Origin of the sequence: Odoribacter laneus YIT 12061 (assembly GCF_000243215.1) — a bacterium.
GTDB lineage: Bacteria > Bacteroidota > Bacteroidia > Bacteroidales > Marinifilaceae > Culturomica > Culturomica lanea.
The window spans coordinates 825,069-882,739 of record NZ_JH594596.1; the positions used below are offsets into that span (position 1 = coordinate 825,069).

The 57,671-nt window shown below is 43.0% G+C and carries 45 protein-coding genes and 1 pseudogene (2 of these 46 cut by a window edge); 32 read left to right on the forward strand and 14 right to left on the reverse strand.

Translation table 11 applies throughout. From position 1 onward, the window contains the following. On the forward strand, positions 1 to 2,473 hold the 3' portion of the coding sequence (locus tag HMPREF9449_RS03535; protein WP_040611194.1) for a response regulator. The gene continues 650 nt to the left of window position 1, outside the view; 2,473 of the gene's 3,123 nt are visible here — the last part of the coding sequence; the start codon falls outside the window, past its left edge; the stop codon is at positions 2,471 to 2,473. A gap of 225 nt (positions 2,474 to 2,698) precedes the next feature. Further along, on the forward strand, positions 2,699 to 3,733 hold the full coding sequence (locus tag HMPREF9449_RS03540; protein WP_009135857.1) for a hypothetical protein: 1,035 nt from the start codon (positions 2,699 to 2,701) through the stop codon (positions 3,731 to 3,733). 201 nt (positions 3,734 to 3,934) lie between these two features. Here HMPREF9449_RS03540 and HMPREF9449_RS03545 read toward each other — a convergent pair whose 3' ends face one another. After that, positions 3,935 to 5,128, reverse strand: coding sequence for a DEAD/DEAH box helicase (locus tag HMPREF9449_RS03545; protein WP_009135858.1), 1,194 nt, complete (start codon positions 5,126 to 5,128; stop codon positions 3,935 to 3,937). A 33-nt stretch (positions 5,129 to 5,161) separates the two neighbouring features. After that, positions 5,162 to 6,232, reverse strand: a complete 1,071-nt coding sequence (locus tag HMPREF9449_RS03550) for an NAD(P)H-dependent flavin oxidoreductase (protein WP_040611195.1) — start codon at positions 6,230 to 6,232, stop codon at positions 5,162 to 5,164. Positions 6,233 to 6,782: 550 nt separating this feature from the next. Here HMPREF9449_RS03550 and HMPREF9449_RS03555 point away from each other — a divergent pair. The 3 genes from HMPREF9449_RS03555 (at position 6,783) to HMPREF9449_RS03565 (ending at position 11,391) form a co-directional block, all read left to right on the forward strand. Further along, positions 6,783 to 8,684: a TonB-dependent receptor gene (locus tag HMPREF9449_RS03555; RefSeq protein WP_009135860.1), complete on the forward strand. Its 1,902-nt coding sequence runs from the start codon at positions 6,783 to 6,785 to the stop codon at positions 8,682 to 8,684. Positions 8,685 to 8,732: 48 nt separating this feature from the next. Further along, a complete protein-coding gene (locus HMPREF9449_RS03560; protein ID WP_009135861.1) occupies positions 8,733 to 10,187 on the forward strand; it encodes a nucleoside hydrolase in 1,455 nt (484 codons plus the stop codon). 127 nt (positions 10,188 to 10,314) lie between these two features. Then, positions 10,315 to 11,391: a linear amide C-N hydrolase gene (locus tag HMPREF9449_RS03565; protein WP_009135862.1), complete on the forward strand. Its 1,077-nt coding sequence runs from the start codon at positions 10,315 to 10,317 to the stop codon at positions 11,389 to 11,391. 145 nt (positions 11,392 to 11,536) lie between these two features. Here HMPREF9449_RS03565 and crcB read toward each other — a convergent pair whose 3' ends face one another. The 10 genes from crcB to HMPREF9449_RS03615 form a co-directional block, all read right to left on the reverse strand. Further along, positions 11,537 to 11,914: a fluoride efflux transporter CrcB gene (gene crcB / locus HMPREF9449_RS03570; protein WP_009135863.1), complete on the reverse strand. Its 378-nt coding sequence runs from the start codon at positions 11,912 to 11,914 to the stop codon at positions 11,537 to 11,539. A 41-nt stretch (positions 11,915 to 11,955) separates the two neighbouring features. Further along, positions 11,956 to 13,329 carry an MFS transporter gene (locus HMPREF9449_RS03575; RefSeq protein WP_009135864.1) on the reverse strand — a complete coding sequence of 458 codons (1,374 nt, stop codon included), beginning with the start codon at positions 13,327 to 13,329 and terminating at the stop codon, positions 11,956 to 11,958. Positions 13,330 to 13,444: 115 nt separating this feature from the next. Continuing rightward, entirely contained in the window at positions 13,445 to 14,422 is a 978-nt protein-coding gene (gene yut / locus HMPREF9449_RS03580) for an urea transporter (RefSeq protein WP_009135865.1), read from the reverse strand. Positions 14,423 to 14,536: 114 nt separating this feature from the next. Continuing rightward, on the reverse strand, positions 14,537 to 15,457 hold the full coding sequence (locus HMPREF9449_RS03585; RefSeq protein WP_009135866.1) for an urease accessory protein UreD: 921 nt from the start codon (positions 15,455 to 15,457) through the stop codon (positions 14,537 to 14,539). A 71-nt stretch (positions 15,458 to 15,528) separates the two neighbouring features. Beyond that, positions 15,529 to 16,179 carry an urease accessory protein UreG gene (gene ureG / locus HMPREF9449_RS03590; protein ID WP_009135867.1) on the reverse strand — a complete coding sequence of 217 codons (651 nt, stop codon included), beginning with the start codon at positions 16,177 to 16,179 and terminating at the stop codon, positions 15,529 to 15,531. Between the two features lie 73 nt (positions 16,180 to 16,252). Then, the gene (locus HMPREF9449_RS03595; protein ID WP_009135868.1) at positions 16,253 to 16,945 is read right to left on the reverse strand and encodes an urease accessory protein UreF; all 693 of its coding nucleotides are present in this window, start codon (positions 16,943 to 16,945) and stop codon (positions 16,253 to 16,255) included. Between the two features lie 24 nt (positions 16,946 to 16,969). Beyond that, a complete protein-coding gene (gene ureE / locus HMPREF9449_RS03600) occupies positions 16,970 to 17,581 on the reverse strand; it encodes an urease accessory protein UreE (protein WP_009135869.1) in 612 nt (203 codons plus the stop codon). Between the two features lie 110 nt (positions 17,582 to 17,691). Next, positions 17,692 to 19,410 carry an urease subunit alpha gene (locus HMPREF9449_RS03605; protein ID WP_009135870.1) on the reverse strand — a complete coding sequence of 573 codons (1,719 nt, stop codon included), beginning with the start codon at positions 19,408 to 19,410 and terminating at the stop codon, positions 17,692 to 17,694. A gap of 6 nt (positions 19,411 to 19,416) precedes the next feature. Then, entirely contained in the window at positions 19,417 to 19,920 is a 504-nt protein-coding gene (locus HMPREF9449_RS03610) for an urease subunit beta (protein WP_009135871.1), read from the reverse strand. An 8-nt stretch (positions 19,921 to 19,928) separates the two neighbouring features. Next, entirely contained in the window at positions 19,929 to 20,231 is a 303-nt protein-coding gene (locus HMPREF9449_RS03615) for an urease subunit gamma (RefSeq protein ID WP_009135872.1), read from the reverse strand. A gap of 289 nt (positions 20,232 to 20,520) precedes the next feature. Between HMPREF9449_RS03615 and HMPREF9449_RS03620 the strand changes: the two genes are divergently transcribed. The 5 genes from HMPREF9449_RS03620 to tsaA are packed head-to-tail and all read left to right on the forward strand — an operon-like array spanning position 20,521 to position 26,375. Then, a complete protein-coding gene (locus tag HMPREF9449_RS03620; protein WP_009135873.1) occupies positions 20,521 to 22,569 on the forward strand; it encodes a TonB-dependent receptor plug domain-containing protein in 2,049 nt (682 codons plus the stop codon). Further along, positions 22,566 to 23,651, forward strand: coding sequence for an ABC transporter substrate-binding protein (locus HMPREF9449_RS03625; protein WP_009135874.1), 1,086 nt, complete (start codon positions 22,566 to 22,568; stop codon positions 23,649 to 23,651). The genes HMPREF9449_RS03620 and HMPREF9449_RS03625 overlap by 4 nt, the downstream gene beginning before the upstream one ends. Next, entirely contained in the window at positions 23,641 to 24,705 is a 1,065-nt protein-coding gene (locus tag HMPREF9449_RS03630; protein WP_009135875.1) for a FecCD family ABC transporter permease, read from the forward strand. The genes HMPREF9449_RS03625 and HMPREF9449_RS03630 overlap by 11 nt, the downstream gene beginning before the upstream one ends. After that, positions 24,696 to 25,454: an ABC transporter ATP-binding protein gene (locus HMPREF9449_RS03635; protein WP_009135876.1), complete on the forward strand. Its 759-nt coding sequence runs from the start codon at positions 24,696 to 24,698 to the stop codon at positions 25,452 to 25,454. Before HMPREF9449_RS03630 ends, HMPREF9449_RS03635 begins: the two co-directional genes overlap by 10 nt. A gap of 18 nt (positions 25,455 to 25,472) precedes the next feature. Further along, entirely contained in the window at positions 25,473 to 26,375 is a 903-nt protein-coding gene (gene tsaA, locus HMPREF9449_RS03640; RefSeq protein WP_009135877.1) for a tRNA (N6-threonylcarbamoyladenosine(37)-N6)-methyltransferase TrmO, read from the forward strand. 248 nt (positions 26,376 to 26,623) lie between these two features. Here tsaA and HMPREF9449_RS03645 read toward each other — a convergent pair whose 3' ends face one another. After that, entirely contained in the window at positions 26,624 to 27,244 is a 621-nt protein-coding gene (locus HMPREF9449_RS03645; protein ID WP_083833152.1) for a DUF488 domain-containing protein, read from the reverse strand. Between the two features lie 437 nt (positions 27,245 to 27,681). On the opposite strand from HMPREF9449_RS03645, the gene HMPREF9449_RS03650 reads away from it, so the two are divergent. From HMPREF9449_RS03650 to HMPREF9449_RS03685, 8 genes are all read left to right on the forward strand, one after another. Further along, the gene (locus tag HMPREF9449_RS03650) at positions 27,682 to 29,724 is read left to right on the forward strand and encodes a beta-N-acetylhexosaminidase (protein ID WP_009135880.1); all 2,043 of its coding nucleotides are present in this window, start codon (positions 27,682 to 27,684) and stop codon (positions 29,722 to 29,724) included. A gap of 221 nt (positions 29,725 to 29,945) precedes the next feature. Continuing rightward, entirely contained in the window at positions 29,946 to 32,168 is a 2,223-nt protein-coding gene (locus tag HMPREF9449_RS03655) for a heavy metal translocating P-type ATPase (RefSeq protein WP_009135881.1), read from the forward strand. Positions 32,169 to 32,653: 485 nt separating this feature from the next. Then, the gene (locus HMPREF9449_RS03660) at positions 32,654 to 32,884 is read left to right on the forward strand and encodes a heavy-metal-associated domain-containing protein (RefSeq protein WP_009135882.1); all 231 of its coding nucleotides are present in this window, start codon (positions 32,654 to 32,656) and stop codon (positions 32,882 to 32,884) included. 26 nt (positions 32,885 to 32,910) lie between these two features. Continuing rightward, positions 32,911 to 33,393: a hypothetical protein gene (locus HMPREF9449_RS03665; RefSeq protein ID WP_009135883.1), complete on the forward strand. Its 483-nt coding sequence runs from the start codon at positions 32,911 to 32,913 to the stop codon at positions 33,391 to 33,393. Between the two features lie 382 nt (positions 33,394 to 33,775). Then, the gene (locus tag HMPREF9449_RS03670; protein ID WP_009135884.1) at positions 33,776 to 35,209 is read left to right on the forward strand and encodes a Gfo/Idh/MocA family protein; all 1,434 of its coding nucleotides are present in this window, start codon (positions 33,776 to 33,778) and stop codon (positions 35,207 to 35,209) included. A 163-nt stretch (positions 35,210 to 35,372) separates the two neighbouring features. Further along, the gene (locus tag HMPREF9449_RS03675) at positions 35,373 to 37,715 is read left to right on the forward strand and encodes a glycoside hydrolase family 95 protein (protein WP_009135885.1); all 2,343 of its coding nucleotides are present in this window, start codon (positions 35,373 to 35,375) and stop codon (positions 37,713 to 37,715) included. A 155-nt stretch (positions 37,716 to 37,870) separates the two neighbouring features. After that, positions 37,871 to 40,213 carry an ABC transporter permease gene (locus tag HMPREF9449_RS03680; RefSeq protein WP_009135886.1) on the forward strand — a complete coding sequence of 781 codons (2,343 nt, stop codon included), beginning with the start codon at positions 37,871 to 37,873 and terminating at the stop codon, positions 40,211 to 40,213. 26 nt (positions 40,214 to 40,239) lie between these two features. Beyond that, the gene (locus HMPREF9449_RS03685) at positions 40,240 to 42,579 is read left to right on the forward strand and encodes an ABC transporter permease (RefSeq protein ID WP_009135887.1); all 2,340 of its coding nucleotides are present in this window, start codon (positions 40,240 to 40,242) and stop codon (positions 42,577 to 42,579) included. Positions 42,580 to 42,630: 51 nt separating this feature from the next. Here the strand turns inward: HMPREF9449_RS03685 and HMPREF9449_RS03690 are convergent, their stop codons facing one another. Continuing rightward, the gene (locus HMPREF9449_RS03690; RefSeq protein WP_009135888.1) at positions 42,631 to 43,905 is read right to left on the reverse strand and encodes a bifunctional folylpolyglutamate synthase/dihydrofolate synthase; all 1,275 of its coding nucleotides are present in this window, start codon (positions 43,903 to 43,905) and stop codon (positions 42,631 to 42,633) included. A gap of 221 nt (positions 43,906 to 44,126) precedes the next feature. Between HMPREF9449_RS03690 and HMPREF9449_RS03695 the strand changes: the two genes are divergently transcribed. The 14 genes and pseudogenes from HMPREF9449_RS03695 to HMPREF9449_RS15775 form a co-directional block, all read left to right on the forward strand. Next, complete coding sequence (locus HMPREF9449_RS03695) at positions 44,127 to 44,759, forward strand: redox-sensing transcriptional repressor Rex (protein WP_009135889.1); 633 nt, start codon at positions 44,127 to 44,129, stop codon at positions 44,757 to 44,759. 156 nt (positions 44,760 to 44,915) lie between these two features. Further along, positions 44,916 to 46,868, forward strand: a complete 1,953-nt coding sequence (thrS, locus tag HMPREF9449_RS03700; RefSeq protein WP_009135890.1) for a threonine--tRNA ligase — start codon at positions 44,916 to 44,918, stop codon at positions 46,866 to 46,868. 152 nt (positions 46,869 to 47,020) lie between these two features. Then, positions 47,021 to 47,560: pseudogene (gene infC / locus HMPREF9449_RS03705) on the forward strand (translation initiation factor IF-3); the annotation flags it as partial. 126 nt (positions 47,561 to 47,686) lie between these two features. Beyond that, positions 47,687 to 47,881: a 50S ribosomal protein L35 gene (gene rpmI, locus HMPREF9449_RS03710; protein ID WP_009135892.1), complete on the forward strand. Its 195-nt coding sequence runs from the start codon at positions 47,687 to 47,689 to the stop codon at positions 47,879 to 47,881. Positions 47,882 to 47,969: 88 nt separating this feature from the next. Continuing rightward, complete coding sequence (rplT, locus tag HMPREF9449_RS03715) at positions 47,970 to 48,326, forward strand: 50S ribosomal protein L20 (RefSeq protein ID WP_009135893.1); 357 nt, start codon at positions 47,970 to 47,972, stop codon at positions 48,324 to 48,326. 196 nt (positions 48,327 to 48,522) lie between these two features. Next, complete coding sequence (gene dapB / locus HMPREF9449_RS03720; RefSeq protein ID WP_009135894.1) at positions 48,523 to 49,245, forward strand: 4-hydroxy-tetrahydrodipicolinate reductase; 723 nt, start codon at positions 48,523 to 48,525, stop codon at positions 49,243 to 49,245. Between the two features lie 39 nt (positions 49,246 to 49,284). Further along, complete coding sequence (locus HMPREF9449_RS03725) at positions 49,285 to 50,673, forward strand: S26 family signal peptidase (protein ID WP_009135895.1); 1,389 nt, start codon at positions 49,285 to 49,287, stop codon at positions 50,671 to 50,673. A 365-nt stretch (positions 50,674 to 51,038) separates the two neighbouring features. Next, on the forward strand, positions 51,039 to 51,752 hold the full coding sequence (locus HMPREF9449_RS03730; protein ID WP_009135896.1) for a double zinc ribbon domain-containing protein: 714 nt from the start codon (positions 51,039 to 51,041) through the stop codon (positions 51,750 to 51,752). 16 nt (positions 51,753 to 51,768) lie between these two features. After that, the gene (locus tag HMPREF9449_RS03735) at positions 51,769 to 53,049 is read left to right on the forward strand and encodes an FHA domain-containing serine/threonine-protein kinase (RefSeq protein WP_009135897.1); all 1,281 of its coding nucleotides are present in this window, start codon (positions 51,769 to 51,771) and stop codon (positions 53,047 to 53,049) included. Positions 53,050 to 53,059: 10 nt separating this feature from the next. Further along, complete coding sequence (locus HMPREF9449_RS03740; protein ID WP_009135898.1) at positions 53,060 to 53,878, forward strand: coiled-coil domain-containing protein; 819 nt, start codon at positions 53,060 to 53,062, stop codon at positions 53,876 to 53,878. Between the two features lie 76 nt (positions 53,879 to 53,954). Continuing rightward, a complete protein-coding gene (locus tag HMPREF9449_RS03745; RefSeq protein ID WP_009135899.1) occupies positions 53,955 to 54,704 on the forward strand; it encodes a MotA/TolQ/ExbB proton channel family protein in 750 nt (249 codons plus the stop codon). Between the two features lie 97 nt (positions 54,705 to 54,801). Further along, positions 54,802 to 56,430, forward strand: a complete 1,629-nt coding sequence (locus HMPREF9449_RS15770; RefSeq protein ID WP_009135900.1) for an FHA domain-containing protein — start codon at positions 54,802 to 54,804, stop codon at positions 56,428 to 56,430. Between the two features lie 10 nt (positions 56,431 to 56,440). Then, positions 56,441 to 57,373, forward strand: coding sequence for a hypothetical protein (locus HMPREF9449_RS03755; protein WP_009135901.1), 933 nt, complete (start codon positions 56,441 to 56,443; stop codon positions 57,371 to 57,373). A gap of 1 nt (position 57,374) precedes the next feature. Next, positions 57,375 to 57,671, forward strand: the start of a protein-coding gene (locus tag HMPREF9449_RS15775) for a Stp1/IreP family PP2C-type Ser/Thr phosphatase (protein ID WP_009135902.1). The gene runs 1,146 nt beyond the window's last position; only the first 297 of its 1,443 coding nucleotides appear in the window; it begins with the start codon at positions 57,375 to 57,377; its stop codon lies off the right edge, out of view.

The window sequence follows — 57,671 nt, forward strand, 5'->3', positions numbered from 1 at the left end:
TCGTTTTCTTTCGGCAGGAGAGATCAGTATCGACAGTCTCTTTTCTATTTTGAATCGAGTTGATATAAGTAAAACTGGAGTGTTGTTTTCCTCCTGGTTCCGAAAAAAAGTGTTTGCTGATAACACCGTATTATTAGCCAATAGTCACCGAATCATCGCTACTTCTTCAGTGCCTTTGTTTTCATTTAAGAATGTGGGGATTGAAGAAGAAGGAGGGATTGTCGGGGGATATATTTACGATAAGCAAAATTATACAGATCGCTTATTGAAAACCATTCAGAAGATTATCGACGGTCGTCCGGCCCGGGAAATACCTTTTGCTTATGTTTCGGATGGAGCCCCGGTTTTTAATTATCAATCGCTTTTGCAATGGAAGCTGAATCCTGACTTATGTCCCCAGAATACGATATTTTATAGTATGCCGCCTACCTTCTGGGAGGAATATAAATATGCCGTTATCGGTTTTATTTTTCTGTTGGTCATTTTATTACTTATTTTCCAATATCACCGCCTTCGGGTGCTGGGAAAAATAAGAACCATTCAGCAGCGGGAATTACAGGCAAATGCCAGATATGAGGATTTGATCAATAATATGCCTATTTTGTATATGTTTGAAGAATTGATCAAAGATGAGGAGGGGCAAATTGTGGAGACAAAATTTGTGGATGTAAACCGTTATTTTGAAAATAAGTTTATAAAGCGGGAAGAAATTGTCGGTAAATTGGGTAGTGAAAAATTTCCGGAATCAATGCCTGAATTTCTGCATTTTATGAACATTGCTGTGCGGGAGAAACGTTCTGTCACTTTTTCTTACTATTACAAGCATATCAATACATTTTACGATGTTGTGATAAATGCTAGTGAGGACGGACGTTTTGTGGATGTTTTTTGTGTGGATAGTACAGAATTACATCGGGCGCAAATGCAGCTGAGTTCCACCAACCGGAAGTTGTCAATGGCATTGGAGGTTGCCAATATCGTCCCTTGGAAATGGGATTTACGGGCTCATCAGATCCTTTGTGATGTGAATAAACCTATTGAGTTGAGTGGGGAGGATAAGGGGATAAAAGAAGAACAACTTTCCGTACCGGACACTCAGTATTTTGCGAAAATCTTCCCGGAAGATTTGGAAAAAGTGAGACGGGCTTACGCAGATCTGATTGAAGGGCGTACGACCAAGGTGAAGGAGGAATACCGGGTGGTAAATTGTGTCGGTAGGCATCGGCAGATAGATTGGGTGGAGGCCCAGGCTGGAGTGGAGACCCGGGATGAACAAGGGCGTCCTTTGACTTTGGTGGGATCTTCTTTGATTATTACAGAGCGCAAAAGAATCGAGGACGAACTGTTGTCGGCCAAAGATCAGGCCGAGGAATCAAATCGTTTAAAATCGGCTTTTTTAGCCAATATGAGTCATGAAATTCGTACACCCTTGAATGCTATTGTCGGTTTTTCTGAAATTCTGGCCGCTACCGAAGAGGAGAAAGAAAAACAGGAATATGTGAGTATTATTGAAAATAACAATGCCTTATTATTGCAGCTGATCGGGGATATCTTGGATTTATCGAAGATTGAGGCCGGAACGATGGAGTTTATCTATACGGATTTTGAATTGAATAAATTGATGGAAGAGCTGGAAAATTCGCTCCGGCTGAAATTGGATCCCGGGAAAGACGTTGTACTTACTTTTGAAGCCGGTTCGTCGGAATGTTGTATTCATACGGATCGGAACCGTTTATCACAATTAATTATCAATTTAGTGACGAATGCTATTAAATTTACCGATAGAGGAAGTATTCGTTTCGGTTATGAACTTCTGGAAACTCGTGAACTTTATTTTTATGTTATAGATACGGGTTGTGGAATTCCGGAGGAGAAACAGAAAAGTATCTTTGGCCGTTTCGTAAAACTAAACAATTTTGCTCAAGGTACGGGGCTTGGGCTTTCGATTTGCCAAATGTTGGTTCAGCATATGGGGGGAAGAATCGGGGTAGAATCAAAATCGGGAGAAGGATCGAATTTCTGGTTTACTCTTCCCTATATAGCTCCTACAGGAAAAATGCAGCAGGAAGAGAAAATCGAGCCGCTTCGAGTGGAGAAGAAAACACTGACGATTTTAGTGGCTGAAGATAATGCCAGTAATTATAAGTTGATAGAGTCTATTTTGAAAAAGGATTATCATCTTTTGCATGCCTGGAACGGACGGGAAGCTGTGGAGTTATTCCAGAAACATGCCCCTCAGTTGATCCTGATGGACATCAATATGCCTGAAATGGATGGGTATGAAGCTACCCGTGAAATCCGGAAATTGTCTTCCCGCATACCTATTATTGCAGTGACGGCCTTTGCCTATGCTTCCGATGAGCAGAAAGCAAAAGAAAATGGTTTTGATGATTATATGGCAAAACCGATCAATGCCGGGCAGCTTCGCAACAAAGTGATGTCTATGCTTCAGCGACATATCGTATTTATGTAGGAGCGATTTTTGTGTATTCAGAGAGGTTGATCTCTCGAAATGGACGTTGTCAGTCAAAACGAGTAACCTACGTCCCGGGGGGTAACCAAAAAGGTCCGTCCCTCTGGGGGATTATTTACTTTTCATATATCGTATCAGAAATTAACGGGATAAGTACTAAACATTTTTCGGGCAGAAGCGTTTCTTAGTAGAAGTAAAATGTTTATTAATTTAATACATAAAATTATGGAACAAGTAAATTTAACCCGGGTGAGGAAAAGGGTTTCCTGGGGAAGTATTTTTGCCGGGGTAGTGACTGTTTTGGCGATCTCTGTTTTAATCTCTATGCTGGTTACGAGTATAGGTTTATTCCAGTTTGATCCCTTGTCGGATGATCCTACTGCCGGGATTGGAGCGACTGTGGGAATTGGGACGGTGATTTCGATGATTGTTAGTTTTATTATCGGAGGTTTTGTGGCGGGTAAGCTGGCCGGGGCGGATGGAGTGATTCACGGTTTGGTCGTTTGGGCTGTCACCTCGATTGTGGCTGTTCTGATGGCCTTATTTTTAGCTGTAGGAGCGGTGAAAGTTACCGCCAATGTATTGGGTTCTGTATCGTCTGTAGCCGGAAGTGTACTTTCTGATGTGGGGTCAATGGCAGGAAAAGGTATTTCGAATCTTGCCGGAGAGGCTAAAGATTTATTCGGGGATATTGATATTGATACAAATATCAAAGGAGATAGTATCCGGAAAGATGTACGCAGGGCTCTTCAAAAGAGTGGTATAAAAGAACTGAATCCGGATTATCTGGGGAATCAGTTGAAAGCGGTGAAAGGAGATTTAAAGAGAACTGTTAAACAAGTTGCGGCCAATCCGGACCGTGCAGACGACCTGATTAACGGGTTTACCAATCGGCTGAAAACAAGGGCCAATACGATCACAAAGAATATCGATCGGAATGATGTGAGCACGGCTATTGCTAATAATACCAATTTATCGAAAGCAGAAGCAGACAAAGCTGTCGATCAATATATGAATTTGATTGAAACCGCTACTGACAAAGCGAAAGAACAAATTAATAACTTGGAAGAAACCTTGGAAAAGGCAAAACAAGAGTGGCAGGAGATAAAACATAAAGCTTTGGTAGAAGCAGAAAAAGCATCTAACGCAGCAGCCCGCTCTGCTTTGATTTCTTTCTTTGGCTTGTTAGTGGCCGCAATTCTTTGTTGTTGGGCCGGATTTTTCGGTACCAGAAAAACGAAAGAAGGATACGAAGTGTAAAAAGGGCCGAGGCAAATAATAGGAGAGACTGGATTTCAAGTCTCTTATATTTTTAAATTTATGGGCGGACTTGGGTTTTGCTAATCCGTAAGGCGCTCCTTTGTTACGGAAAGAAACACTGATCTCCAACAAGGTAAAGTTTTACTCTGTTGGAGATCTTTTTGTTTTTATAGGAAGTCCTTCTTGTGCTGCTCCCGGGCCTTAGGCGGGGATGCAGACCGGACGAAGTTTTTTGCCTGTCAGTTTCTGAATTTCTTTCACCATGACTTTTTCGTCGGGAGAGCAAAAGGTGAGAGCTGTTCCGGTGTTTCCGGCGCGTCCGGTTCGTCCGATACGGTGTACGTATGTTTCGGCAGTATCAGGAAGATCGTAGTTGATGACCATCTCCAGTCGGTCGATGTCAATTCCTCTGGCAGCGATATCGGTGGCAACCATCACCTTTACTTTTCCGGATTTAAAGGCATTTAAAGCGCGTTGGCGCTGGCCTTGCGATTTGTTTCCATGTATGGATTCCGTCCGTATGCCTTCTTTGCTCAGAGAACGGGCAATGTTGTCGGCACCGTGTTTTGTACGGGAAAAGACGAGTACTGACTTTTTTATATCCTGCCCCAGTAGTTGTACGAGCAGGTTTTTCTTTTTCATTTTCTCTACAAAGTATATACATTGCTCCACCGTATCTACAGGAGAAGAGACCGGGTTGACTTCTACGCGAACCGGTTTTTTCAAAATACTGGCGGAAAGAGCAGCAATGCTTTGAGGCATTGTAGCGGAAAAAAGAAGCGTCTGGTGTTGTGCAGGCAGTTTGAGAAGAATGCGTTTAATATCGTTGATAAATCCCATATCGAGCATACGGTCGGCTTCGTCCAGGACGAAATGTTTCAATGAACTGAGGTCTACAAAACCTTGATTCATCAAGTCGAGCAGACGCCCTGGGGTGGCTACCAGAATATCCACACCCCGGCGGAGTGCTGTCGTTTGTACGAGCTGTTTTATTCCGCCGAAGATGACGCAATGACGCAAACCGGTGTATTTTCCGTAATCAGTAAAAGAATCTCCGATTTGTAAGGCTAATTCTCGGGTAGGAGTTAGGATTAGGGCTTGGATCTCCCGTTTCCGGTATTTTTTTCCCGGATTGTTTTCCTGTCTGGAAAAGCTTTTCTTCTCCTGAGTATCCTGCGATACGGAGAAAGAAGCGTTATTTTGGGATAAATGCTGCAGGATAGGGATAGCAAATGCTGCAGTCTTTCCCGTGCCCGTCTGGGCGATTCCCAGTATATCCTTTCCGGAAAGCGCTACGGGAATTCCTTGTATTTGAATGGGAGTTGGGCAATGATAACCTTTTTCGCTGATTGCTTTCAATAGGGAATCAGCGATATTTAATTCTTTAAATGTCATAAATTTTTTCGTTTTTAATAAAGTTACTGCTTTTTATAAAGCAGGTTGTGCAAAGAGAAGATCATTTTTTAGCTGATCGATCACTTCTTTTACACTTCGGATTTTATTTGCCAGATAGGCGTTGGCTCCGGCGAAGGCATATCCTTTTTTCATATTTCCCCTGGCGGCATTGTAGAGCGCTTCGATGATACAATAAGGGCTTTTGGTATAGTCGCAGGTTTTAATGCAATGAAAGGCACAAGTACGCGGTTTTTCTTTTCCTTCCGCTACGTTCTGAATAAATTCTCCGTCGAAAGCACGTCCCGGCATTCCGACCGGGCTCTGGATAATACGGATATCTTTTTGTTCGGACTTGAGGTATACTTTTTTGAAATTTTCAGATGCATCACATTCGTTTGTCGGCACAAAAATAGACCCCATTTGAGCGGCGGCGGCCCCCAATTGCAGGAATCGGGCAATGTCTTTTCCTGTCGAAATTCCTCCGGCTGCAATAACCGGAATCGGTTTGGTATCTTTGTAAGTTTCAGCTACGGCTACGATTTCCGGTACGAGATGTTCCAGAGCGTACTGTTCGTCTCCGATCTGGTTGGCTTTAAATCCCAGGTGACCACCGGCTTTGGGGCCTTCTACGACAAAGGCATCCGGCAGGTAATTGTAATGAGTCTGCCATTTTGTACAGATCAGTTGGGCTGCCCGGGCGGAAGAGACAATGGGGACAAGCATGGTACTGCAATCAGCTGTCCGGTAAGAAGGTAAGTCGAGGGGCAAACCGGCTCCGGCGAATATTACATCGGCTTTTTCGGCAATGGCTGTGCGTACCATGTCTGAAAAGTTGGAAAGGGCTACCATGATGTTGACCCCAATTACTCCTTTTGTTTTTTCTCTGGCTTTCCGAAGTTCTTCCTGAAGCCCGTAAATGCATTTTTGCAGATAAGAACCCTGCATATTCGGATAAAGCAAGCCTATGCCGGCTGCGGAAATTACGCCAAGCCCGCCTTCATTTGCAACTGCTGAAGCCAGACCCGATAAAGAAACACCTACACCCATACCTCCTTGTATGATAGGAAGTTTTATTTCATATCTACCGATAAAAAATGATTTCATAATTTGCGACATTGAAAATTTAACATTTGCCTTTTGGTATACAGAGATACGAAAAGACGTTCACAAGAACGAAACAAGGAAGTTTAGAAGACTTAATTTCAGCGATTAAAAACCGGGCAAATGCCGTAAGAAATAATACAAAGAAGAGAAAGATCAAAATGAACTTACGTTGTTTACAATGCAAAAGTAATAATATATCTGCAATTCTGTGTTATTTTTGTATGTTTTTTTAAGTTCCTGTTTTATCTTTTACCGGAATGTTCCGGATATAGCTATTATCTTATAAAATGGCATACTCTGGACAAAGACTTTTTCCGGCCGTTTTTAAGTAATTTACGGGAGGTATTTTGCAAAGAATTTTGGATTTATTGGAAATTCAGTTATTTTTTGTCTAAGGTAAAGTAAAAGGAAATTCGATTTCCTAACAACGGATTCGAAACGAACGGAAAGTATTAAAATTAGAAAAAATATTTATACAAATTAAAAACATTATGGTATTCCTCCCGTATCAGAGGAGAATTGAAAATAATAATTGAAATAAATAGAAAATATGAAACAATCAGTGACTAATTTTTTGACCTTCCTTTTCTTGATTTGTTTTATGAATTTGTTTGTGGCATACGGGCAGGAGAAGGATACAATCGTACGTCATAATGTACTGGATGAAGTAGTGGTGACGGGTAACCGGACTTTGGTCAACCGGAATAATGTCCCTATGAATATTACGGTGGTTGGAAGAAGTGAGATCGAAAACAGTAGCGAATCTGCTTTATTACCCGTACTTTCGGAACGGGTTCCCGGATTGTTTGTTTCGGAAAGGGGAATTACCGGTTTTGGGGTTGCCAGTGGCGCTGCCGGTGGCATTTCCATTCGGGGGATAGGAGGTTCTCCCAATACCCAAATGCTGGTTTTAATTGACGGACATCCGCAATTTATGGGATTGATGGGACATCCTCTGCCGGATGCTTATGTCGCATCGGATGTGGAGCGGGTGGAAGTCGTACGCGGTCCGGCTTCCATTCTCTACGGTACAAATGCCATGGGTGGAGTAATCAATATTATTACCCGCAAACAAAACCGGGAGGGGTTTTCCTTAAATGCCAGGGCTATGGGTGGAAGTTATAATACTCAGAAGTATATGGCTAATGTCGGAGGCCGTAAAGGCAGAGTAAATGGTTATGTATCGGTAAATCACGACCGGACAGCAGGGGATCGGGAGAACTCGGCTTTTCATATTACCAATGGATTTGCGAATATCGGGTGTGAATTGTCGAAGCATTTTAGTTTGCGTGCCGATGTGAGTATTGCAGATTTTAGGGCAGAAAATCCCGGACAGATAACAGCTCCTCTATTTGACAATACAGTAGATGTACTTCGGGGAGTAACTTCCTTTACAGTGGCGAATAATTTCAAACATAGCGATGGAGCCTTATCTTTTTTCTATAATTGGGGATATCATGAAATTAACGATGGGTATAAAACGGGAGAAAAACCCTTGAATTACCGTTATCATTCCCGGGATTATAATTACGGTATCCTTTTTTATCAGATCGTGAGAATGTGGAAGGGGAATATGCTTACTTTGGGATTTGATTATAAATCGTATGGCGGAAAAGCCTGGAATCATTTTCTGACAGAAACGCCTGATAAGGTGATGGTCGATACTTCTGCTTACGATTTAGGGGGGTATGCCATTCTGCAGCAGAATTTGTTTAAAGATGTGCTTACTTTAAATGCCGGGGTGAGATTGGAGCACAATGAAGCTTTCGGAAATAAATGGATTCCTCAGCTGGGATTGGCCCTTCGTCCGACGGAAAATTTTGTAATTAAATCGAGCTTTTCAAAGGGTTTCCGGAATCCGACAATTCGGGAAATGTTTATGTGGGCACCGGCTAATCCGGATTTAAAGCCTGAAGAAGTGACGAATTACGAAGTCGTATTGGAGCATACCTTTTTCAAAAAGAAAATGAATGTAGAGGTTTCCGGTTTTATTGCCGACGGAGATAATCTGATACAAACGCAGATTATTGACGGAAATCCGAAAAATGTCAATACCGGAAGTTTTAAGAATAAAGGGGTGGAAGTGGCTTTTCGGGCGGCCTTGTGTTCAAAACTGGATATCGGAGGAAATTATTCCTGGTTATATATGAAGATACCTGTACTGAATGCACCGGAACGGCAACTCTATGCAAATGTGAATTTTCACACGAAAAGATGGCAGTTGAACGTCGGTTATCAATATATCAACGGACTTTATCTGACGACAGGTAAAGAAACAAAGCAGGAGGATTATGGATTGCTGAGTGCTAAAGTTTCTTTTAAACCCTGGAAAATGCTTACTATTTTTGCAAAAGGTGAGAATCTGACCCGTGAAAAATATCAGATTATAGATGGTTATCCGATGCCGGGAGCTATTTTTTTCGGAGGTCTGCATTTGTCAATCAACCGTTAGTTTGCTTTTCTGAAGAGTAAGAAAAATAAAAATATAAACCGATTGTGTATGTCAAAAATTAAAATTCTGTTGTTGGGAATCGCTTTGTTTTTCGCCTGGGGGGCTGCGGCTCATTCCGGAAAACCGCGTGTATATCTTATTATAGATACGGATTGTGCTGCCGATGATTTTCGGACACTTTGTATGTTGTTGGGTAATAGGGATGTGGAGATCTTGGGCATTACCACTTCCGAAGGAGCTTTGACTCCCCGGCAAGGAGAACGAAAAGTAAAGGCGCTTTTGAACAGTCTTTACCATCAGGGGATTCCGGTGGCAGCCGGGCGGGAAGTGGGAGCTTCGATTCCGGATTGGCGGGAAATGTCGGAACAGATTTATTGGGGGGATAGCTTGCAGAAAGACGGGCCCGAAAAGTCTGCTACGGATTTGCTGGTAGAAACCATGGGACGGGAACCCCAAAAAATAACGTTTGTTTGCTTGGGGCCTTTGACCAATGTGGCGGATTTATTGGAAGCAAAACCCGGGTTGGCGGAGAAAATCGATAAGATCATCTGGTACAATAGCGGAGCACAGCCTATGGGGGATACGAATTATAGGATAGATACCCTTTCCGCCCAGAAAGTGATGGCGAGCGGAATAAAAATGCAATTGGTTTCTGCGAAAGAGGAAGATTCTGTACCGGTCAGTATGTTTTACCTGATGGAATTGGGACAGCTGCAGACTTCTCCTTATGCCCAGAAGGTCGTCACGGCTCATGTGACCCCGCCTTTGGTTTCTGCTGTGAAAGATGAACATTTAAAGGTATGGGATGAGCTGACGGTATTGTCTCATTTCGCTCCTCAGCTTTTTACCGTAGATTCACTTTCTCCGACGATCGATTGGTATTATGTGGATACGAAGCAGCAGATACGTCCCATAGAAGAACAATTGCTGGCTGTGTTCAAAGGAAAGGAGAATGTGGAAGGAAAAATATTTTATCATTTTCCCGTAGCTGAAGAATATTACATCCGGGATCTGATGCCGATCATCGCACGGACGGTTAACCGTTATGGAGCCAGTGAATGGAGAGCGGCTGTATTGACGAATGAATTGCATGGACATTTGGGGATCTATGCCACTTTAGGGGTAAAGATGGGGATACGGGCCCGGGAGTATTTCAACGTAGGAGTGGACGATATCGTAGTAACCAGTTATGCCGGAAGTAAACCTCCGGTAAGTTGTCTGAACGATGGTCTTCAGGTCAGTACGGGGGGTACAGTGGGGCATGGTTTAATCCATATCGCGTCGGACGAGGAGGTTCGCCCGGAGGCCACTTTTGCATTTAAGGGACGGAGTGTTACGCTTCGCTTGAAACCCGAATATGCCCGTCAGGTGCAGGAGGACCTGAAAAAGGGAATAGCCTTATACGGAGCAGGGACGGAAGAAAATTGGCAGTATGTCCGGAAACTCGCTATTCAATATTGGCAGGATTGGGACCGGCATGAAATATTTGAAATTATTTCTTGAAGCAGTCGGTTTTAAAAGCGTATAAGACCGACCCCTGGAGGGAAGAGGGGATACAGAGCTGAATCGTTAACTTTTAGATCCATCTGTCGTATAAAAGTTAACGATTCAGCTAATTTATTCTATTGTTATGAAGAAGAGCGGTTTTTGTTTAATCATTTTCCTTTTCGGTGCTTTTAGTTTGTCAAGAGCTTGTACCGGAATTTCTTTTCAATCGAAAGATGGGGCTTATATACAAGCTCGAACCATTGAGTGGGGAGAAGGAATGCTTCCGAGTGAATATGTCATTATCCCCAGAGGGGAAAAACAGGTTTCCTATACTCCGGCAGGCAAAAAGGGGATGGTATTTGAAACCCGTTACGGGATAATAGGATTGGCTATTGTGCAGAAGGAGTTTATCGCTGAAGGATTGAATGAAGCCGGTTTATCGGCTGGTTTGTTTTATTTTCCCCGTTACGGAAGTTATGAGGCCTATGATTCCGCACAACGGGAGAAGACGATAAGCGATTTACAGCTCGTGACCTGGATGTTATCTCGTTTTGCCACCGTAGCAGAAGTGAAAGCTGCTGTGGGAAAAGTCCGGATTGTCGGTCTGGATGAACCGGGAGTTACTTCGACAGTACATTGGCGTATTGGAGATGCGACGGGTGAACAAGTCGTGTTGGAAATAATAGATGGAAAACCTTATTTTTACGATAACGAAATCGGGGTTTTGACGAATTCGCCTGGTTTTCCCTGGCATTTGACGAATCTGAATAATTATGTCAACCTTTTCCCGGGAGGAGCTCCTCCCCAGCAGTTGGCTGGTGTAAAGTTGAACGCTTTCGGAGCAGGATCGGGATTTTTAGGTATGCCGGGGGACGTTACCCCGCCCTCCCGTTTTGTACGGGCTGCTTTTTACAAAGCGACTGCCCCCCGTCTTCATACGGCAGAGGAAACAGTCTTGCAGGCTTTCCATATCTTAAATAATTTCGATATTCCGATCGGAATTGAGCATCCGCTGGGGAAAGCGCCGGATGTACCCAGTGCCACTCAGTGGACTTCGGTCGTGGATTTGACTAACCGGAAAGTGTATTATAAAACAGCCTATAATAATACCATTCGGTGCTTGGATATGAAGGATATCGATTTCAGTAAGGTTAAATACCAGTCTTATCCTTTGGACCGGCAAAAAGAACAACCGATAGAAAAAATAGTAATCTCCTGAAAAACTGAAGACGTTTAGGAGCAATAGTATTTCGGAGGCGGTCGGAATTCTACTGAGGGCTCGCTGACTGAAGAACCTCCGGATGGAAGAAAGACATAATCATCCGGAATGCCGGTTCTGTCAATCAGCAGCGTGTGAATCTTTTTCAAGCAGCTTTAATCAGGCTGCGTCCGAGCCATACCAGCAGAATACCCAGTACAATACTTAAAATCAGATAAGTGGAAAAATATCCCCAATGTTTATTTTGCATCAGCAAAAACATATCGTCGGCGAAAGAAGAGAAGGTGGTAAAACCTCCGCAAAAGCCGGTGATCAGAAATACGTTCATATTGGCGGAAATCAGGTGAGTTTTTTCAGCCATTCCAAAGAAAATACCTATTACAAAACTGCCGATAATATTGACGGCGAAAGTACCCCATGGAAAAGGAGAAGTAAACATATAATGGGCCAGCTTACCCACCAAATACCGGAGACAGGTTCCGATAAAACCACCTGCTCCTGCAATTAACATAGCTTTAAACATAATATATTCTTTTAGAGTTCGACAATTATTTTTTTATTTCTTTACGGTTTACTTAGCATTTTTTTATCCTGCGTTTTTTTTATGACTTTGGGTCCCACTATCAGCGTGATGATTCCTCCGGTCAATAGTATGGCGATTGCGACGATCAATACCAGTTGGCCTCCTCCTAATTTTAACAGGGGAGGAATGATGAAAGTGGCGATAATAGCCCCTAATTTTCCCAGAGCTGAGGCGATTCCTTCTCCGCTTGCCCGCTCCTGAAGGCTGTAGATACGGCTTGGGAGCTCAAAAGTGGATAAATGAGGACCGGCGTTGAGGGCCAGTTCGAACAACAGGAATCCTCCCAGGGTAATGCTTAGGGAAGCGTGGTAAAGATATCCTAATAAAGTAATAATAAGTCCGGCAGCACAAATAAAAAAACCTGTAGATTGAGTATGAATAATGCTGATCCGCCGGACGACTGTGAGTCCTAAAAGGAAACCCAACATAACAAAAAGATTGATATACAGTGTAAAACGAAAGGATTCCACTACCTTATCGAACGGATTTTCGCCACTGGGGACCAATCCTAAGGTCAGCAACAGGATAGGGGTAAATATTCCGATTCCGTATACTCCCATTCCTTCACATCCCCAAGGGATACCGCTGAGTATGATGCGTTTGATATTGCCGCGGGCGAACAGGTCTTTGGCAGAGGCTTGGGGACGGGTTGTCTGGTCTTTTTTATTGGCTAATTCGCCGATATAGACATCTTTACCCAAAAAATGTTTGATATTTTTTTCGGCTTCCTGGACTTTGCCGTGCAGAGCGAGCCATTCCGGACTTTCAACGAACCAAAGCCGGCCGGAAAATGCGAGTGCTGCGAAAAAAGTAAGAAAAAGAAAAAGACGGTTCCAGATTGCCGGATCAGCGGAATTTTTCAGGACAAACCATGCCACCAGTATCATCAGAATATTGCCGACGCCTGAAGAGGCCTTGGAAATGCCTAACATCGTCCTTCGCCATTTTTGAGGCATAATCTCTGATACGTAAGAGGGATCGAGAGCGTAGTCGCCACCGATAGCCAGCCCTATGATCAACAGGTTGATGGGCAGAGTGACAAGAGAAGGATTGAAACAGAGCCATAGGGAAGAGCCGACAATAAGTAAAGGCGAAAGGCGAAAGAAAAAGAGATAACCGTATTTATCACTCAGTCGCCCGAATAATAGCGACCCGAGCATAATGCCGATCAATCCGGCTGAAAAAATAAAGCCCTGGAGCCACGAAGAGAGCTCGGGGTGATGGGTAATCGTGATAAGCGGCGCGATGACACCCACCAATATAGCCAATACTCCTCCGAAAAACTGTCCGGCGGAAGCAATGATTAATATCCAGATATGCCCCTTACGCAGGGGCATGGTATCCATGTTATACATAAATTGGAGTACATTTGGTTCGTTTAAATGTTCGGATATTCAACTGATTCCTCAGGGAATTCAAAAAAATAATATTTCCTTCTGTCAACCGACCTAAGAGGATTTCTAACACATTTTATCCCTGTTGTAATATTTTTTTATCCAGATTCAAATGTGGCCACAGGAATAGCCAGGTAGCGACACAGAACGGACCGGTCAATGTGGGTATTCCGACAGGGGCAAAAAAAGTATCCATTCCTGCTTGAATAAATACGGTGGCGAAAATACCCAATAGGGCCCAGATGGCTGTCCGCCAATTGACATGGTAAAACGTGGTGCCTAGGGCGATAGCGGTCAATACCGGGCTGAACCCGAACAGTCCGTTCGCAATATCGCCTCCGTTGCATTGATAGAGAATCGCGATACACAGCGCCAATGCCGAACCGATCGCAGCCCAGATCGCAGCCCAGCGGCTGCTGATAAACAGACCGACGAGGAAAAATACACCCGTTACCCATGAATTGATTAGAAATACTTGACTGATACCTCTTAACCAATAGATAACCAAGCTTTTGAAACTGGTATCAAATGCGGTAGAAAAATTGCCCGGTAATTCAGGTGCTCCCAGGCCTGAGTCCGGTAATCCGTGCATGATCCGTGCAGCCAATAGGACAAACCAGGTGGTGAGTACAAAAGGGAAAGTAAATGAACTTACCTTATAGGGGGCTAACAAATGATTCAGACCCACCATTACCCAGGTCGTCATGGAAGAAAAAATCACGATAGCCAGCCACATTAAAGGTACATTTCCGATAAAGGTAGGGAGGGCGCATCCGACGAGAATACCGTTGAATCCCCAGAGGCCGTCCAATCCTTTTTCTGCCGGATATTTCAGTAAATAACCGGTAAGGGTCGACATAAATGTGCCGACTACGGCTCCCCAAGCTACGGCAGGCATGTGGGCTTCGTAGGCTCCGTAAAAAATCCCCGCCAGGAAAAATATGCCGGTCCAGATATTCCCTTGGAACATTACCTGCCCCATTCCCTTAAAATACAATTTGAAAAAACCGGGTGAAAAAACAGCCGGTAGTTTCGGTGTAGTTGTTGTTTCCATAAATTATCAGTTTATAGCGTATATAAAGTCATTTAAACTCGTGTTGTTTACAATTTGTAGATTTTTCCGATATAAAAAGGTTCTCGTTTTTGTTTTTCAGAACTTCCGGTTCTTTTACCGCCATACAAATTCTTTTGGCAAAGGTTTTCCCTTGATCTGCATACGGACAATAGAACCAAATTCGCGGACGATTCTTTTGACGGGTTGACTTTCTTCCCCCAAAACTTTAAATAGAAGTCCGCATTGATTAGGCAAATAACTGATGCCGGCAGCTATACGTTTGTCCCGGTTGATAAAAGCCTGAGTTTTGTCATATATTTCTGCTGCGTCTTTTTCGGGTGTGAGTACGATGACATTGGCGAATACATCGTAGTTGTGCATCATGCCGATAGGACGCACCGGATTTTCCTTCGGAGTGGCAACCAGTTTTTCGCGGAAGAGGGGTTGCCCGTCCGGACGTTGTGCCCGGGTACAGATGGATAAGAGATCGTATTCGAACAATTCCCCTTCTTTGTAATATTTGCGTCCTCCGTTGTAGATTTCCGAATAAAAGAGAGTCGCCGAGGGAGCGATCTCAATAACCGTATCGGTAATATACCGACTGTTCCGGCAGGGAATAGTCGGTTCCGGAATGTATTCCAGATAAGCCTTTTCTTCCAGAATAAAATTTTGCTTCAATCCGGAAAAATTATAGGCCATTTCGGCTATTTTGGTCGCTGCTCCCGTTGAAATATGGGCAAAGGCACCTTTTTTCAAGGTAAACTTATTTTCATAGCGGTCTCCGTCAATATTAGGTCCTCCGGAGGACAAAATATATACACAGGGCATTTCCGGCATTGCTTCGTCGAAATAGAGCTCCTGTTGTACGATTAAAGGAGCGTGCCGGGTCCATTGGCGCATAATCGATTTACCTTCGCGGGTAAGCTCAAATACCAGATCCAGTAATCCGCATTTCCCCGGAGCCCCTACACGCATGGCTTGGGGCTCTGCTAAATAAGGATGTACTTCTCTGCATTGTGTAAAATCTGTTATCATAAATCTGTGAGTTGCAAATTACAATTATCGGTTATTTCCGGTATGATGTTTTTCTTTTTTTCATCAGAGCTTTACTGGTAGATTTGTTCTACTTCTTTTTGGGAGATACGGTCGAAAAGGGCCATGTCGCGGATCAGACTCACCAGTTCTTTTATCCCTTCACCGGTCATGCAATTGGTAAAGATAAAAGGTTTTCCCGGGCGCATGACTTCGGAGTCGCGTCGCATGACTTCCAGATCTGCATGTACGTATGGAGCCAGATCCGTTTTGTTAATAACCAATATGTCGGAATAGGAGATACCCGGTCCATCTTTACGCGGAATTTTATCGCCTGCCGCTACATCTATCACATAAATAAAAAAGTCAACCAGAGCCGGACTGAAAGTCAGAGTCAGATTATCTCCCCCTGATTCAATCAAGACGACATCACTGTCTGGAAATTTGGCTTCCATTTCTTCAACAGCGGCAATATTCATAGAAGGGTCTTCCCGTACGGCCGTATGCGGACAGGCTCCTGTTTCGACCCCGATAATGCGGTCTTCTGCCAGATAACCTTTCAACATCTTGCGGACGTGCTTGGCATCTTCTGTGGTCACAATATCATTTGTGATGATCAATACTTTCAAACCTAATTTTAGAAAATAAGGGGTTATCGCTTCTATAAGAGCCGTTTTACCCGAACCTACCGGTCCGCCGACGCCGATTCTGCATGTGTTACTCATATCGTTTTTATATTGTGGATCTTTTCAGATCCGTTATTTTTAATTTTAAATTGTAAGTTAGAGATAAGGTCTGTTAATTCATAAACATTCTCATTTTCCCTTTTTCATGTATAGCTGCCAGAATATCCATTTCGGGAGCAAAGACTCTCATATCGTCGAATGTCATGTCTTTTATCGTTTCGTAATCTACGTGAGCGGTTGAACACAATCGGTAGAGAATATGCTGGGTTTCGTAATGAGAAACTTTGATACAACGCAGGGCAGCATTCAGAATCATGTTGATGATCCCGTAGGCAATAGTAGCAAAAAGTTCTTTTTCTCCCAGTCCGTTTTGCTGGAAAAAGATAGCTTGTGCTATGGGATAAGTACCGGGGGTAAGTTGTTGACGAATATCTGCCAGCCATTTTTCCATCAAAGGATCGTAAGTAATCTGGCTACTGATTTCGGCCATTTTTTTCCCCATACGTGTCAGCATTAATCTGGCTTCTGCATTCATTTTGCAGAGTATGATTTGCTGATCGGCTTTACGGATCAACGGATAATCTCTTTTAGCGGCCGCCCGGAAACCGATCAGGGCAGCAATCGCGTCACTGTATATCGTCTGTTGTAAAGCTGTGTATGTATACTGTTCCAATGTTGTAGCATCGTATACTATGCCTTCAAAAGCAGCTGATTCCAAGCCATTGGAAAAAGAAAATGTCCCTACAGGAAAAGCGGAATCCGAAAATTCAAGAAACCGCATCATCCTGGTGATTTCATCGATCATAGTTGTAGTTTTTCGGTATGTGTTTTAATTGAAATGATCTGTGTGCTGGTGAATTCCGGGTTCGTTGTTTGAAGGATGATGATGATGGATGTGACTGATTTCCTGAGAACTTCCACCGAAAAGTTTACGGATTTCGTGAGGGGCCAAAAACGGGATGACTTCCTGGCCGGGTTGGAATTCGTAAGTGATATCTTCAAAGCGATGGGTATCCATAACGCTCATCATTACTTTTTTATCTACCGTCAGGGGAACGTATAATTTCGTATCTTTCACAATGGCTGGCCAGTGTTGGTTACCAATGGCGTGTCCCAGTTCAACACAAAAGCGAATTATTTCTGCCGGTTCTTTCTGAGCGATTTTTTGCAGATCGATAACCAATACGGGTTTTAATTCGATCCGGATCACGAGAGCGGTGTTATGGTCTGCATTATATTCCAGTATATCACCGTTTTCGACTTGTGAGTGACGTTTAAGGGCAACAGCATATTCTGTACCTTTTTCGTCCCGGGCGATAAAACGGCTTTTTTGGGCAGTCCACTGGTCTAAATTGAGGTATTCGATTTCGCTTTTTTTCAGTTGATCAGCCCAGGTTTTGTCTGTAAACAAATTACCGATAATTTCAGAGAATATTTTCATAGAGGTAGTTTTAGATTGAGAGGTAATGAGGGAGAGAATTTTTGTTTAAAAGAGCCTGAAGGTCCGGTTGAATCAGTCTTCAACGGCTTCAGGCTCTTTGCGTTCAAGTGTTAACTGAACCAATATAATTGTGCTAAGGCAAATTTCTTAGCAGTGGGTACATAAGCGCTCTTTCCGTCTACCAAGACTTCGAAAGTTTCCGGATTCACGTCGATTTTCGGCGTATTTCCGTTCAGTACCATATGATGTTTTCCGATTTGGCGGCAGCCGTGTACCGGATAAACGATTCTTTCCAGACCGTATTTTTCTTTTATTCCCAGATCGTGTGCAGCGCGGGAAACGAAAGATACACAGGTGTTCGGTAAGGCTTTTCCGAAACTTCCGTACATCGGCCGGTAGTAAACGGGCTGTGGGGTCGGCAAAGAAGCGTTCGGGTCACCCATATTGGCCCAGTTGATTATACCGCCTTTGAGAACTAGTTTCGGTTTGGTACCGAAGAATTGTGGTTCCCACAACACGAGGTCGGCCATTTTCCCTTTTTCTACAGATCCCAGCAGATCGGAGAAGCCGTAGGTAAGGGCAGGATTGATGGTTAGTTTGGCCAGATAACGGAGCACCCGGAAGTTATCGTTATCGGGTGAATCTTCTTCCAGTTTGCCTCTTACCTGTTTCATATAATCGGCCATTTGGAAAGCCCGCATAAAGTTTTCACCCACACGTCCCATCGCTTGAGAGTCGGAAGAGATCATGGAAATGACACCCAGATCGTGCAATACGTTCTCTGCCGCCTGTGTTTCCGGGCGTACCCGGCTTTCTGCAAAGGAAACATCAGAAGGAATCTTCGGATTCAGGTTGTGGCATACCATAATCATGTCGAACAATTCTGCCTGGGAATTGATACCGAACGGCAAGGTCGGATTGGTGGAAGAAGGCAGTACGTTGGCTAAAGAGGCTACTTTCAGTAAGTCGGGAGCATGCCCTCCGCCGGCACCTTCTGTATGATAAGTGTGAATGGTTCTTCCGTCGATTGCGGCTATAGAATCTTCTACGAATCCACCTTCATTCAAGGTATCGGTATGAATAGCTACCTGTACATCCCATTCATCGGCCATTTTCATGGTGGCACGGATGGCTGCAGGCGTACTTCCCCAGTCTTCGTGTATCTTAAATCCACATGCCCCGGCCATAACCTGTTCGTAAAGAGGTCTGGCTACGGAACAGTTTCCTTTGCCTAAAAAGCCGTAATTTACAGGAAGACCTTCAATGGCTTGCAACATGCGTTTGAGATTCCAGGGACCGGCAGTAATGGTGGTTCCGTTAGAGCCGTCAGTCGGTCCGACACCACCACCAATAAGGGTCGTTACCCCGTTGCTTAAACAGGCATAAGCTTGTTGAGGAGCGATCATGTGAACGTGCCCGTCGATAGCAGCAGCCGTCAGAATCAGATGTTCTCCGGAAATAGCGTCTGTGGCAGCTCCGGTGACCAATTCCGGAGAAACTCCTTGCATCGTATTGGGGTTCCCGGCTTTTCCGATTCCGGCAATTTTCCCATTCTTTATACCGACGTCGGCTTTGATTACCCCCAATTTAGGATCCAGAATAGTTACGTTGGTGATGACTAAATCCAAGGTACCTCCTTCTGAAGTAGTTGTATTCGCTAAACCCATACCGTCCCGGAGCGTTTTTCCTCCTCCGTACATGATTTCGTCTCCGTATACACAAAGATCTTTTTCCACCTCTACGTACAATTGGGTGTCTCCCAAACGGATTTTGTCTCCGACGGTTGGTCCGTAAAGGTCATTATATTGTTGTCTTGATATTGTTGCCATAATGATTTACTTTTTTTGTTTATTTTGGAAGTCGGCTTCTGCCTGTGATTCATTGATATCTTTAAAACCCAGTTTTTTTGCTCTTGCTATCGCACGGATACGTTCCGGGAAATAAGTCGGAGCATCTTCACCTCCGGTATAGCCTTGTACCAGGCCGTTGAATCCCATGACGCATCGTTTGCCGGCGTAGGCTACGACTTCGACTTCTTTTTCGTCTCCGGGTTCGAAGCGGATAGCTGTAGTGGCCGGGATATTTAAATGACATCCGTAAGCTGCTGCACGATCGAATTCCAGATAACGGTTTACTTCAAAAAAATGAAAATGAGAACCGATTTGAATAGGACGGTCGCCGGTATTGTGTACGACGAGTTTCGCTGTATATCTGTTTTCATTATAGGTGATCGGACTGTCTGACAGAATCTCTCCTCCGACGGGAACATGTTGTTGAGGAGTGAATCCTGGTGTAATCGGCTCTTGAGCCGGTGCTTGTGTGTTTTTGTTGTCTTCCATAGTGCTCTTTATTTAATAGGTTGGTGGATACTGACCAGACGACTTCCATCCGTAAAAACGGCCTCTACTTGTATCAGAGAAATCATTTCTGCTACACCTTCCATCACATCGTCTTTGGTCAAAACTTTAGTGGAATCAGTCATAACTTCTTCCAAGGTTTTTCCTTCACGTGCTCCTTCCAGAGCTGCGGAACTAATATAAGCTACTGCTTCGGGATAATTTAATTTCAGACCTTTTGCTTTGCGTCGCTCAGCAATGGCACCCAGAGACAAAAGCATAAGCTTGTCAATTTCTTTTGGAGTTAAGTGCATATTTTCCTGTTTTTAGTTAGTAAAAGAAAAATTTCTGATTGTTTATAATCAGATTTTATTATTTCAATATTTCTATACGACGAAGTGTACAACTTGTTTCATTAATTAAATATTATAGATAAAAAAATGCCAATTATATTAAATTGGATTTCCTTCGGAGGTGTAATTCTCCGAATCTGGGCCGGGAAAGGTTAAGGGAACGGACGAAAATATTTTAAGAAATTTTATTTTGGATTTTGAACTTTTTAAATAAGATACCGTATGAGTTAAGAAATTTAAATGAATGGTTATGAATAAAAAATTTCTTTTGGTCTTTCTTTTTTTACTTTTTCTTCTGACCGTTTATGCTCAACGCCGGGATATAGATACTACACTGAGGCTGGAGGAAGTCGTCGTGACGGGATCACGGTCGGCACGCCATATGAGCCAGAGTCCCGGACGTATTGATATTATTACCCCCCGGGTTTTACAAAACAGTCCGGTTCAGAGCATTGACGACATTCTTTCTATGATTTCAGGGGTAAATACCACTCGTTCCAACGGAATTGTGGATATGCATACGAATGTGAGTATACGTGGGTTGTCCGGAGACGAACAGGGCCGTACCTTAGTATTGTTCGACGGAGTGCCTATCAATACTTCCGACGAAGGATCGGTCAATTGGAACAGCATTCACATGGATAATGTTCAGCGGATAGAAGTTTTTAAAGGACCGGGTTCTTCTTTGTATGGTAATAATGCAATGGGCGGGGTGATTAATATTATCAGTAAAAAAGCCCGGCAACCCTTTTCCATAAATGCTTCGGCTTCTTATGGTTCTTTAAATACCTGGCTGGCCAGTCTGGGAATTTCCAGTAAGCTCAGTGATAAATTTTCGGTTTTTCTTTCCGGATATTATAACAGAAGTGACGGCTTTAACAACATACCCGATAGTTTACGTACCGTGCCGGATTATAGTGTACCCCGCTTTATGAAAGAAGGGGGCGTTTATGGTAAAATTTTGTATAGCCCGGACTCTTTGTTCAATATCGATTTCGCTTGCGATTTGTTCCGGGATAAACGGGGTGAAGGAGAAAAAATACAAGCTCCGGACGGAGAATACCGGCATTTTGATCACAACCGGATACAAGGAAGATTCTACGGAGAAAAAAGAGCGTTTCATTATAGTCTGGCTCTCTATTTTCAACGACAGGATTATTTTAGAATAGACGAAAGGATAAAAAAAGAAGTTTATCAGCGATTTGACGTAAAGTCACACCGGGATGATTGGGGTGGGATTCTGAATTTCGGATTGACAGGGAAACGGAATCATTTCAGTATAGGTGCCGAATATAAAGAGGGAAGCGTGGACGGTGGAGATCATTATGTGACCTCTCCGGATAAAGTGCTGAACCGGGGAACGATGACTTTTGTGGCCGTATTTGCGCAGGAAGAATTTTCTTTTTTACGGGAAAAATTCTGGTTACAACTCGCTGTCCGGTATGATAATGCTTTTTTTCACAAGGGATGGTTTGAAGCGAAGGGGGATGCTGTGTCCGATTTTAATACCTATAACGGGGATTTAAAAGATAATCGTTGGGAACATCTTTCTCCCCGCTTGGCCTTGCGGTTTAATCCCAGTAAGCGGGTTTCTGCTTATGTTTCTTATTCACAGGGATTCAGAGCTTCTATTCTGGACGATTTGTGCCGCTCGGGCTGGATGTGGATCGGACCTAAGATTGCCAATCCCGATTTAGGACCGGAAACATTGAATAATTATGAGGTTGGGGGGACGTTTTATATTTTCAGGAATTTGTCATTGGCGCCTTCGTTTTATTATGCTGAAGGAAAGGATTTTCTGTATTATGTGGCTACGGGAGAAAAGCTGTGGGGAAAACAGGATATTTACCAGCGCCAGAATATTTCCAAAGTACACGTAAAAGGTGTAGAAGCGGATTTGAATTATAATGCTTCTTTCGGTTTGGCTGTCAATGTAAATTATTCCTACAATGAATCGAAAGTGAAAGAATTTGACGAACGTCCGGAACTAAATGATAAAATACTGACTTATGCTCCAAAACACCAGGTGAAAGGCAGCGTCATGTGGACAGGTGGTGTTGTGGATGCAACCATACGGGGACGTTATAAAACGAAACAATATACGACAGAAGATAATGAGTCTTCTATTGCCGGATTTTCGACTTGGGATGTCCAGCTTTCCAAGTGGTTTTTTGAACGCCGCTTGTATGTCGGAGGAGAAATTATCAATGTTTTTGATAACCGCCATATGAATACAAAAGAGTATATGTCAGCGGGTAGACTGATGAATGTTAAATTAGCAATCCATCTATCAAAATGAGTAAGTTTTATGCTATTTTTCTTTTATTACTCGTTTTTGCCTGTCAGGCAAAGTCGGGAAAAAATTCCGTTCCTACCCGTAAGGTGACAGATGCCTTGGGAAGAGAAGTGGCTCTTCCGGATACGGTAAACCGGGCTGTTTGTATCCGGGCTTCTGCCATTCGCTTAGTCACTTATGCCGGAGGTGTTCCTTTTATCTGCGGTGTAGAAGAACAGGAAACTCGTGAAAATGTTTTTACCCATCTTCTGGCTCATCCGGAATTAGGGAAAAAACCCCTTATCGGTCCGCAGATGGGAGGGGATGCAGAATTAATTATGGCCGTTCAGCCGGATGTGATTTTTATGTCTTCAACGACGGCTGGTGATGCCGACGATTTACAACGACGCACCGGCATTCCTGTCGTAGCATTGGAGTACGGTGATCTGGGTGCGAAACGGCCCATATTTTATGCATCCCTTCAACGGATCGGAGAAGTATTGCATACAGAAGGAAGAGTGGATTCCCTCATTCGCTATACGGAAAATCAGATTGCCGAACTACAACAAAGAACGCAACACAAAGGGGAAAATAAACGGGTATACGTAGGAGGAATTGCTTATAAAGGCCTGAAAGGGATCACTTCAACCGACCCGTATTATGCAGCTTTCGGTTTTTTAGGAGTAGATAATGTGGCTTCTGCTATTGATTCGGCTTATGTATCACCGATTACCGGTACTTATATCGATTGGGAACAATTGGTCGATTGGGATCCGGAAGTGATATTTATAGATCGTTCCGGCTGGCCTTTGGTAAACGAAGATTTTAAAAACCGGGAAAAACTGAATCAACTATTGGCCGCTTATCGGAATCAGCAGGTTTATGCTTTGTGGCCTTATAATAATAACCATACCAATTTTGAAGTGATGCTGATAAATGCCTGGTATGCGGGGAAAATCCTTTTCCCCGATCAGTTTCAGGATATTTCCCTCAGGGATAAGACGGATGAGATTTTGGTGGAATTTGTCGGACAACCTATCGGTCAGGAATTACGTACAAAATGGGGGGATTATGAGAATCTATTAACCGAAAATCATGAACGATGAGGTTTTAATTCAATATAAACGCTATCGGGCTCGTAATAAACGATTTATTATTTTTATTTTACTCTTATTGGTTCTGATTGGAGGAATAGCTTTACTGGCTGGTTCACATTGGATTGGAGGGAAGGAAATCCTGGCTTTGTTGAGGAGAGACGGAACTGCCTTGGAGTATCAGATTTTGTTGAATATTCGTTTGCCACGGGTATTAGCGGCCGTGATTACAGGGATTATTCTTTCTGCTTCCGGAGCCCTTATGCAGATATTACTCCGGAATCCCCTGGCGTCGCCCTATACTTTGGGGATTTCCAATGCCGCTGCTTTCGGGGCTTCCTTCGGAATTGTGTTCTTAGGGGCAGGAAGCAGTATTGCCCGTTCTTCGGATTTGTTTATGATCACGAATCCTTATATAGTTACTGTTGCTGCCTTCCTGGGAAGTTTGTTGGGCTTGGCCATTATTCTGATGATTGTAAAAGTAAAACAGGCTTCCGTAGAGACGATTATTCTTTCAGGAGTAATTATCAACTCATTATTTGGAGCAGGTATAGCGGTTATGCAATATGTGGCGGATAACGTTCAGCTGGCCTCTATCGTTTTCTGGACGTTTGGGGATTTAGGGCGGGGAGATTGGTATAAGCTGTTTTTTATGCTGATCGTATTGATACCGGCTCTCTTTTATTTCTCTATAAAACGATGGGATTATAAAGTGTTGTGTTCCGGAGATGATTATGCCAAAAGCATGGGGGTTAATCCGCAACAAACCCGTATCTTAGGCTTAGTTATTACCTCTCTGTGTACGGCAGTTGCTGTGTCCTTTTTTGGGGTGATTGCTTTTGTCGGACTGGTCGTACCCCATATTGTGAGGAAATGTATTGGAGATAACGAGGAGTTTTTGATTACGGGCTCTGCTGTCTTTGGGGGGATGTTTTTACTTTTGTGTGATACGGTTGCCCGGACGATCATTTCTCCTGTGATTTTACCTGTAGGAATATTGACGTCGTTTTTGGGAGTTCCTTTGTTTTTATTTCTAATAACCCGCAGGAAAGTAAGATGCGAATAAAAGTAAATCATATATCTTTTAGCTATAACGAGCTACAGGCCTTAAAGGATATTAGTTTTGAGGTGGATACGGGAGATATGCTGGCTATTATCGGACAAAACGGTTCCGGTAAGAGTACTTTGCTGAAATGTATGAACCGTATATTGAAAATAAATCAAGGGAGTATAGAAATTAATGAACGTCCCTTGTCTGCTATTTCTCCGGCTAAATTGTCGCAAATCATGGCTTATATCCCTCAAACGGAAGAAGCCAGAACGGGACTGACGGTTTTTGATACGGTATTATTAGGACGTAAACCTTATATTAGTGGCAAACCTTCTGCCCATGATTTGGAATTTGTTTCAGAATTATTGTTCCGGCTGGAGTTGGAAGAAGAAGCCATGCGTACGATAAATACGTTGAGTGGAGGACAACAGCAACGGGTATTTATCGCCCGGGCCTTGGCACAGCAACCTTCTATTCTTTTATTGGATGAACCGATTGCCAATCTGGATATATACCATCAGATGAAGGTGATGAAATTGTTACGGCAACTCTCGGCAGAAGGGATAACTGTAATTATTACCATCCACGATATCAATATGGCAGCTCGGTTTTGTAACAAAGCATTGATGCTGAAACAGGGGACGGTTTTTGCTTCCGGCGATCAGTCGGTATATGTTTCTGCTAATATAGAATATTTGTATGATATAGAAGTGGAAGTCGTCCGTTATAAAGATAATATTTGTATTATGCCCAAAAATCTTTAAATAGAAAATTTGTAAAATATGTTAACTCTTATATTAACTGTTATGATTACCTTACACCCAATAGGTTATGTTCACAATAAATGTATGGAGTCTATGACTCCGGAACGGATTAAACAAGAAATTTCGGAAATTGAAATTCTTCCGGAGTATGCAGAAGGCTTGAAGAGTGTGGAAGCTTGCCGGTATTTGGACCTTGTATTTTATCTTCATCAAAATGAATGTGTACAATTCACTACTCCCATCCGCACCGGTGAGGAAAGGGGAGTTTTTGCCACCCGTTCGCCGAATCGTCCGAATCATTTGGGGATTACGACGGTAAAACTGAAAAAAAGAGAGGGAAACAAATTATATGTAGAGGGAGCTGACGCTTTAAACGGTTCTCCTGTTCTGGATTTAAAATGTTGTGATACTTCTGTTTATGAACAGGAGAATATTCACAATGCTATTCGGGTTGATTCTCCCCGTATCGATATTGTCCGCAACATTTTGAGTAATGAGACAAAAGAATTGTTGTTGAAATCTGCTCAATTACACGGACATATTTGTCCGGGGCTGGCTTTGGGAGTTTTGGGAGCCACCACAGTTATGCAAAAGCTTTATGAACAAGGAGAAGATAGTAAAGATTATATATTGACAGTGGAGATGCAAAATTGTCTGGTGGATGCTTTGTTATTTGTAACAGGATGTACCCCCGGTACGCATCGGTTTCAGGAAGGAGATCCTGCCCGGATGAGTTTTTCTTTAAAAAACCGGGAAGGGCGAGGCTGGGAGGTCCATTTGAAAGATTCTAACCGGGCATGGATTGCTAAACAAGTGCCGGCTTCTTTTTCTGTTGCAGAAAAAGGATTTGCTGTATTGCAACTCTGTTTTGACGATCTTTTCGAAATGACGGAATTATCCGGAAAAAGTTCTGAAAATTAGCGATATACCCGGATTCCTTTATTCCGCATATCAGCTTTGTTCAACAATACCCTCCAGTGAGCTATTTTATAAAAATCCGGACATAAATCCTCCTTCAATAAATTACACATTAGGGACGTGCCCTAATGTGTAATTTTTAGAACCGAAATATCCCGGAAAATCATTTTTAATAGGTTGTTAACTTCAGCGGAATAACTTAATTCTCGTCTTGGGGTTATTTCTGTATTTTTACACACTAGGGCACGTCCCTAATGTGTAAAAGGTTTGTAAGCGATACTTTTTTCTTTCAACCGATAGGCTATTTTCAGGCGCTCTTCTTGTCCGATATGAGGATTAAAAAGATCGGCTTTGGGTAATTTTTTTTCGTATTTTTCCAAAAGTAATTTTTCCAAAAACGAATTATCGACACAGGTTTTGTCTTTTAAAATATGGGTCACTGTAAATCCGTGCCGGACAAGATAATAAGCAATTAGAACAAAGCGATGGCAATCGAACGGGTCTGATTGGGAACACATCAGAGCAATTCGATATCCTTTTTGTAATCCTTTTTTCAGTCTTTCGATACCGGCAAGAAAGGGTTTGCTCTTTTTTATTTTGTCGAAGTCTACTTTTCCGTCTATATCTAACATTGATAGATCCTGAGGGCGTGCTCCGAATTCTGTCCCCATATGTATATAAGTAATTTGGTGAGCTTCCAGAAAAGGCCTTAAATTGCTTTCATTATATTGAGGATTATATGTACTGGCAGCAAATTGACGTACATCTACGATACAATTAATTTCATACTTTTCAAGCAATTCCTTAAAATAATCCAGGGAATGAGTCGAATGGCCTATGGTATAAATTCTTTTTTCCGTTTCCATGTTCATTGCTGTAAATTGAATCTAATGTATTATATACGAAAATAATAAAAAATAAGATGATGGAGGAAGCCCAGTTTTTATTACACATTAGGGACGTGTCCTACTGTGTAATTTTAAAGGTATTTGATCCAGAATGCTCAGTTGGTTGTCAAAATTTAGGTAAAAATATAAGAGAAGAGTATTATTATTGCGATTTTTTTATTTTTGTTTTTAATTACAAAAATAGAAAGAGGTGTTAAGTTCTTGCTTCAAAATTGTGAGAATAATAGTAGGTGAGAATGAAAAATAATATTTTTGTAACAAATCGAAAAAGAGAAGTTTGATAGAGGTATTTATGTGTATGGAAAGAATGTCATTGCTTATTTTTCTTTATGTTTGTAAATTCGGATTTTGAAGGGGATAGCTTAGGGATATTCAATAAATCAGATAAAAATAATTTTGGTATGAAAAGTGTTTTATTTTGTGTTTTCATGTGGATCTGTTGTATATTTTGTGGACCAGTTAGTAATGCTCAGGATATAGGGGAAAAAGGTATTATTCCCCGGCCTTTGATTCAGACTTCAGGGGAAGGCTTTTTTTATCTCCGGAAAAATACGGAGATCTATACTTCTCCGGAAGGTAAGCAGGTTGCTTTGCAACTGGCAGAACTGTTACGGAAGTCTACAGGGTATCGCTTACCGGTGAAGGAAGGGGTGACGGAAAAGAAAAATACGATATGTTTAAGTATCTGTACGGAATTGGATACTTTAGGGCGGGAGGGATACCGCTTACAGATAGCACCGGAAAAAGTGTCGTTCACAGCATTGGATAAGGCGGGGCTGTTTTATGCCATGCAAACTTTCCGGCAATTGTTGCCAGTTAGTATAGAGAAAAATGCAGTGGTAAAAGATGTTGTTTGGAAAGTGGCTTGTACGGAAATTGTGGATAAACCCCAGTATTCTTGGAGGGGATATATGCAGGATGTCAGTCGTACGTTTTATTCTGTAGAGGTAATCAAGAAATATTTGGACGTGATGGCGCTTTATAAGCTGAATGTACTTCATTTCCATTTGACAGATGACCAGGGATGGCGTATAGAAATTCAGAAATATCCCAAACTGACTTCACCTTTGACGACGCGTTTTGCTGAAAAACACAAGGAGCCGGAAGAAAGAAACGGTTTTTATACCCAGCAACAAATCAAAGAACTGGTGGAATATGCTGCTGAGCGACATATTACGATTGTGCCGGAAATAGATATTCCCGGGCATAGTTGGCCTACTCTTTTGGTTTATCCGGAATTAGGGGTGAATGATAAACATTATCCGGAGTATGTATTTCCGTTTTTAGCATCCTGGGGATATTGGGGAAATCAATTTACACCCAATACGTTGGATCCTACAAAAGAAGTTGTTTACAGTTTTCTGGACGATGTATTCGAAGAGATCGCTGCACTTTTCCCAGCGGAATACATTCATTTTGGCGGAGACGAAGTAAGGCATATCGTATGGGATAAAGAACCTCATATTACGGCTTTTAAAAAAGAGCATGGCATGCAGAACAGTTTGGATTTACAGAATTATTTTGTGGGACGGGTATGCCAGATTATTAAATCGAAAGGGAAAAAACCGATCGGTTGGAATGATATCTTGGAGAATCCGGAGGGGCTTACCCGGGAAACGGCTATTATGTCCTGGGTAGGAGAGGAAGCTATTGTAGAAGCGGCCGAGAGGGGTTTTTATACGGTTGCCACTCCGACCGATTATCTATATTTTGATATTACTCAAGCGGACCGTAACGATGGAACGATGTCGGATCTGGCTTATAGAAATATCAATTCCATAGAGCGTATTTACAATTATGATCCGGCCCACGGATTAAAGCCGGAACAGAAGAAATATCTTTTAGGAGTACAGGCTAATATGTGGACGGCTGTTCCGCAAGAAGTGAAAGACATGAATGTTCAGAATTTCCCTCGTTTATTAGCAGTAGCTGAAATTGGATGGACTTCCGGGAAGCAGAAAGATTTTACAGCATTTGAGCAGAGATTACAACAGCATTACGGACGGCTGGATCAGTTGAAAATAGATTATTACCGTCCCGGTGGATATATCACGGGACATTGGCATCCTGAAATATTGTCTTTAGCCTACCAACCCCTGACTTGGGATGTCAGTACTAAGGTGTATACGAACGGCCGGATTATTGCCGGTTTCTTCTATACTCATGGGGAGAATTATATGAATATTCGGAAAGTAGAATTGTTAGAAAATGGAAAGGTTATTTCTACGGATGAGCATCAGGGATTAGCGGATACCTTCAGAGGGACAAATAAGACAAAAACTTTCCTTTATCATTTACAGGTGGATCATTATAATCCAGACGCCGTCTATACTTTAAGAGCGGAAGTGAAAGGACAGGGAGGAACCGATTCCTATGGGAATTTTACTTTTAATCAATCGCCTTTCCGGCCTTTTATGGAGATTGAACCCCACGTGGAAAAATAGAATTGGATTCGTTTAAATAGTTGAACTTTTAGGATCCTGCTGCCGGATTAAATTTCGAAGGAAGACAGGGATTTAGGGGATATTGCAAAGGCGCTTATCCCCTAAATCTGTGTGTTCCCGGTTTCTATAGAATGGAATCCAATAAAAAATCGATTAAGAGAGCGGGTATTTATTCTGTTTTGCTTAATTTTGTGAATCAGAGAACGAATAAACAAAAAATTATGACAAAGAGCGGGGAAAAGAAAGAAACGTTTTATGTAGTTGGGATGAGTTGTGCGGGTTGTGCAACCAATGTGGAAATGACTTTGTCAAAACAGAAAGGGGTAAAAGAAGCAAAAGTAAATTTTGCTTCTTCGACTGTTTGGGTGGTTTATCAGGAGGAAGAAACGAATCCCTTGGAATTACAGAAGGCGGTACAGGCAGTGGGATATGATTTAATTGTTGAAGAAGAAGAGAAAAATGAGATCGAAGAGAGGCAGGAAGCGGAATACAGACAATTGAAAAGGAGAACTGTAGGAGCCCTGTTGCTGGCTTTACCGGTTTTTATTATCGGGATGTTTTTTATGCATATGCCTTATGGGAATTGGATTATGTTGGTTTTTACCCTTCCGGTACTGACGATTTTCGGACGTCGTTTTTTTGTCAATGCATGGAGGCAGCTGAAACATGGGCATGCTAATATGGATACTTTGGTAGCGGTGAGTACAGGGGTTGCTTTTTTGTTTAGTTTGTTTAATACTTTATATCCGCAGTATTGGACGAATCAGGGGATAGAAGCTCATGTATACTATGAGGCGGTAGCTGTCATTATTGCATTGATTTTATTGGGAAGGCTGATGGAAAGCAGAGCGAAAGCCAATACGTCGACAGCTATACGTAAGTTGATCGGTTTACAACCTCAGACCGTTATCCGGGTGGCAGAGGATGGAAGTGAAACGGAGGTTCCGATAAAGATCGTACTGGCAGGTGATTTGTTATTGGTAAAACCGGGCGATAAGATACCGGTGGATGGCACGGTACAGGAAGGGCATTCTTTTGTGGATGAGAGTATGATTACCGGAGAACCGGTGCCTACTGAAAAGGTAAGTGGTAGTAAGGTGTTTGCTGGTACGATCAACCAAAAAGGTAGTTTCCGTTTTATGGCGGAAAAAGTTGGGAATGAAACTTTACTGGCCCATATTATTAAAATGGTACAGGAAGCTCAAGGGAGTAAGGCGTCGGTACAACGGTTAGTAGATAAAATTGCCGGTATTTTTGTTCCGGTCGTAATCGGTATTGCTATTCTTACGTTTGGAATATGGATGTTTGCAGGAGGGGAACAGGCTTTTACGCATGCTTTACTGACGTCTGTAACTGTTTTAGTTATTGCTTGTCCCTGTGCATTGGGATTGGCAACTCCGACAGCTATTATGGTTGGCATTGGAAAGGGAGCTCAGCATAATATATTAATTAAGGATGCGGAAAGTTTGGAAATGCTTTATCGTGTAAGAGCGATTGTTTTAGATAAAACAGGTACGATTACAGAAGGGAGACCGGAGGTCAGGGATATTCTTTGGCATCCGGATGCAGAAGAAAGGAAATGGATGCCTGTATTGTTGCATTTGGAAAGTAAGTCAGAACATCCTTTGGCGGAGGCTGTGGTAAAGTATTTAATTGAGAAGGGAATTCGTTCCAGTTTATCCGGAACATTTGAAAGTCTTACCGGACAAGGGGTAAAAGGAACAGTCGATGGGGAAACATATTGGATTGGAAATTACCGTTTGCTGGAAGCGAATGGTATTTTAAGGACGGAAGAACAAAGGGAGCAGGCGGACAGCTTACAGTTGTCCGGTACGACGGTTGTTTATTTTGCAAATCGTCGTCAGGTATTGGCTTTAATTGCCCTTGCAGATCGCATAAAAGCGGGCTCTGAATCTGCGGTGCATCAGTTACAGGCGCAAGGGATAGAAGTATATATGTTAACGGGAGATAATGCTGTAACGGCGCGGGCGGTAGCAGATCGTATCGGAATAAAACATTACCGGGCAGAAATGATGCCTTCGGATAAGTCTGATTTTATAAAAGAACTACAGTCACAAGGTAAATGGGTCGCTATGGTAGGGGATGGTATCAATGATTCGCAGGCTTTAGCCCAGGCGGATGTCAGCATTGCTATGGGACAGGGGACGGATATTGCTATGGATGTGGCCAAGATTACATTAATTACTTCTGATTTAAATACTATTCCTAAAGCTGTTGCTTTGTCCCGACAGACGGCAGCGGCTATCCGGCAAAATCTTTTCTGGGCTTTTATATATAATTTGATCGGCATTCCTTTGGCAGCAGGAATATTATATCCTTGTTGCGGTTTTTTGTTGAATCCGATGATAGCCGCCGCTGCTATGGCTTTCAGCTCTGTTTCAGTGGTCGGAAATAGTTTGAGAATTAAAGCGAAAAAGATATAATCAGAACTTACCGTCATATAGTTTTTTCCGGCTTTCCCGGAAAACGATAAGTATTCCTTTTTTCTTTGCAGGACAAGTTGCGGAGGGAGATGTCTCCGGTGCTGATAAGCGAATTTTCGGTTCAGAGTAAGCTATTGTTGTATGGCGATAGTCAGATATTATTCCGAACAAAGTTCCGCTCGTCTAAGCCGAAGGCGTGCCAATCAGCAGTGCACTGATCCCGGTGGTTGGTCTCTTAAACCTTTTCTTTTTCTCGCCTGTCTGTTTGGAAAATAAAGGTTTTTCAGGAAGGGAAAGGAGAGCGGAAGCTTATCGGCAGGTAAAAATTACACATTAGGGCACGTCCCTAGTGTGTAATTTAATGAAGTTTATTAATTTTATATACAAGGTAAAATCTATTTGTAAGTTTTATTGATTGAAGGGAAAAGTTAGGAAACTTTCCTCGGGAGGGACTCGTTCTAATAGGTGAGAAGAAAACAATAGAGATGGGTACAACCTATACATTTAAGACGAATTTGAAATGTAAAAATTGCGTAGCTAAAATAAAACCGCAGTTAGACAGAGTAGAGCAGATTGAAAAATGGTCGGTAGATCAGAGGGGAAATGACAGTATGCTGTCGGTTGATATGGAAGGCGGGGAACCGTCGGTTATTGAAAAAATACTTCTGGGTGCCGGATACAAAGCTGAATTCTATTCAAAAACAGAAGATAAATAATCAATAAACCATTTAAAAAAAAAGCTATGAACGACAAGATGAATGAAAAATCACAACAGAAGCATTTTTCCCATAATGAAGGAAATCAACAGAGTTTCAGAACGGATGGATCAAGTCAGGATTATTCACAGAAAGTGGGAAATCAAGACAACAGCATGAACGACAAGGCTACTTCTTACGGACAATCTCAGAACAATGACAAAGATTACAATCAAAAAACGAACGAAGAAAGATTAGGCCATAGCCAAACCATGCGGGATGAAGTAAATGAAGACCGGAATATGGGAAATGATGTGGAAAGAATGCATACAGAAGGAGATGAACCCAATTTAGGAGACTCTATAAAAGCTGAGTCCGGAAAATATGCAAACGACGGTTCACAGACAGGTGCCAGAAGCAGTGAAACTGGCCGCTCTGATTCACAAAATAACGGTCCTTTCCAAGAAGGACGTTCACAGAATGACTCTTATCGTACGGGTCAGTCCTCTGATTACAATAATCAGAAATAATTTTAAATTAGAAACTAACTTTTAATCTTAAAACCATGAAAGAAGAAGGAAAGAGTAGCAGACAGACGGGACGTAGCTCTTCAAAAAGCGGAGCTTCCTCCAGAAGTGAATCTTCAAAAGGCGGAAGAACATCACGTAGTAGCCAATCCAAAAACAACAATTCTAATCAGAATGAAGAAGGCTGCAGATAATTAAAATATCTGAAACAGCTGAAGTCCGGCAAAGCAATTTTGTTTTGCCGGATTTTTTTATGTATGGAATCTTTGTAAAAAAATTTACATTCTTTTGTAGGTTCCTACTAAAAATAATATATCTTTACCCCTGCAAACGGTTGAGGTTGGTGTGTTGAAATTTGTATTAATAATTTATAAATCATTTACCTATGTTGAAAATTTTAAATTTTTTAGCTATTGCCTTGATGTTTACGGCCTGTTGCGATGCTTCTGCCAAAAAGGAAATAGCAAGTGCGGGAGTGGTTCAGCCTATTGTTTTGGATCAGCCGGCTCGGCCAGCTGGGCAGGAAGATGTAATTGCTTTGACTGCTCCGAAAATGGATACGGTCCGGGTCGGTTTTATTGGTTTGGGTATGCGCGGTCCGGGAGCTGTAAAACGGTTTACTTATTTGGAGGGAGTGAAGATTGTGGCTTTGTGCGACATACATCCGGAGAGAGTGGAAGCTGCTCAGCAAATTTTAAAGAAAGCGGGTTTACCGGAAGCTGTCGGTTATTCGGGTACGGAAGAGGCTTGGAAACAATTGTGTGACAGGGAGGACATTGATTTGGTTTATATTTGTACCGATTGGAAGCGTCATACTCCTATGGCAGTATATGCTATGGAGCATGGGAAACATGTGGCTTGTGAAGTGCCCATCGCCATGACTGTGGCAGAATGCTGGGAATTGGTCAACACTTCAGAAAAGACGAGAAAGCATTGTATGATGCTGGAAAATTGCTGCTATGACTTTTTTGAAATGGCTACTTTAAATATGGCTCAAAAAGGTGTGTTAGGTGAGATTGTACATGCAGAAGGGGCTTACATCCACGATTTGCGTTTTCTGAATTTTATGGATCCGAAAGAAGGGGGATATAATGATTGGTGGCGCTTGGATTATAATGCCGAACATACAGGGGATCCTTATGCTACTCACGGATTGGGACCGGTGACTCAGGCATTGAATATCGGACGCGGGGATCGTTTAGATTATCTGGTGTCTTTGTCCAGCGATCAATTTGGGATGACTGCGTATGCTAAAGAAAAATTCGGAGAAGATTCCGAGATGGCCAAGCGTGAATACAAAATGGGAGATATGAATACCACCGTAATCCGCACCGCCAACGGAAAGACGATCATGATTCAACACGATGTGACCAGTCCCCGTCCTTATAACCGTAAACATTGTTTAAGTGGTACGAAAGGATATATCGAAAAATATCCGAATCCGGGGATTGCTTTGGATCCGAATGATAAATTGGCTGTAAAATTCGATAATCTGGGGGCTCATGGTTTCCTGAACAAAGAACAGTTTGCCAAAATGATGAAGGAATACGAGCATCCGATTACGAAGGAAGTAGGAGAGTTGGCTCGTAAAGTAGGAGGACATGGAGGGATGGATTTTATCATGGATTATCGTTTGGTATATTGTCTGAGAAACGGTTTACCACTGGATATGAATGTGTATGATGCTGCTGATTGGTCCTGTATGGGTGAGTTAACAGAGCTTTCTGTAAAGAATCACGGGGCTCCGGTTGCCTTCCCGGACTTTACCCGGGGATCCTGGAAAAAGCAGCAGGGATACCAGCATGCCTTTGCGAAATAAGTGCCGTAAAATATGTAAAAAAGCCGTTTTATTTAACGGCTTTTTTTATTGAAAGGATACTTTGTTCAGCTGTTCGGAAAGGTGAATACGCTGAATGTGTGTTTTGTGTATCGGTAAATCGGGCACTTTTAGATCTTTGAAGCTATTTAAAATCGTTTTTAGGATGAAGAGAATATTTTCATTTTTTGTTATTTTGTTATTGTTTGCTGAGGTGAAGGCCCAGGGATTAACGCTTTGGTATGAACGGCCTGCTCTCGACTGGATGAATGAGGCATTGCCTGTTGGAAACGGGTATATGGGAGCGATGTGGTTCGGAGGACCGGTTCGGGATGAAATCCAGCTGGCAGAGGAAAGCTTTTGGGCGGGAGGCCCGGGTGCAAGTAAAAGCTACAAAGGGGGAAATAAGGAAGGGAGTTGGAAATATTTGAAGGAGGTAAGAGAATTATTAGAGTCAGGGGAAAAAGAGAAGGCTGCGGAACTGGCCGGGCGTTATTTCGTCGGGGAAATTACACCGACAGAAGCGGGAGACCAGTTTGGGGATTTCGGGGGAAATCAGCCTTTTGGATCTTTGGGCGTTACCGTTGAAGCGGCCGATACGTCGTGGACGGATTACCGGCGGAGTCTGGATTTGGAAAGGGCGATGGGAAAAGTCGAGTACGATATGGGAGGGACGCATTTTCGGAATACTTATTTTGCTTCTTATCCGGCTCGTATGTTCGTATTTAAGTATACTAATAATGCTCCTGGGGGAAAGGATTATCGGGTGACATTTGAAACCCCTCATCAGGGAACGAAAATAACGGTCCGGAAAGATTTGTGGATTATACAAGGAAAACTGGCTTCTAACGGTTTACCTTTTGAAGGCCGGATAAAAGTCAAAACAGATGGAAAGATTCGTTTTCAAAAAGGGGTTTTCCGGATAGAAGGAGCCAAAAATACAGAATTTTACGTTTCTATCGCTTCGGCTTATGCGAATACATATCCGCTGTATAGGGGGAACGACTATGAGGAGGTAAACCGGAAAGCTATCGAAAGGGCAGAGCGGGGGACTTGGGAGGATTTGCAAGCGGAGCATGAAACGGATTACCGCTCTTTGTTTGAACGGGTGAAGCTGGAGCTGGGACACAGTGGTTTGGAAAAATTACCGACGGATAAACGGCAGCTCAGGTATAGCTTGGGAGCCTATGATCCGGGATTGGAAGCGTTATATTTTCAATATGGCCGCTATTTGTTAATCAGTAGTTCCCGCCCCGGTACTTTGCCTGCTCATTTGCAAGGGCGCTGGAATCATCAGTTAAATGCGCCTTGGGCTTGCGATTATCATATGAATATCAATTTGCAGATGATTTACTGGCCGGCAGAAGTGGCGAATTTGAGCGAGTGTCATTTGCCTTTACTGGAGTATATCGACAAATTACGGGAACCGGGCCGGGTGACGGCGCGGGAATATTTCAATGCCCGGGGGTGGGTGGTCCATACGATGAATAATGCTTTTGGCTATACGGCTCCCGGCTGGGATTTTTATTGGGGATATGCGCCGAATAGTGCTGCCTGGTTATGTGCTCATCTGTGGGAGCATTTTAATTATACCCGGGACCGGGAATTTTTAGGCCGGAAAGCTTATCCCATTATGAAGGAAGTTGCCCGGTTTTGGATGGATTACCTGGTGGCGGATGAGGACGGTTTTCTGGTCTCTTCTCCTTCCTATTCACCGGAGCATGGGGATATAGCGATAGGGGCCACAATGGATCAGGAAATTGCCTGGGATTTGTTTACGAATGTGCTGCAAGCGATGGATTATGTAAAAGAAGACCCGGCTTTTGCCGACAGTGTTTCGGATTTCCGGAAGCGTTTATTGCCTTTGAGAATAGGAAAATTCGGACAACTGCAGGAATGGAAAGAAGACTTGGATGATCCCGGGAATACTCATCGTCATATTTCGCATTTATATGCTTTATTTCCGGGGCATCAGATTTCCCTGGAGGAAACGCCGGAATGGGCGAAGGCGGCGAAACGCAGTCTGACCTATCGGGGCGAGGAAGGGACTGGCTGGTCGCTGGCCTGGAAAATTAACTTTTGGGCCCGTCTGCAGGATGGAAACCAGTCGTATAAGATGCTTCGGAATCTTCTGCGTTCGGCCAAGGGACAGGAAAATTTTTCTAATCCTTCCGGGAGCGGTTCCTATTGCAATCTATTGTGTGCTCATCCGCCTTTTCAGATAGACGGGAACATGGGAGCTGTGGCCGGAATAGCCGAAATGTTGCTACAGTCGCATGCCGGAATGCTCGATTTACTTCCGGCCTTACCTGCTGCCTGGCCGTCGGGATATGTAAAAGGACTGAAAGCCCGTGGAGGCTATACAGTGGATCTCGTTTGGCAAGATGGTTTGCTGAAGGAAGCTGTGATCCGGGCTGATGAAGCGGGAAAAGGAAAGATAAGGTATAAAGGAAAGGTGCAATCCCTCCAATGGGAACCCGGTGAAGAGATTAGGCTAAACTGGGAGTAGAGAATAAAATAGTGTAAATATTTTATACGCCGGATGTCAAAATAATAGACATCCGGCGTACTTTTTTAGAATATAATATATTGATAAACAATTGTTTGTCAATTGTGGCATATTTTTTGTTCCCAGCCTAAGCAAGTATATAAATTTTAATTTCTATGAGAAACCTGGCTTCTTTTTCGCGGCTTTTCAGGACGGCTTTCCGGAACAAAGGCTTGACGTGCATTAATATTTTCGGCTTGGGTGTAGGTCTAGCGGTCGCTTTATTTTTGATGGTTTATCTGCATTTTGAATTTTCGTTCGACAAGCATTTTAAGGATGGGGAGCGGATCTACCGGGTACTGAGTGTTTGGAACGAGGGGAAGGAAGTGACCAATTACCCGATTAATTTTGGTATTCTGGCTCCTACCTTGATGAAAGAAGTGCCTGAGGTGGAAACGGCCAGCCGTTTATATACATTCGGCGATATGGATTTACACGTTGAAAACGGAGAAAAAATAAAGGTAAATACTTATCAGGTTGATTCTTCTTTTTTGCAGATTTTCAGCTTTAAATTATTGGCTGGGAATCTGGACGGGGCTTTGGATGAACCGAATACCTGTGTCATTACCCGGAGTACGGCCGATCGTTTTTTCGGTGTGGAAAGTAATCCGGTTGGAAAAAGTTTGAACGGGGACAAGGGGTCCTCCATGGAAATAAAAGCTGTTATCGAAGACATTCCACTGAATACCCACTTCCGTTTCGATTTGTTGACTAAACTACCGGATTACGGTTGGGGTGGACTGGAATATTATACCTATGTCAAATTCCGGCCGGGGGTGGATTATGCGGTGGCGGCAGCGAAATGTAATGAGATAAATAAAAATCTTTTGTCTACCCGTTTTGCCAATTATGACAGTCAGTTTGAGAGTATAACAGAACCTTTGGCAGATATTCATACGGCTACAAAATCTGCTTTTGATTTGAGTCCTACTGCTAGTAAATCGAATCTGATTTTTATTATAATCGTTACCATTTTTATTCTGGCAATTGCCTTATCCAATTTTATTTCCCTGTACATTATTCAGGGAGAAAAGCGGGCAACCGAAATCAGTGTGCGGAAGACAAACGGGGCAGAACGGAGCAGCATTATGAAGATGTTGTTTGGGGAGACGACATTGGTAACAATCATCGCATTCGGTCTGGCGATTGTACTTTATTATTCTTTTTCGGGAGTATTTGCCCGGCTGATCAATTTCAACCTGCCGAGAGAAGTGGGGGTAACGGGGATGATGTGGATTTATTTTGTTTTATTGTTCCTGGGCGTAACATTGATTGCCGGCGTTTATCCGGCTTATTATTTATCCCGGTTTAATCCCATTGAATTGGTCCGGAAAACGGTCATGCGGAAATACAAGCTGACGGCTACTTCGGTGGTCATACAATTTTCGGTAGTTATCTTTTGTATATCGGCATTGTTTGTCGTTTTCCGCCAGCTCGATTTTATGAAAAAGATGCCATTGGGTTTCGATGCCGATAATGTGATGGCTGTTGGGATTGTTACGGACGTAAAACAATATGAGGGATTGCGTTCAGATCTTCTTCAGTATCCTTCGATTGTAAATGTCGCTATTTCCCAGGGACATCCGTTGAACGGTTGTAGCGGACAGGGGCTTCGTCGTACCGATCAATCTGAAAAAGAAAGTGTAACCATAGACGAAAGGCGTGCGGGACCTGGTTATTTTCAGGTATACGGAATTCCGATTCTCGAAGGCCGGGAATTGAAATACGAGGGGATGATGGATTCTGCCAGTATCGTATTGACAGAAACGACGGTTGCGGCCCTTGATCTGGAAGATCCGCTAGGGAAGAAAGTCATGTTCAATGGTATGTCGATGACAGTGGTGGGGATAGCCAAAGACATTCATTACGGCTCTGCCCGGCAAAAAATAGGAAGATTGGTATATACAGCTTATCATCCCCGTTTCTGGATGATGGGAGTAAGGTATCAGCCCGGTAGGTTTCAGGAAGCCAAAACGGCATTGGCTACCGTAATGGAAAAACATTTCCACGGGGATCCTTACGGGGTTATGCTGCTCAGGGATGTGGTAAACAATCAGTATTGGCAGGATGAAGTCACTTCCCGTATTCTGATGAGCGGAACTGTTTTGGCGATTATTCTGGCTTTATTGGGATTAATGGCGCTGATGGGATTCGTGGCTCATCAGAAACGCAAGGAAATCGGTGTACGCCGGGTCATGGGAGCCCAGATCGGAACCATTGTTTACGATCTGAACCGTTATGTTTTGATCCGGATTTTGCCGGCTGTCCCGATAGGGATTGCTTTCAGTTATTTTGCCATGTACCATTGGTTGCAAAATTTTGCTTATACTATTTCTTTAAGTTGGTGGATTTTTGCGGGGGCTTTGCTGTTGACATTTGTCATCGTACTATTGACATTATTGTATCAAAGTATTCATTCGGCTACGGCGAATCCGGTAGATGCACTGAAATCAGAGTAATAAATTTTTAATTTAACATAGACCCTATGAATTTTTCTTTCGCTCGTTTGTTGCGTACAGCTTTTCGGAATAAGGGGCTGACCTTGATCAATATTACGGGTTTGAGTGTAGGTTTAGCCGTAGCTATGTTTTTATTAGTATACCTGAGTTTTGAATTTTCATACGACAAACATTTTAAGGATGCTGACCGGATCTACCGGGTTATTTCTATCGGAAAAGGGCAGAATGAAGTAATGACCATTCCTTTAACCCTTTATCAGGAATGCGATCAGCTGTTGAAGGAAGTTCCGGAAGTGGAATATGCAGCCCGTTTATTCCGGCAGGGAGGAGGGATATTTGAGACGGAGGAGCAGGTCGTTTTAAACATAGAAGGCTATGTGGTGGATTCTTCTTTTCTGAATATTTTTGATTTCCCAGTCGTTTACGGGCAGTTGGATGGGGCTTTAAATTCGGTAAACCAGTGTGTGATTACCCGTAAATATGCCGAGGCTTTTTTTGGCTCGGGAGTAAATCCAGTAGGGAAAACACTGACGCATAAGGAAGAGAAAAAAAATTATCAGATTTCAGCCGTTATCGAAGATATACCTGAAAATACTCATTTTAAATTCGATATTCTGACGAAGTTGATTGATTTAGGATACGGTAGCGCGGAATATCTGACTTATTTAAAATTCAAATCCGGAATCGATATGCCGCTGGCCATTCAAAAGGCTGAAGAGGTGACGAAGGGAGTGTTGGAGACTAGTTTTGCCGGTATGGGGTATACTTTTAGCAGCCTTGTGGAACCGGTTGCTTCCATTCATTTTTCTTCTCCGGTCACTTTCGATTTAAAACCGAAGGGCAATACATCCAATTTGTTGTTTGTAAGTCTGGTCGTGCTGTTTATACTGGGAATAGCTATTAGTAATTTTATTTCCCTTTATATTATTCAAGGAGAAAAGCGGGCTAGTGAAATTAGTATCCGTAAGACAAACGGTGCGATGCGTAAAAGCATTCTGTCCCTGTTATTCGGCGAGACCTTTTTTGTCACTTTTATTGCTTTTGTGTTGGCTGTCATTTTGTATTACAGTTGTTCCGAGTGGTTTGCCCGTTTTATTCATTTTAATCTGCCTCCGGATAGCGGTTTGACGGGAAAGATGTGGGGTAATTTTGTCCTCTTGTTTGTCGTTGTAGCTATATTAGCGGGAGGGTATCCGGCTTATTATCTATCGCGATTCACTCCTATCGATTTGATCCGGAAAGCGGTGACGCGAAAATATAAATTAACAGCGGCTTCGGTCGTCCTTCAATTTTCGATTGTCATCTTTTGTATTTCGGCATTGGGAGTGGTAATGAGGCAATTGGATTATGTCAGGAATTTACCTTTAGGGTTTGAAGCGGATCAGGTGCTTACGACCTTTGTAAATTCGGATATACAGCAATATGAAGTATTGAGAAATGAACTGATGCAATATCCGGAGATAACGGAGGTGGGTGTAGGGCAGGGAAATATAATTTCCGGCTGGAGTGGGGGAGCCCTTCGTTTGCCTGCTCAGGCGGAAAAGGATCAAATTGGGGTAGATGAAAGACGGGTAGGACCCGGTTTTATGAATGTTTTCCGGGTTCCTGTTTTAGAAGGAAGGAATTTTACCAATAACTGGGAGGCGGAAAAAGATAATATTATTTTATCCGAGTCTACGGTCGCTGCTTTGGGATTGGAAAATCCTTTAGGACAAAAAGTTATATCGGGAATGCACACTTTTACCGTGATCGGGGTAGCTAAAGATATCCATTATACTTCTGCTCATGAAAAGATAGGGAAGATGGCTTATACGTTTTATGCTACTGATTACTGGAATGTTTCCGTTCGCTATAAAGTGGGGGAATATCAGCAGGCGAAGGAGAAATTGAGCAATGTTTTAAAAAAACTATATCCGGGGGAGCCTTTTTCTGTAAATACCATCCGGGATCAAATTCAGTATATGTATGTTCAGGATGAGGTGGTGGCGCGTATATTATCAGGCGGAACGATCATTGCTATTACCTTGGCTTTATTAGGATTACTGGCCCTGAGCGGATTTGTTGCCCGGCAAAAACGAAAAGAAATCAGTGTACGCCGGGTCATGGGAGCGCAGGTGAAGGATATTATTTGGGGGTTAAATGGCTATATTATTGTCCGGATTTTACCGGCTATACCGTTAGGAATTGCTTTGAGTTATTATATCATGAAGGGTTGGCTGAGAAATTTCGCCTATGCGCTTCCGCTGAGCTGGTGGATCTTTGCAGCTGCTTTGTGTATTACGTTATTTATTGTCGTGCTCACTATTTTCTATCAAAGTATACGTTCTGCAACAGCAAATCCGGTGAATGCTTTGAAAAGTGAATAATCGGAGGGCTGCTGTACATACAATTCAGCAGCCTTTTCGTTTCAACATTTGTCAAATCACTTCGGCAACCACGAATGTACTTCCCCCGATATAGATCATATCTTCCGGAGTGGCAGCTGCACGTGCGGCTGCGTAAGCTTCGGCTACTGTCGGGTAAATGTCTCCTTCCAATCCGTGTGCACAGGCTTTTTGGGCCAATATTTTTTCGTTCATGGCTCTTGGAATAGAAGCCTTACAGAAATAATAACGGGCATCTTTAGGAAGGATAGAGAGGACGCTGTCCACGTCTTTATCACTGACCATACCGATCACAAAATGCAGTTTGTCGTAAGAACAGCTCGCGAGTTGGGTCCGGATTTCCGATAATCCGTCGATATTGTGGCCGGTGTCACAGATTGTATAGGGCCGTTCTGCCAGTTGCTCCCAGCGGCCGTGCAGCCCCGTATTGGGAATAACGCGGGCCACTCCCTGGCGGATGTCCTGTTCGTATAGGGCCAGTCCACAACTTTGCAATAACAAGACAGTTTCCAGTACAACCGGAATATTCTTTCGTTGATAACTTCCTTTTAAGTCGCACGACAAATGAGGATACGTAATACCGTTTTTGTGCCGGGCGTCGTAAGTACCGTCCTCGTTTTTTCCCATTTGCCATTCTTCGGAAGCAAACGTCAGAGTCGTATGACAGTCGGAAGCTTTCTTTTCGAATACGAAATCGTAGGCAGCATCCCGAGTGCCGATAACAGCCGGTATATCGGTTTTAATAATACCTGCTTTCTCGGCAGCGATTTCCGGTAAGGTATTTCCGAGGAGAGCCATATGGTCGAAAGAAATATTGGTAATGATAGAAGCCAGGGGGGTAATGATGTTAGTAGAATCCAGGCGTCCTCCTAAGCCCACTTCTATCACGGCGATATCTACTTCCGTATCGGCGAAATATTGAAATGCCATGGCTACTGTCATTTCGAAAAAAGAGGGTTTTAACTCAGCAAACAGCGCTTGATTTTGCCCGACAAAGTCGATTACGTATTGTTCAGACACCATTTCCCCGTTTACTTTGATCCGTTCCCGGAAGTCTTTCAGGTGGGGAGAAGTATAAAGTCCGGTTTTATATCCGGCTTCCTGTAAGATAGAGGCCAGCATGTGGGATACGGAACCTTTTCCGTTTGTTCCGGCGACATGTATGGTCTTAAATTGCCGGTGCGGATGATGAAAATGTTCATCCAAAAAAAGAGTATTGTTTAAATTTGCCTTATAAGCAGCTTGTCCTTCGCGTTGATACATCGGCAGTTGGGCAAATAGCCAATCCAGTGTTTCCTGATAATTCATAATTGAAAAATTAATTCCTGCAAAAGTACGAAACAATTGAAAATAGGAAATTCAAAATGAAAAAAAAATTAAGGCATAAGATTGGGATTTAATTTTCATTCAATTGGAAAAAAGATTATCTTTGCAAGTTACTAATTAACTCCAACGGGTTGTCGGAGGAGGTGAAACCGGAAAAACAAAACTAACAAAGCTCAACAAACTATTTAAGGAAGTTCAACAATATGAAGCGGGATAAAGAAGTACCAGTGCCGGTACTGAGACGAATGCCTTCTTACTTATCTTTTGTGAAGACATTGCAGAAGCAGGGAGAGAAATATGTTTCATCGACACGAATAGCCGAATATATGGATATCGATTCCACCCAGGTCACCAAAGATTTGTCCCATACCGGGATTACGGGAAAAACGAGAGTGGGTTATGAGGTGGATAGCTTTGTTAAAATTTTGGAGGATTTTCTGGGATTCAGTAAAGTGGATTGTGCTTTTTTAGTGGGGGCCGGTTCTTTGGGAAGCGCTTTATTGCAGGATAAAGGATTGTCCGCTTTCGGGTTGAGTATTGAGGCTGCTTTTGATGTGGATAAGGCGAAAGTGGGGACAAAAGTGAACGATATAGAAATATTTCATATCGATCAGTTCCGGGCGATGGCTGCGGAGCGGAATGTTGTCATCGGAATCATCACGGTGCCGGCGGAACATGCCCAGAATGTGGCCGATTTGATGGTGGCTTGGGGAATTAAAGCCATTTGGAACTTTACGCCTGCCCGTATTAAAGTTCCTTCGCATATTGTCGTTCAGAATACTACAATCTATATGAATCTGGCGATTTTATTCAATAAATTATACAATCAGGAATAGGTGAAAAGCATAAATAGGCGATACAAAGGAGAATACGCATTTATTTTTGTTATTTCTTCTTTATATTTTGTCTTTTATATTTTCTTTTTTCTTCCTTTATTTCCTATCTTTGCACCTTGCAAAATGCAGTATTACTAAATTTATTAAGAGAAAATCATGGTAAAGATTACATTTCCTGACGGAAGCGTTAAGGAATTCGAATCAGGAATAAACGGCCTTGAAATAGCAAAATCCATTAGTCCTAAGCTGGCTAAAGAAGTATTGTCGATATCGGTAGACGGGGAAATCTGGGATTTGACTCGTCCTATTGACAAAGATGCGGAGATCAAGTTGTTTACCTGGGAAGATGAAGAAGGGAAACATGCATTCTGGCATTCTTCTGCTCATTTGATGGCAGAAGCTTTGCAACAATTATATCCGGACACGAAATTCGGTATCGGGCCGGCTATTGAAAACGGGTTTTACTATGATGTGGATCCGGGAGAGGGAGTGGTATTGACCGATAAGGATTTGGTCGTTGTGGAGAAGAAAATGTTGGAACTGGCCCGGGAAAGACAGGAGTTTTGCCGGATCAATGTGAGCAAACAGCAAGCTTTGGATCATTTTTCCTCCCTGCAGGAAAACTATAAAGTTGAACTAATTAACGACCTGGAAGACGGGAAGATTACCTATTACCGTCAGGGGACTTTTACCGATTTGTGCCGGGGACCTCATTTGCCCGATACCTCATATATCAAAGCCATTAAGTTGACCAGTCTGGCCGGAGCTTACTGGCGCGGAAATGAACACAACAAGATGTTGACCCGTATCTATGGGATTACTTTTCCCAAGCAAAAGATGCTGGACGAATGGTTGGTGCTGATGGAAGAAGCCAAACAGCGGGATCACCGGAAGATTGGAAAAGAGATGGAATTGTTTGCCTTCTCTCAGGAGGTGGGGGCAGGTCTGCCGTTGTGGTTACCGAAAGGGGCGATGCTGAGGGACCGTTTGGAGGCTTTTTTGAGGAAAGTGCAAAAACAATACGGCTACCAGCAAGTGATTACCCCGCATATCGGAAATGTAAATTTGTATAAAACTTCCGGGCACTTCCAGAAATACGGAAAGGATAGTTTCCAGGTGATCACCACTCCTCAGGAAGGAGAGGAATTTATGCTGAAGCCGATGAATTGTCCGCATCACTGTGAAATATATAAGACCAAACCGCGTTCCTATAAGGATCTGCCTGTGCGTTTTGCCGAGTTCGGTACGGTATACCGTTACGAACAAAGTGGGGAATTGCACGGTTTAACGCGGGTAAGGGGGTTCACGCAGGATGATGCTCATTTATTCTGTACACCGGATCAGTTGAAAGAAGAATTCATGAAAGTGATCGATATCATTTTTATCATCTTCAAAGCTTTGGATTTTAAAGATTTCACGGCTCAGGTATCTTTGCGGGATCCGAAAGATAAAGAAAAGTACATCGGTACGGATGAAAACTGGGAAAAGGCTGAACGGGCAATTATAGAAGCTGCGGCTGAGAAGGGACTGAAGACGACAGTAGAATTGGGAGAGGCTGCTTTTTATGGTCCGAAGCTGGATTTTATGGTAAAAGATGCGATTGGCCGGAAATGGCAATTGGGAACCATTCAGGTGGATTATAATTTGCCGGAACGTTTTAAACTTGAATATACGGGAGCGGACAATCAAAAACACCGTCCGGTGATGATTCACAGGGCACCTTTCGGAAGTATGGAGCGCTTTGTGGCCGTATTGATCGAACATACCGGAGGAAAATTCCCTTTGTGGCTTGCTCCGGACCAGGCTGTCATCCTTACAGTCAGTGAAAAATCGAACGAATATGCCCGGAAACTTTCGGAATTACTAAATAATTCCGATATTCGCACGGCATTGGACGACCGTAATGAAAAGATCGGCCGGAAAATACGGGATAACGAATTGAAGAAAATTCCGTATCTATTGGTGGTCGGAGAGAATGAGGCGAAAGAAAACCGGGTGTCAGTACGCCGCCAGGGGCAGGGAGATATGGGGGCTATGAGGGTAGAAGAATTTATCGAATTGATTAAAAAAGAAGTAGACGGACAATTAAAGTCCATCTATAATGAATAATAACAGAGATGGGAATGTTCGGAAAGTCAGAATTTTTGACTGTTTGAAAAGAAGGGTTCCTAGGGGAACGGAGTAGTACAGTTTATTTGTCCGGAAACTTTTTGAACACTCTCATTGTAACAAAATAAGGAGGATTTAATATAGCAACAAGAATGGAATTCAGAGGTCCGAGAAACCGTCAGATTAACAAAGAACCACAACACAAAATCAATGAGTTAATCAAAGCACCGACTGTGAGGGTTGTTGGTGAAAATATTGAAGCGGGAGTTTATCCGCTGCGTGAAGCTTTAGCTATGGCAGAAGCTGCCGGTGCGGATTTAGTGGAAATTTCTCCGAATGCGGAACCGCCCGTATGCCGGATTATCGAATACAGTAAGTATTTATACCAGCTGAAGAAGAAGCAAAAAGAGATCAAAGCTAAGAGTGTAAAGGTGGTCATCAAAGAAATTCGTTTCGGACCCCAGACGGATGAACATGACTTTAATTTTAAATTGAAGCATGCCAAGGGGTTCCTGGAAGAAGGAGCTAAGGTTAGGGCTTATGTCTTTTTTAAAGGACGTTCTATTCTGTTTAAAGATCAGGGATCCGATATTCTCAATCGGTTTATTTCAGAATTGGAAGACTATGGGAAAGTAGAATCTGCTCCGAAACTGGAAGGAAAAAAGATGATTGTGGTATTGGCTCCGAAAAAATAATAGAAACCCCGGAGAGGGGGGAAGGTGTCGTCCGTTTAAACATTTGAACATTTAAAGGTTCAAATATGCATCAGGATTTTTTATTATTACATATTTTCTGAAACACAATTAAATTAAGCGAAAATGCCAAAAATGAAGTCAGTGAGTAGCGCAAAGAAAAGATTTACTTTGACCGCTACCGGGAAGATTAAAAGAAAACATGCTTTCAAAAGTCATATTTTGACTAAGAAAACGACAAAACAAAAGAGAAATCTTACTCATTCAACGACTGTTGCTCCTGCCAATTTAAAAGCAGTGAAGAGCATGTTAGCGATGTAAGAATTAAGAAACACAGTTTATTAACCTGAATGTCATGCTCAATAAGTTTTCATACGAGTGAAACGCTGACATTTAAAAAACAAAGATTATGCCAAGAGCTAAAAATGCCGTTGCTTCAAGAGCACGTAGAAAAAAGGTTTTAAAACAGACCAAAGGTAACTTTGGTGCCAGAAAAAATGTTTGGACGGTTGCTAAAAACACATATGAAAAAGGTTTGATATATGCGTTCCGTGACAGACGTAAGAAAAAATCAGAATTCCGCGCATTGTGGATTCAGAGAATCAATGCTGCAGTCAGACTGGAAGGTCTGTCTTATTCTAAATTTATGGGATTGGTACATAAGGCAGAAGTGGACATCAACCGTAAGGTGTTGGCCGATTTAGCCATGAATCATCCGGAAGCTTTCAAGGCTGTGGTTGCGAAAGTGAAAGAATTAGCAAAGTAATGATAAAAAATCGAAGAAAAGGCTGCCTGGTGGCAGCCTTTTTTATTACCTTTGCGTAATCAGTTGCACTTCAGCAGGCTGTTGTTGAATCGGATAGTAGATCCGGTTTGTCTTTCCTTTACCTGAAGGAAGTTAAATGTTACGTTTGCGGAGGAAGGGGGGAGGAAGCTGACTCATTGTGATTAGAGATTTTGATATGAAAATAGCATTATTAGGATACGGCCGGATGGGCAAGGCAATCGAAAAAATTGCTTTGGAAAAAGGGCATACGATTGTATTGAGAGTAGAGGAAAATAATCGGGCGCAATGCCGGGACGAACAGCTGGCGGCAGCGGACGTCGCTATTGAATTTTCCGCACCGGCAGTAGCCGTGGGGAATTACAGATGGTGCTTTGAAAACGGAGTACCGGTTGTCTCGGGTACGACCGGTTGGCTGGAAAAATGGGAGGAAGTAATGGCTTATTGCCAGGAAAAACAGGGGGGCTTTTTTTATGCATCCAATTTTAGCGTAGGGGTCAATTTATTTTTTCATTTGAATCAGTACCTGGCTAAAATTATGGGTAAATTCAGCGATTATAAGGTTTATATCGAAGAGACCCATCATATCCACAAACTCGATAAGCCCAGTGGGACGGCTATTACTTTGGCGCAGGGAATATTGGATAATCATCCGGGGTATAAGCGGTGGCAATTGGTGCACGAAGCGGAAATGGCGGAGGATGTACTTCCGGTGAAAGCAAAACGGGAGGGTGAAGTTCCTGGCATTCATGTGATTACTTATAAATCGGGGGTGGATGAAATTGAAATCCGGCATTCCGCTTTTTCCCGGGAAGGTTTTGCCCAAGGGGCGGTGTTTGCGGCTGAATTCATGAAGGGAAAACGGGGGGTATTCGGGATGGACGATCTGTTGAGTATATAAAAAATTTTCAAATACAGGGATATCGCTAACAAAGAGAATATGAGAAATTTATTACAAAACAAATGGTTTAAATTCAGTATTGTATTGATTGTATATCTGCTGTGGGTGTTGTGGGTCGGAAGCTGGTGGTTACTGATATTGGTACCGGTTATTTTTGATGTATATATTAGCCGGAGGGTACATTGGGCCTTTTGGAAGAAAAAAGGAGTAAAAAAACAGACCAAGGCGGTAGAATGGATCGACGCTTTAATATTTGCTGTTGTAGCTGCGACTTTGATTCGTATTTTTATATTTGAGGCCTATACGATTCCGACTTCTTCTATGGAGAAATCGATGTTGGTCGGGGATTATTTGTTTGTCAGCAAGGTGGCTTACGGGCCGAAATTGCCGAACACTCCTTTGGCTGTGCCCTTTACCCATCATACCTTGCCTTTCACTCAAAGTACGAAAGCCTATTCTGAACTGATACAATGGCCTTATAAACGAATTGCCGGTACGAGCGAAATCAAGCGGAATGATATCATTGTTTTCAATTTCCCTACGGGAGATACGGTCATTATCGGGAACGAAAATCCGGATTATTATTCTCAGCTTCGCACCAATGCCCGGAATTATCAGCGGGCGGAACAAAGTCAGGGAGTAGACATGACTTTTGAAGAAGCTAAAACGAAAGTCAGGGACCTGATGAAACAGCGTTTCGAAATTATTTCCCGTCCTGTCGATAAAAGAGAAAATTATATTAAAAGAGGGGTAGGCATGCCCGGGGATACCTTGGTATTGAGAGAGGGACAGTTGTATGTAAACGGGCAACTGGCGGATGAAGTGGAGAATTTACAATATGATTATATTGTGCGGACCAATGGAGTGCCTTTAAACCGCACGAAATTGAAAGACGATATCGGTATTTCGTTGGAAGATATCCGGATGATATCTACTTCGGAATACAATTTTCCGTTGACTGCCGAAATGGTTGAGAAATTGAAGGCTTATCCGAATGTTACGGAAATAGAAAGAGTACACGATTCCGGCATCAATCCGGATATCTTTCCTTTTAGTCCGGATTATCCCTGGAATATAGATAACTTCGGTCCGTTGTATGTACCGAAGAAGGGCGATCAGGTGGAGTTGACCCTCGAGACTTTGCCTTTATATGAGCGGATTATTGGGACTTATGAACAAAATAAGCTGGAAGTGAAGGATTCTGTTATCTATGTAAACGGACAGCCTGCGGACCGTTATACTTTTAAGATGAACTATTACTGGATGATGGGGGATAACCGACACCGTTCCGCCGATTCCCGTTTCTGGGGATTTGTTCCGGAAGATCATGTGGTGGGTAAGGCTTATTTTATTTGGCTATCTTTGGATAAAGACAAATCTTTCCTGAGTAAAATCAGATGGAATCGGATGTTCCGTTTTGTACAGTAAGGCGATTTCACATGAATTTGATATAAATAGGGGGTGTCAAAAGTTTACTTTTGACACCCCTGTCGTTTTTCCTGCCTGTGTAATGAAGTTCTTCCGGCTTCCGATAGCGTATATACTTGCCTATTATTCTTTTCCTTTGAAGGTAACATTATCTTAACAATATTAAATAGTATCCAATCAATTTTTTATAAAAAATTGTAAATTATTATTGTATTTCTGAAGAATTGACTTTATTTTTGAAGACACTATTTAGATTGGGGCGTATTTGTATTAATAAAAACTTAAAATAGTGTTTTGATTTTGGGATTCATTTTTGGAGAAAGGACTTTAATAAATAGTTTTACAAATAATAATTCTGAATATTTATGAGATGTAAAAATTGTGGCTGGGATAATCCGGTTGGAAAATCCAGGTGTGAAAAATGTAATGTACCCTTGAGTGGTTCAATGATCGATAGTGATGTTTCTTTTTCTCAGCATTCTTCGGTTGAAGAGACCGGATTTACTCCGAATAAGACAGTATATGAAGAAGAGGTTTTTAAAGAAGAGGCTTCTGGCGGTGGTGCAGGGAGAAAATGTGAGAAATGCGGTTATCCGTTACGTCCCGGGCAGGTGAGATGTCCGGAATGTGAAGCGGAGACGGTTATTGGGGAAGAAGAAAAGAAAGCCTATTGTCCTCAGTGTGGCCAGGCATTGAAGGGAGCTACGAACTTCTGTCCCAATTGTGGGACTTCTTTAAATGGTCCGCAAGAAAAAAAAGAATTTGGTCGGAAGACTGTTCTTCCCGGTCGGCGTTTTCGTTGTTCCTTAACTTTAATACCGGAAGAAAAAGAGCGTATAGAGCCTCAGACATTGGATTTTTCAGGGGAGGAAATTATTTTGAACCGGGACAATACGGAGCCGGACAACAATACCATTACTTCCCAGGAACAGGCTGTATTGACTTATGAAAATAAAAAGTGGTATATTCAGGACCGGAGTAGCTTGAAGACCACCTATCTCTATGCGGGGGATAAGCTGGAATTGCATTCCGGGGATATAATTGTGCTGGGGGACCGGAAATTTGAGTTCCACAGTTAGAAAACAAAATGAAAATATGTCTCAGACAATTTTAGCACAAAGGTGTAATTTTAAAGAAAGAGACGTCATTGACCGCCAGTACTGTGTAGAAAAGGAATTGGGGGAGGGAGCTTTTGGAAAGGTTTTCCGGGTCCGGAAGTTCAATAATGATATATATGCTTTAAAATTGCTTAAACTTTGGGAGGTACATCCTGACATCCGCAAGCAATTAGTAGACCGTTTTGATATGGAATTCGAGACGGGGCAGATTGATAGTAATTATCTGGTTCATTCTATTGCGCATGGGATGGTGGAGGGCAATCCGTATATTGTTATGGAATATTGCCCCGGAGGGGATTTAATTGGCTGTATGAGGCGAAAGAACGTGGATTGGGTAAAGATTGCCCATCAGGTGCTGTATGGATTGAGGGCTTTGCACCAATGTGGAAAAGTCCATCGGGATTTAAAGCCGGAGAATGTGTTGTTAAATAAAAGCGGGACGGCTGTTTTAACTGATTTCGGGATTTCCGGGGATCGGAATAAGCGTATGACGGAGCGCAATATATTGGGAAAACCCCGTCAGATTTTTGGTACTTATGCTTATATGCCTCCGGAGCAGGTAAAGAGGAACAGGGGAGACGCTACGGTATTGCCGACAACGGATATTTTTTCGTTCGGGGTAATGATGTATCAGTTGTTGACGGGTGGAAATCTGCCTTTCGGAAATTTGGAGAATGAAAACGATCTGGTGGTTTACCTGCAGAACGGAGAGAGGGGGATTTGGGATCGTACCGCTTTACATTCCTCGAAATGGAACAACGTATTGGAAGGCTGTTTAGAGCCTGATTTCAAAAGACGCTTGCAGTCGGTGGATACCGTTTTAGAGTTGCTACCGGCAGGGGCTTTTGTGGAGGAAGAACAATTGACGGACAGGCAACATCGGCTTCATATGATCGTCCGGCACGGAATTTTATTACGGATAATGCAGGGAGAGGAATACGGGAAGGAATACAGGCTTCCGGAATTGTTGGCTCGGGTAGGGAAAAGGAGGCTGACGCTGGGAAGGGATGAGCACAATATCATACGGATAAAAGAGGAGGAAAGTCTGTACATTTCCCGCCGGCATTGTACCCTTGAACAGGAAGAGGAACATTGGTTTATCCGGGATGGGCAGTGGATTCCGGAGACCCGTCAATGGCGGGGGTCCTTAAATGGTACGTATGTGAATTCGACTCCAGTGTCTTCGGAAGGAATGGAATTTCATCCGGGGGATATTATTTCTATTGGGGATGTTAAATTAAGGGTAGAAGGTTATTAACAAAGCGAATATGGCGCGTAAAGAAATAAATGTATTCAGCGTGTCGTTTCTGGATCTTTTGTCGGGAGCGCTGGCGGCTGTCATCATTCTGTACATTATTGTGCCGAAGATGAGTCAGGAGCAGCAAGAAGCGGTCGAGCAACTGGAAGAATTGCAGCAACAGTTGCAGCAAATGGACAGTTTGATGGCCCGCTTGGAAAATACGGTGCCTGCGGAATTATATGAGCAAATCCAGGCCCGGCTCAATGCGATGCAGAATACGATTGATCAGCTGACGGAGGAAGTACAGCGTTTACAGCAACAGCTGGCGGAGTCGGAAAGTGAAAATGAAGATTTACGGCAGCAGTTGGAGCAAGTCAGGCGGGAATTGGAAGCGGCCCGGGAAGAAGCCCAGCGAAACCGGAATGTTTCCGACGGGAAGATCTTCGGTATGGACGCGGAATTGGGAATCGTATGTGTGTGGCCTGAAAATGTGGATGTGGATTTATATGTAGAAGATTTATCGACCCAAAACGTATGTTATTACGGCAATAAGGTGACTTTATTTGGTAATTTAATGGAGGACATCACTTCCCGGGCATCGGCTGAAGACGATCGCTACGAATTGTTTTATCAAAAAAGGGTCGTACCGGGACAATATCGGGTGTATGTGAATATTTATACTAAAAGTCATGCTCCGGCGACGGTTGAGGGATATGTCGTTTTATTTCCCGGAAGACCGTCTCAGCAGAAGATACCTTATGGGCCGGTTTATTTAAATACGGTGGGACAGAATGCCGCCATCGGGGTATTGAATGTAACGCCTACGAGTATCAGTTTAAGTCGTTAGCGTGAAAAGGATAATAGTAAAAACGTTCGTTAAACCAGCTTGAAAGGAAAAAAGCGAACACTAAAAAAGGGAAGATATGAAAGATTTGATGAATCATAGGGCTGTACGGTTATTGGTAAGTGTGGTACTTACTTTTCTCTTTATGGGAATACTGGTGGTGTGCACTTCGGATAAAGATCCCAACCGGATATTGGTGATGTTGGGAGGAACAATGCCGGAAGGTTTAATACAGGGCTTTACTTATTTTTTGTTTTTTTTCGGTATGTGTGAGGTGGCATGGATTTCCGGCAGGATTACTCATGAAAATGATGCTTTTTCTGCTCATTTGTTACCGGAGAAGGAGAACTGGGTTTTATCAGCGGACGATGTCAGTCAGCTGAAATTGAATATGCAGTCTATGGAACGCTCTCAGAAGTTTTATATGACGGACCTGATCAAGAAAGCTTGTACAAAATATCGTTTGAGTAAATCTTCTTCGGAGGTCTTGGACTTGGTCGATGCTCAGGTACGTATTTACCAGGAAGAAATGGAAAGCGAGCAATCGTTTATCAGCTATGTGGCTTGGGCTATTCCTTCTGTAGGATTTATCGGTACGGTGATCGGAATTGCGGCTTCTTTGGGATATGCCGGAGCTGTTTCCACTCCCGAGGGAATAACAAAGGTAACGGATATGCTGTCCGTCGCTTTCGATACGACCTTGGTAGCTTTGGCCTTGAGCATTATACTGATGTTCGGAATACATAATCTCCGGAAAAGACAGGACAGTTTATTTGCCCATATCAATGCTTATCTCATCGAGAATCTAATCAACCGGTTTTATAAATAGAAGATGTCTGTGAATCCGCCGTAAAAGCGGAGTAAAGTTTTAAAAAAGATAAAATTCGTTTATTGCAAATAGAAATCAAAATTTTAATACATAACATATGGCACAACCTACAAATACTTATAAGCGTTCTCTTTCTGCTTCTGTGGGGGCGGGAATGAGTTCTATATTCGGAGGTTCCGGCAGAAGATATTATATACTGGAACACAAAGTGAGTACCCGTTTTCACAAAGCGGGAGAGTCACAGGAAATTATCGTAGACCAGATCGAGTTGGGGCGGGATCCGAAATGTCAGGTGCGTTTTGACGAGAGTTTTAAAACGGTAAGTCGCCGGCATGCGGCTATTGTAAAGGACGGGGACAATTGGAAACTGGTTCAACTCTCTCAAACCAATTCCACCTACTTGAATGGTCGGAAAGTACAGAAGGAGTGGTATTTACAAAATGGGGACGAGATACAGCTTTCGACCAATGGTCCGAAATTGGGTTTTATTATCCCTCAGGGCGAGAAGGGATTGGTAAAAAGCATCGGGCTTTCTCACCGTTTGAGTTTATTCCGGCAGCAAGCGCTTCGTCCGTATAAGCAAGCGATCACAGCCTTGTCGGTGGTGTTGGTATTGGCGGTAGGAGGCTTGATTTCTTGGAATTATATACAGCACAAAGAATTTACACAGGAAAATAAAGCTTTGGCTGCCCGTTTCCAAAGAGAACTGGGGGTTCAGGATTCGATCCGTCGTCAGGAGTTGGCCCGGCGGGATGCGGAATATGCGGAGCAACACCGTCAGGATTCCATTCGTTATGCCCGGGAGATTGCCCGTTACGCTTCTCAGACCCGGAATTATTCCATCCCGACGCTTTTGGATCAGGCTTGTAAGGATGTCTATTTCTTACAGGTCGATAAAGTGGTATTGACCGATGGAAATCAGGAATGGGTATTAAACCGTAAAAATCCGGTAGGGCGTGCAGAAGACGGTTCCTATATTTTCGAGAAAGACGAAAACGGGGTGGACAAAGAGTACAAATTCGGATGGACCGGTACCGGATTTTTATTAAATGACGGTCGGTTTGTAACGGCCCGGCATTGCATAGAAGGATGGTTATATAATGATTTTTCCGGGGATTGCGGAGGGGATATTTTTAATGCTCATACCCTTGCCGAGAGTATGGATAATTATAAGATTGTTTGTTACCTGAAGGCTTTTTCTTCTATCTCGAATCAGGTATTTGAATTGAAGAGTACGGATTTTACGATTGATCGGTCTAAAGATAAAAAAATTGCCGTAGGGGTTTTTGAAGACGGTTCTCCCCGTTATGCCCGTCTGGTATTTCCGGCCCGGGCAGAAGACAGTGACGATATGTGGGGAACGGATTGGGCTTACACCACCAATACGGGCGGTCATCGGGGAGAGTTGGCTCCGGATGCTGCTTTGTCCCAGAATTTATTGCCTTCTGTTAAATTGTATGCCTTGGGATTCCCGCAGGGAATAGGGGTACAGGACGGAAGTCAGGAACAGATACAGCCGATTATCAGCGAGATGACAACGGCCAGAAGGGGATTGAGTTCGAGCGGTTGTATTCTGCATTCCAGCGGAACGGATCACGGGAACTCCGGAGGACCGATTATGGCTTTGAAAGATGACGGCAAATTAGTGGTGATTGGAATTGTTTCCCGGGGGGATATCCGTACCGAGCAATTCAATTGGGCCGTGCCGATTTGTTCTATTTATTAAACACAGACGTATGAAGCGAATTATAGGAATTATTATCGGATGTATGCTTTGCTGGGAAGGCGAAGCACAGTTCCGGTCTTTTGCAGGTCCGGCTTCGGCCAACCAGCAACTGATAGAAGAAGCGGTTCAGAAAGGGTTGTTTATTGTTCGTCAATCCTATCAATTGGAAGATACGGCAGCGGAAACCCCTGCTTATTACGGGCGGGAAGGGAAACCTTATTTCGGACAGCTGTATTCGTTAGCGGCCCGTTTAAAGGGAGGATATGTGATCGACGGGCGGTTGCTTACTCCTTGGGCGGAGGATGTGCATTTCGATGAATACCGGAATAGTACGCAATACCGGCCGGTTATTTCCCAGACAGCATACCGGAATATAGGGGAGAAGACGTATCAGCCTTTGGGATTTCGGGTGGAAAACCGGGATACTTTGGAGAAAGGAAGTGTGCTACTGGTGAAGGATTCGCTGTTTTCGGAAGGATTTTCTTTGTGGGAAGAAGAAGGGATTTGCAAAGGTTGGATTGTCCTGGCTGTAGGAGAAAAGCCTTTGAGTGAGAGCGATTCTGTGAGTCTTTCACTGATGATTTACCGTACGGAAATCAATAGGGAAGCGGGTAAATCCCTGTATGAAATAAAAGCGCCTTCTACTGCCCTTTCGGTGGTAGGAGGGGTATATATCTATCCGGTGGTGACCGCTATTGGGCAGTTGAATTTCCGATTGGTGGGATTGGTTCAGAAGATAGGGGATAAATGGTATATTCTGGCGGTGAAGGAGGCCTCTTCGATGGAGAGCGTTCCTTCGGGCTTGACTCCTGTTGGAGTGCGGGAGGAATCAGTAACTCGGGAGGAAACGGTAGTCGCTCCGGAAGAACAGGAAGAACAACAGGCTGAAGAACAGCCTCAAGAGCATAAAAAAGGGAAAAGAGACAGAAAAAAACGTTCATAACATGGGGAATATTGAGTTCAGGATGGCGGCCCTTACCAATGTAGGAAGAGTACGCACCAACAATGAAGATAATTTTTTGGTAGACAGTGATTTGTCGGATGACAAATGTTTTTTTACCCAGAACGAACAGAAAGATTTGGGGAAAAAAGGGGCTTTGCTGGTGGTAGCGGACGGTATGGGGGGAATGAATGCGGGGGAGGTGGCTTCCCGTTTAGCCGTCGAGACCATTCAGGAATATTTTTCAGCAGAACGGTTGACCGAAGACGTGATACAAAACCGGCAGTCTATCGAGCGGTAT

Excerpts from the sequence above, each read along its gene's own strand:
- ureG (WP_009135867.1), bottom strand. The coding sequence starts at position 16,179 with ATGAGTAACACATGCAGAATCGGCGTCGGCGGACCGGTAGGTTCGGGT.
- yut (WP_009135865.1), bottom strand. The coding sequence starts at position 14,422 with ATGGAAACAACAACTACACCGAAACTACCGGCTGTTTTTTCACCCGGT.
- HMPREF9449_RS03565 (WP_009135862.1), top strand. The coding sequence starts at position 10,315 with ATGAAGAAGAGCGGTTTTTGTTTAATCATTTTCCTTTTCGGTGCTTTT.
- HMPREF9449_RS03615 (WP_009135872.1), bottom strand. The coding sequence starts at position 20,231 with ATGCACTTAACTCCAAAAGAAATTGACAAGCTTATGCTTTTGTCTCTG.
- HMPREF9449_RS03730 (WP_009135896.1), top strand. The coding sequence starts at position 51,039 with ATGAGATGTAAAAATTGTGGCTGGGATAATCCGGTTGGAAAATCCAGG.
- rplT (WP_009135893.1), top strand. The coding sequence starts at position 47,970 with ATGCCAAGAGCTAAAAATGCCGTTGCTTCAAGAGCACGTAGAAAAAAG.
- HMPREF9449_RS03595 (WP_009135868.1), bottom strand. The coding sequence starts at position 16,945 with ATGATCGATGAAATCACCAGGATGATGCGGTTTCTTGAATTTTCGGAT.
- HMPREF9449_RS03740 (WP_009135898.1), top strand. The coding sequence starts at position 53,060 with ATGGCGCGTAAAGAAATAAATGTATTCAGCGTGTCGTTTCTGGATCTT.
- HMPREF9449_RS03630 (WP_009135875.1), top strand. The coding sequence starts at position 23,641 with ATGAACGATGAGGTTTTAATTCAATATAAACGCTATCGGGCTCGTAAT.
- HMPREF9449_RS03755 (WP_009135901.1), top strand. The coding sequence starts at position 56,441 with ATGAAGCGAATTATAGGAATTATTATCGGATGTATGCTTTGCTGGGAA.
- HMPREF9449_RS03635 (WP_009135876.1), top strand. The coding sequence starts at position 24,696 with ATGCGAATAAAAGTAAATCATATATCTTTTAGCTATAACGAGCTACAG.
- HMPREF9449_RS03690 (WP_009135888.1), bottom strand. The coding sequence starts at position 43,905 with ATGAATTATCAGGAAACACTGGATTGGCTATTTGCCCAACTGCCGATG.
- HMPREF9449_RS03540 (WP_009135857.1), top strand. The coding sequence starts at position 2,699 with ATGGAACAAGTAAATTTAACCCGGGTGAGGAAAAGGGTTTCCTGGGGA.
- HMPREF9449_RS03675 (WP_009135885.1), top strand. The coding sequence starts at position 35,373 with ATGAAGAGAATATTTTCATTTTTTGTTATTTTGTTATTGTTTGCTGAG.
- HMPREF9449_RS03685 (WP_009135887.1), top strand. The coding sequence starts at position 40,240 with ATGAATTTTTCTTTCGCTCGTTTGTTGCGTACAGCTTTTCGGAATAAG.
- HMPREF9449_RS03735 (WP_009135897.1), top strand. The coding sequence starts at position 51,769 with ATGTCTCAGACAATTTTAGCACAAAGGTGTAATTTTAAAGAAAGAGAC.
- HMPREF9449_RS03560 (WP_009135861.1), top strand. The coding sequence starts at position 8,733 with ATGTCAAAAATTAAAATTCTGTTGTTGGGAATCGCTTTGTTTTTCGCC.
- HMPREF9449_RS03680 (WP_009135886.1), top strand. The coding sequence starts at position 37,871 with ATGAGAAACCTGGCTTCTTTTTCGCGGCTTTTCAGGACGGCTTTCCGG.
- HMPREF9449_RS03550 (WP_040611195.1), bottom strand. The coding sequence starts at position 6,232 with ATGAAATCATTTTTTATCGGTAGATATGAAATAAAACTTCCTATCATA.
- HMPREF9449_RS03545 (WP_009135858.1), bottom strand. The coding sequence starts at position 5,128 with ATGACATTTAAAGAATTAAATATCGCTGATTCCCTATTGAAAGCAATC.
- dapB (WP_009135894.1), top strand. The coding sequence starts at position 48,523 with ATGAAAATAGCATTATTAGGATACGGCCGGATGGGCAAGGCAATCGAA.
- HMPREF9449_RS03725 (WP_009135895.1), top strand. The coding sequence starts at position 49,285 with ATGAGAAATTTATTACAAAACAAATGGTTTAAATTCAGTATTGTATTG.
- tsaA (WP_009135877.1), top strand. The coding sequence starts at position 25,473 with ATGTTAACTCTTATATTAACTGTTATGATTACCTTACACCCAATAGGT.
- crcB (WP_009135863.1), bottom strand. The coding sequence starts at position 11,914 with ATGTTTAAAGCTATGTTAATTGCAGGAGCAGGTGGTTTTATCGGAACC.
- HMPREF9449_RS03745 (WP_009135899.1), top strand. The coding sequence starts at position 53,955 with ATGAAAGATTTGATGAATCATAGGGCTGTACGGTTATTGGTAAGTGTG.
- HMPREF9449_RS03650 (WP_009135880.1), top strand. The coding sequence starts at position 27,682 with ATGAAAAGTGTTTTATTTTGTGTTTTCATGTGGATCTGTTGTATATTT.
- HMPREF9449_RS03665 (WP_009135883.1), top strand. The coding sequence starts at position 32,911 with ATGAACGACAAGATGAATGAAAAATCACAACAGAAGCATTTTTCCCAT.
- HMPREF9449_RS03695 (WP_009135889.1), top strand. The coding sequence starts at position 44,127 with ATGAAGCGGGATAAAGAAGTACCAGTGCCGGTACTGAGACGAATGCCT.
- HMPREF9449_RS03670 (WP_009135884.1), top strand. The coding sequence starts at position 33,776 with ATGTTGAAAATTTTAAATTTTTTAGCTATTGCCTTGATGTTTACGGCC.
- HMPREF9449_RS03585 (WP_009135866.1), bottom strand. The coding sequence starts at position 15,457 with ATGATAACAGATTTTACACAATGCAGAGAAGTACATCCTTATTTAGCA.
- rpmI (WP_009135892.1), top strand. The coding sequence starts at position 47,687 with ATGCCAAAAATGAAGTCAGTGAGTAGCGCAAAGAAAAGATTTACTTTG.
- HMPREF9449_RS03660 (WP_009135882.1), top strand. The coding sequence starts at position 32,654 with ATGGGTACAACCTATACATTTAAGACGAATTTGAAATGTAAAAATTGC.
- HMPREF9449_RS03575 (WP_009135864.1), bottom strand. The coding sequence starts at position 13,329 with ATGTATAACATGGATACCATGCCCCTGCGTAAGGGGCATATCTGGATA.
- HMPREF9449_RS03645 (WP_083833152.1), bottom strand. The coding sequence starts at position 27,244 with ATGAACATGGAAACGGAAAAAAGAATTTATACCATAGGCCATTCGACT.
- HMPREF9449_RS03655 (WP_009135881.1), top strand. The coding sequence starts at position 29,946 with ATGACAAAGAGCGGGGAAAAGAAAGAAACGTTTTATGTAGTTGGGATG.
- HMPREF9449_RS03555 (WP_009135860.1), top strand. The coding sequence starts at position 6,783 with ATGAAACAATCAGTGACTAATTTTTTGACCTTCCTTTTCTTGATTTGT.
- HMPREF9449_RS03620 (WP_009135873.1), top strand. The coding sequence starts at position 20,521 with ATGAATAAAAAATTTCTTTTGGTCTTTCTTTTTTTACTTTTTCTTCTG.
- HMPREF9449_RS03610 (WP_009135871.1), bottom strand. The coding sequence starts at position 19,920 with ATGGAAGACAACAAAAACACACAAGCACCGGCTCAAGAGCCGATTACA.
- HMPREF9449_RS15770 (WP_009135900.1), top strand. The coding sequence starts at position 54,802 with ATGGCACAACCTACAAATACTTATAAGCGTTCTCTTTCTGCTTCTGTG.
- ureE (WP_009135869.1), bottom strand. The coding sequence starts at position 17,581 with ATGAAAATATTCTCTGAAATTATCGGTAATTTGTTTACAGACAAAACC.
- thrS (WP_009135890.1), top strand. The coding sequence starts at position 44,916 with ATGGTAAAGATTACATTTCCTGACGGAAGCGTTAAGGAATTCGAATCA.
- HMPREF9449_RS03625 (WP_009135874.1), top strand. The coding sequence starts at position 22,566 with ATGAGTAAGTTTTATGCTATTTTTCTTTTATTACTCGTTTTTGCCTGT.
- HMPREF9449_RS03605 (WP_009135870.1), bottom strand. The coding sequence starts at position 19,410 with ATGGCAACAATATCAAGACAACAATATAATGACCTTTACGGACCAACC.